The organism is Pseudomonas sp. 14P_8.1_Bac3, from assembly GCF_025466085.1.
Classification (GTDB): Bacteria; Pseudomonadota; Gammaproteobacteria; order Pseudomonadales; family Pseudomonadaceae; genus Aquipseudomonas.
This window is the reverse complement of the sequence record NZ_JANLOD010000019.1, coordinates 1-57,084: the sequence shown is the minus strand read 5'-3', so window position 1 is coordinate 57,084 and position 57,084 is coordinate 1. Positions and strand designations below refer to the sequence as shown.

Here is a 57,084-nt window from a genome sequence, read left to right as displayed (position 1 = left end):
AGCGACTACCACCCGCAGCAGGCCGAGGTCACCAGTCATCTGCTGTACCAGCAATTGCGCGACCGGCCGCAACCGCAGCAAATGGGGTTATGGGGATGATCAATCTGGATTGCGATGATCTGTTCGATACCTGGCGTCTGCAGGCGCGCTGGCTGCTGAGTCATGGTATTGATCCGAGCCGGGTGAGCTGGGCCAGTGAGGGCGTGCCTGATCTTTTCGCCAGCGATGAATCGATCCCTGAAACCCAGGGACCCTTTCAGGCGCGAATTCCGCGAACGTTGCTCGATACCCTTGAACGCGCCGCTCGTTATCGCGGTCATCAACGCTGGAGTTTGCTGTACGAGGTGCTGTGGCGGGTCAGCCATGGCGACCGCACCGCAATGATGGCGGGTGACAAGCTTGGTAGTGAATTACAGAGAAGAATCAAGCAGATACAGCGAGAAGCTCATCATTTACATGCATTCGTGCGGTTTGTTGCGTTGCCTGAAAACGAGGGTCCGCATTACGTGGCCTGGCATGAGCCTGCCCACGACATCCTGCACAGCGCCAGTGAACATTTCATTGGCCGCATGGGCCGCCACCGCTGGCTGATCGCCACGCCCCGGGATGGTGTCTACTACGACGGCGAGCGGTTGATCCATCAGCGGCAATGCCCGGTTGAATGGCAGCAGCTGGCGCAAAACGTCGACGATCCGCAGGGCAACATGTGGTTGACCTACTACACCCACATCTTCAATCCGGCGCGGCTGAACCCGAAAGTCATGCAAGGGCATCTGCCGGCGCGGTTCTGGAAGAACCTTCCGGAAGGCGCGCTGATTCCGGGATTGATCACCCAGGCAAGGACCGGCAAGCAGCAGGACGGGCAGGCGAGCAGCATCAAAGGCAGGGGCGGCAAGCGCATCGGCGCCAAACCCCTGTAGGAGCGTGCGAAGCCCCAAACAAAAAGCCCCCCATCGCCAATGCGGTGGAGGGCTTCGATGCATCAGGGGTCAGGTCAAACCTTGACGATCCAGCCTGCTGGCGCTTCGATGTCGCCGGTTTGCACACCGGTCAGCTCTTTGTAGAGCTTCTGGGTGACCGGGCCGACTTCGGTTTCGCTGTGGAAAACGTGCAGGTGATCGTTGTAGCTGATGCCGCCGATGGGCGTAATCACCGCGGCAGTACCGCAAGCGCCGGCTTCCTTGAAGTCGGACAGCTTGTCGATCAGCACGTCACCTTCAACCACTTCCAGGCCCAGGCGCGATTTGGCCAGTTCGATCAGCGACAGGCGGGTGATGCCCGGCAACACCGACGGCGAGTTCGGGGTCACGAACTTGTTGTCGTGGGTGATCCCGAAGAAGTTGGCCGAACCGACTTCCTCGATTTTGGTGTGGGTCATCGGGTCCAGGTAGATGCAGTCGGCGAAGTGCGCTTTCTTGGCCTGGGAACCTGGCATCAGGCTGGCGGCGTAGTTGCCACCGACCTTCGCCGCGCCGGTGCCTTGCGGGGCCGCACGGTCGTAGCTGGAGATCAGGAAGTTGTGCGGGGTCAGGCCACCTTTGAAGTAGGCACCGACCGGGATGCAGAAGATCGAGAAGATGAATTCAGGTGCGGTACGCACGCCGACGTTGTCACCGACGCCGATCACGAACGGACGCAGGTACAGCGCGCCGCCGGTGCCATAAGGCGGGATGAAGCGTTCATTGGCGCGAACCACCTGTTTGCAGGCTTCGATGAACTGCTCGGTTTCCACGATCGGCATCAGCAGCCGTGCACAGCTGCGTTGCATGCGCAGGGCGTTCTGGTCCGGGCGGAACAGGTTGATCGAGCCATCCTTGCAACGATAGGCCTTCATGCCTTCGAAGCATTGCTGACCGTAGTGAAGGGCCGTGGAACCTTCGCTGATGTGCAGCACATTGTCTTCGGTCAGGGTGCCTTCGTCCCACTCGCCATTCCGCCAATGCGACAGATAGCGCTTGTCAGTCTTGATGTAATCAAAACCCAGCTTGTCCCAATTGATGCTTTCGTTACCCATGACACCCTCTATCACTGAACAACCGTCGAAACGGTTCAAGGCTTCTGACGTTTTTTGGATGGGGACAACAATACTTCATTCCGGGCCTGTTTCGCAGCCCGGAATGCGATTCCTCTAGGAGCTGGCGTGCCAGCGGTCGGTACAGCGCGGTGTCAGAGACTCCGCCATCGCCGGCAAGCCGGCTCCTGCAGGTTCAGCGTCGGTCGGTTTTAGAGGTGCAACGCGTGGCCCAAGGCCCGCAGCGCCGCTTCCTGGACCGCTTCGCCCAAGGTCGGATGCGCATGGATGGTGCCAGCGATGTCTTCCAGCCGCGCGCCCATTTCCAGGCTCTGGCCAAACGCCGTCGACAGCTCCGACACCCCGACACCCACCGCTTGCCAGCCGACAATCACATGATTGTCCCGACGAGCGACCACCCGCACAAAGCCGCTTTTCGATTCCAGGGTCATCGCCCGGCCATTGGCCGCGAACGGGAAGCTCGACACGACGCAGTCCAGGCCCGCCGCCTTGACCTCGTCCGGGGTCTTGCCGACCACCACCAGTTCCGGGTCGGTAAAGCACACGGCAGCGATTGCGGTCGGGTTGAACTCACGGGTTTTGCCGCTGATCAGCTCGGCCACCATTTCGCCCTGGGCCATGGCCCGGTGGGCGAGCATCGGTTCACCGCTCAGGTCACCGATGGCGTAGACGTTGCGCATGCTGGTCTGGCAGCGGTTGTCGATCTTGATCGCCGCGCCGTTCATGTCCAGATTCAGCGCTTCGAGGTTCCAGCCCTGCGTGTTCGGTTTGCGCCCGACGGCCACCAGCACTTGATCACTTTCCAGGTTCAGGGTGTCGCCATTCGGATCGATAACTTGCAATGTATTATTAGAAAAATCAAAGGCTTGAACGCTGTGTTTCAGGTAAAGCTTCAAGCCAAGTTTTTTCAGTTCATCGTGAACCGGCTGGGTCAACTCGGCGTCGTAGGCCGGCAAGATGCGATCCTGCGCTTCGACCACACTGACGTCGGCACCGAGCTTGCGATAAGCAATGCCCAGCTCCAGGCCGATGTAACCGCCACCCACCACGACCAGGCGTTTCGGCACGGACTTCGGTGCCAGGGCTTCGGTGGACGATATGATCGGTCCACCAATCGGCAGCATCGGTAGGTTCACGCTTTTCGACCCGGTGGCCAGCACCAGGTGTTCGCACTGAATCCGCGTGTCGCCGACTTCAATGGTCTTGCCGTCAATCACTTTGGCCCAGCCCTGAATGACCTGGACCTTGTTCTTCTTCAACAACGCGGAAACGCCGGTGGTCAGGCGATCAACGATGCCGTCCTTCCACTCGACGCTTTTAGTGATGTCCAAAACCGGCGCTGAGACGCTGATGCCCAAAGCCGAGTGCTGGCTGTGCTGCTGCGTCTGGTGAAATTGTTCCGCGACGTGGATCAAGGCTTTCGACGGTATGCAGCCGATGTTCAGGCACGTGCCGCCCAGTGATTCGCCTTCTACCAGAATGGTCGAAATGCCCAGTTGACCGGCGCGAATCGCCGTTACATAACCGCCAGGACCGCCGCCGATGATCAGCAGCGTGGTGTTCAAAGTCTGCATGCCTTACCCCACAAACAGGGTGGCGGGTTGTTCGAGCAAGCCACGGACGGCCTGGATGAATTGCGCCGCGTCCATGCCATCGACCACCCGGTGATCGAAGGAACTGGAGAGGTTCATCATCTTGCGAATCACGATCTGGCCTTTGACCACCATCGGGCGCTCGACGATTTTGTTCACGCCGACAATCGCCACTTCCGGCAGGTTCAGCACCGGAGTGCTGACGATGCCGCCCAACGCGCCAAGGCTGGTCAGGGTGATGCTCGAACCGGACAACTCATCGCGGCTGGCCTTGCCATTACGCGCGGCAGTCGCCAGGCGGGAGATTTCCGAAGCGTTATCCCACAGGCTGCGGGCTTCGGCGTGACGCACCACGGGCACCATCAATCCGATATCCGCCTGGGTGGCGATGCCCACATGCACCGCGCCGAGACGGGTGATGACCTGGGCTTCGTCATCGTAACGGGCGTTGATCTGCGGGAAGTCGCGCAGGGCGACAACCAGAGCACGGACCAGAAACGGCAGCAAAGTCAGCTTGCCGCGGGTCGCACCGTGTTTTTCGTTGAGGTGCGCGCGCAGCTCTTCCACCGCGGTGACGTCGATTTCCTCGACATAACTGAAGTGCGCGGCGCGCTGGGTGGCGTCCTGCATGCGCTGGGCGATCTTGCGACGCATGCCGATCACCGGGATTTGTTCTTCGTCGTTGCGCTGGGCATAAGCGCTAGAGACGGTGGATGCATTCGACTGACCCTGGGCCAGATAGGCGTCGAGGTCCTCGTGCAACACCCGACCGGCAGGACCGGTGCCACGCACCAGGCGCAGCTGGATACCGAGATCGAGTGCATGTTTACGCACGGCCGGCGAGGCCAGCGGGCGCTCATCGGCCTCGCGGGCCACCACCGGCCCCTGACTGACGGCCGCTCGTGGCGCTGGCGCGGCGACAGGTTTGCTTTGCACAACCGTTTCAACTGTCGGCGCCGCAACCGGCGTTTCTTTTACGGCAACTGCTGCAGGCTGGGCCGACTCCTTGAGATTGCCCGCGCCCTCGACTTCAATGCTGATCAGCACGCTGCCGACCGCCATGACTTCGCCTGGCACACCGCCGAGCGCGATCACCTTGCCATGCACCGGCGAAGGGATGTCGACCATCGCCTTGTCGGTCATCACATCGGCGAGCACCTGATCCTCGACGACCATGTCGCCGACCTTGACGTGCCACACCGACAATTCAACTTCTGCAATGCCTTCACCAATGTCCGGCATCTTGATAACGTGCGTGCCCATTCAGACCTCCATAACCCGGTGCAAAGCCGCGCCCACACGGGTCGGGCCAGGGAAATACGCCCACTCTTGCGCGTGCGGGTAGGGAGTGTCCCAGCCGGTGACGCGTTCGATCGGCGCTTCCAGATAATGGAAACAGTGCTCTTGCACCAGGGCAGCCAGTTCGGCACCGAAGCCGCAGGTGCGGGTCGCTTCGTGAACGATCACACAACGGCCGGTTTTCTTCACGGACTTGACGATGGTTTCCAGGTCCAGCGGCCACAGGCTGCGCAGGTCGATGACTTCGGCGTCGATCCCGGTTTCTTCCGCCGCAACTTGCGATACATACACGGTGGTGCCGTAGGTCAGGATGGTCACTTCCTTGCCCGGACGGGTGATGGCGGCGACGTCCAGCGGCACGGTGTAGTAACCATCCGGGACTTGCGCGGCCGGGTGTTTGGACCAGGGCGTAACCGGACGATCGTGGTGACCATCGAACGGGCCGTTGTACAGGCGTTTCGGCTCGAGAAAGATCACCGGGTCATCGTTTTCGATGGAGGCGATCAGCAAGCCTTTGGCGTCATAAGGGTTGGACGGCATCACCGTACGCAGGCCGCAGACCTGGGTGAACATTGCCTCGATGCTCTGGCTGTGGGTCTGGCCGCCGTAAATGCCGCCGCCGCAAGGCATGCGCAGGGTCATCGGTGCGGTGAACTCGCCGGCCGAGCGATAGCGCAGGCGCGCCGCTTCGGAGATGATCTGGTCCGACGCCGGATAAACGTAGTCAGCGAACTGAATTTCGGCCACCGGGCGCAAACCGTAGGCGCCCATGCCGACGGCGACGCCCACGATGCCGCTTTCGGAAATCGGTGCGTCGAACACACGGGAGGTGCCGTACTTGGTCTGCAGGCCTTCGGTGCAACGGAACACGCCGCCGAAGTAGCCCACGTCCTGACCGAACACCACGACGTTGTCGTCACGCTCAAGCATCACATCCATGGCCGAGCGCAGGGCCTGGATCATGGTCATGGTGGTCGTAGTCATGGCGGTTTCCAGCTCAATATTATTGTTGTGATCGTTCATGTCAGATCCCCAACTCCTGACGCTGGCGCTTCAAGTGCTCCGGCATCTCTTTATAGACGTCTTCGAACATGGTCGCGGCGCTTGGAATCTGGCCGCCGGCGAGGGTGCCGTACTGCTCGGCCTGTTTCTGCGCGGCGATGACTTCGGCTTCCAGCTCGGCGCTGACGGCAACGTGTTCTTCTTTGGACCACTCACCGATCTTCACCAGGTGTTGCTTGAGGCGTGCAATCGGGTCGCCCAACGGGAAGTAGCTCCAGTCGTCGGCAGGGCGGTATTTCGATGGATCATCGGAGGTGGAGTGCGGGCCGGCCCGGTAGGTGACCCATTCGATCATGGTCGGGCCGAGGTTGCGGCGGGCCCGTTCGGCGGCCCAGGCAGAGGCGGCATACACCGCGACGAAATCGTTGCCGTCGACCCGCAGGGAGGCAATCCCGCAACCGACGCCACGACCGGCGAAGGTGGTGGCTTCACCACCGGCAATCGCCTGGAACGTGGAAATCGCCCATTGGTTGTTGACCACGTTGAGGATCACCGGCGCGCGGTAGACGTGGGCGAAGGTGAGGGCGGTGTGGAAGTCCGCTTCAGCGGTCGCGCCGTCGCCAATCCAGGCCGAGGCGATTTTGGTGTCGCCCTTGATCGCCGAGGCCATGCCCCAGCCCACGCCCTGTACGAATTGGGTGGCAAGGTTGCCGGAAATGGTGAAGAAGCCGAAGTCCTTGACCGAGTACATGATTGGCAACTGCCGGCCTTTGAGCGGATCGCGCTCGTTGGACAGCAGTTGGCAGATCAGATCGACCAATGGCACTTCGCGCGCCATCAGGATGCTTTGCTGACGGTAGGTCGGAAAGCACATGTCATCGACGTTCAGGGCCAACGCCTGGCCGCTGCCGATGGCTTCTTCGCCGAGGCTCTGCATGTAGAACGACATTTTTTTCTGGCGCTGGGCGACGACCATGCGGTTGTCATAGATGCGCGTCTTGAGCATGGCACGCATGCCTTTGCGCAGGATTTCGCTCGGAACACCTTCAGCCCATGGACCGAGGGCATTGCCCTGGTCGTCGAGCACGCGAATCAGGCCTTTGGCCAGGTCGGCCGTGTCGGCGGGTTCAACGTCAATGGCGGGTTTGCGCACCGTGCCAGCGTCGGTCAGACGCAGGTAGGAGAAGTCGGTCTTGCAGCCTGGGCGGCCCGAGGGTTCGGGAACGTGCAGGCGTAGCGGTTTATACGCTTGGTTCATGGCTTCTACGCTCGATCTTGTGAATTTCTTGTAGTGAGCTGACCGTCATCCCACGTGTAATGGAAATCTTGTCCTACAAACATCATAGGCGCGGCGCGGAAGAATATTTATCTGTCTTTCGTTGCGTTGGTGATCATTTGAGGATAAAAAATCTGCATAAACATAAAAAACAGGTGGTTTTGTCTCATGCGCAAACTGGACCGTACCGATATCGGCATTCTCAACAGCCTTCAGGAGAATGCGCGCATCACCAACGCTGACCTCGCACGCTCGGTGAACCTGTCGCCAACGCCGTGTTTCAACCGGGTCAAGGCGATGGAGGAATTGGGCCTGATTCGCGAGCAGGTGACATTGCTGGACGCGGATTTGCTGGGGCTGCATGTGAATGTGTTCATTCATGTCAGCCTGGAGAAACAGGTGGAGGAGGCGTTGCAGCAGTTCGAGGAGGCGATCTCGGATCGCCCGGAAGTGATGGAGTGTTACTTGATGGCGGGTGATCCGGATTATCTGATCCGGGTGCTGGTGCCGACCATCCAGTCGCTGGAGCGCTTCATGATGGACTTTCTCACCAAGGTGCCGGGGGTGGCGAATATCCGTTCAAGCTTTGCGCTCAAGCAGGTGCGTTATAAAACCGCGCTGCCGTTGCCGGCGAATGGGTTGATCCTGGGCAGCTGACTTTTCATCTCAAAATCTGTTAAGCGGAATCTTCAGGTACGTGACGCCGTTATCCTCGGCCGGCGGCAGATGCCCTGCGCGCACGTTGACCTGAATCGCCGGCAACAACAGCGTCGGCATGCCCAGTCCGGCATCGCGTTCGATGCGCATGGCGACGAACGCTGCCTCATCGATGCCGTCGTGGACGTGGATATTGCTTTTGCGCTGCTCACCCACCGTGGTGTGGCAGTGTGATTCCCGGCCTTGCGGCGGATAGTCGTGGCACACGTAAAGCCGCACGCTCGCCGGAAACGCCAGGAGCTTCTGGATCGAGGCAAATAACTGATTGGCATTGCCGCCGGGAAAGTCGCACCGTGCAGTGCCGACGTCCGGCAGGAACAGCGTGTCGCCCACCAGAATGATGTCGCCGTCGATCAGGTAAGCCATATCTGCCGGCGTGTGCCCGGGCACATGCAGCGCCGTGGCGTTGAGCCTGCCGATCATGAACGATTCGTCCGGCGCGAACAGGTGATCGAACTGCGAGCCGTCCACGGCAAATTCCGCTTCAAGGTTGAACAGGCCCTTGAACACACCCTGAACCTGGCTGATCGATTGCCCGATGGCAATCCGCCCGCCCAGTTCCCGGCGCAGATACGGCGCGGCGGACAGGTGATCGGCATGGGCGTGGGTTTCCAGCAGCCATTGCACCTGCAACCGGTGTTCGCCGACGAAGGCCACGATCTTGTCCGCCTGGGTGGTAGCCGTGCGCCCGGCGGCCGGGTCGTAGTCGAGGACCGGGTCGACGATCGCACACTGACCGCCGTCGGCTTCGTAGATCACATAGCTGTAGGTCGACGACGCGGGGTCAAGGAACGCTTCAATCAAGGCTGGCATGGTGGCCGTTTCTTTCGGGACAGGCCTTGAGGGTAGTGCCATTTTCCCCGCGCTGGCCAGTCTGATCGCAATTCAATGAGTGAAAAATGCTGCGCGGGCTCTATCCTGTCAGTCATCGATACCGGGCGTTCCCGGCTTTTTTTCGCTGATATGAGTGTTCTATGTTGCTGGCAATTTTTTTTGGCGTGGTGATGGGCCTGGTCCTTGGGCTGACGGGTGCCGGGGGTGGCATTCTGGCTGTCCCGGCGTTGGTGCTGGGCTTGGGTTTGAGCATGACTCAGGCAGCCCCCATCGCCTTGTTTGCGGTGGGCAGTGCCGCAGCCGTCGGCGCGATTGACGGCTTGCGGCATGGCCTGGTGCGCTACCGCGCGGCGCTGTTGATCGCGTTGTTGGGGGCGATCTTTTCGCCGGTCGGCATCTACTTCGCCCATCAGTTGCCGGAACGGATCCTGATGATCCTTTTCAGCATGCTGATGGTCATGGTGGCCTGGCGCATGCTGCGCCGCGAACGTCACGACGAAGGCCCGAACGACCACGGCCACGCCAACTGGGGCCAGAAAAACTGCATGCTCGATCAACAGACCGGGCGCTTTTCCTGGACCGCCAAATGCACCGCGACCCTGGCGGCACTCGGCGCGGTCACCGGGGTGGTCTCGGGATTGCTCGGGGTCGGCGGCGGGTTTCTGATCGTTCCGGCTTTCAAGCAACTGACCGACGTGCAGATGCGCGGCATCGTCGCCACGTCGCTGATGGTCATCAGCCTGATTTCCGCCATCGGCGTGATCGGCGCGTTTCATGCCGGGGTGCGGATCGACGCGGTGGGCGTGGCGTTCATCGTGGCGAGCGTGGTTGGCATGATTTTCGGTCGACAGTTGTGCGCGCGGGTGCCGGCCCGGGCCTTGCAGGTTGGCTTCGCCAGTGTCTGCGTCGTGGTCGCGGTTTTCATGCTGTATAACGCGAGCGCCTGACAGGTCTTACACCCTAAGTCCCGGGCCTGTCGCGGCCCGGTCTTACGCCGAATTTGCCGGGCGCCACCGGCCATTCCAAAGCACCCCGATACTGCCTCCAAGGCAGCGTATGACGCCGCCGATCGGCTTTCGATAATCGCCTCCGACATCCAGTCCCCCCGCTGCGGAGCGCGTCATGCACAACAATAAGAACTTCAAGCACCGTTACTTGCCAGCCCTGATCGCCAGCCTGTCGACCCTCGGCATGAGCTCGCTCGCCGAAGCCGAGATCATGCTGTACGACAAGGACCAGACCACGTTTTCCACCGATGGCTACATCAACGCGTTTTACGTAAACAGCGACGTCGACCGGGCCGGCGAGCAATACGATCGTCGGCAGGCGCGGGTGAAAATGGGCTTCCTGCCCAACTACCTGGGCTTCAACATGGGCAAGCAGATCGATGACCTCAAGCTCGGTGCCCGCGCATCGTTCTGGGTGACCATCAACGACAGCGAAACCAACGGCACCGACACCGCGATCGACGTGCGCCAGTTCTACGGCACGGTGGCCAACCCAGAGTGGGGTGAAGTGCTGATCGGCAAGGACTTCGGCCTGTTCGCCCGCTCCAACATCCTGCTCGACGAATTGCTCGCCGGTTATGGTCAGGTCAGCGACAGCCTGGGGCTGGTGGATGGCGGCGGGGTGTCCTTCGGCAATATCGGCAGCGGTTACCCGTACCCGTTCCCCACCTCGCAGATCACTTACCGCACCCCGGTGATGGACGGCCTGCGGGTGGCAGTCGGCATCATGGACCCGGTCGACACCAACGACAGCAGCCCGACCGGCAAGGCCTACCAGGAAAACCCGCGCACCGAGAGCGAGATCACCTATCAGTTCGACCTCGCCGGGGCGAAGATCTACAGCTGGATCAACGGCAGCTACCAGACTTCGGACAACACCGACTCCACCGTCGCATCGGTCACGTCCAAGGGCGTCGGTTATGGCGTGCAGGCGAAAATGGGCGGTTTGTCCCTCACCGGGTCGGGGTTCCAGGCCAAGGGCATCAATCCGTTCTTCACCAACAACGCCGGCGAGCCGACCCTGCGCAATGTCGACAGCGACGGTTACCTGCTGCAGGGCTCCTACAAACTGGGCAAGAACCGCCTGGCCTTGTCGTACGGCAAGACCAAGGACGACGGCAACGGCGTGGTCGGCAGCGGCGCGGACTACGAGACTCGCGGCATTGCGCTGTTCCATGACGTCAATGACAACCTGAAACTGGTGGCGGAATACAACCAGTTCGAAATCAACGGCCACGACACCCGCGCGCAGAATGAAAACACCGATACCTTTGCGGTGGGGGCGGTGTTGACCTGGTAACCCATAAGTCGACGTTACCCAAACCTTGTGGGAGCGAGCCTGCTCGCGAAGACGGAGTGACTGGCAACAAGACCGTTGCCCGACACGCCGCCTTCGCGAGCAGGCGCGCTCCCACAGTGGAATTCGCGGCGAAAAGTCTCATCCCATCGAACCGCGAGACCGCTACCCAAGTAGCATACGTCGCCGCCCCCAGCCTTCGTACACTCGCACCTCATACAGGCGCACCTGCGGGAGGCGACGATGCAGCCGGTTCAGAGTGAAGGTGTCGTCAGTGCCATGTCCCAGGCGACCGATGCCCAGCAAGCGGCGCAGGAACTGGCCCGCCAGCTGTTGCATCCGCATTTGGGGTTTGTGTTGTTTTTCTGTTCCGCCGAATACGACCTGCAGGCGCTGGGCCTGGCCTTGCAGCAGAGCTTCGGCGGCATCCGCCTCGTGGGCTGCACCAGCGCCGGGGAAATCACCCCGTTGGGCTACGGACGCAATTGCGTGACGGCGGTGGGTTTCGATCATCGGCATTTTTCCATCGACGCCGAGCTGATCGACGAGATGGAGCGCTTCAGCCTGATCGACGCCCAGCAAATGGTCGAGCGTCTGGTCAGCGGTTGTCGCAGCAACACCCTGGCGCCGATCAAGGGCAACAGTTTTGCCCTGACCTTGCTCGATGGCCTGTCCAGCCGTGAAGAGATGGTTCTCGCAGCGCTCAGCGCCGCCTTGGGTGACATCCCGCATTTCGGCGGCTCGGCCGGTGACGACAACTACCTGACCCACACCCACGTGTATTTCGACGGCGCGTTTCACAGCGGCGCGGCGGTGGTGATGCTGGTCAACACCTGGCTGGACTTCGAAGTCTTCACCACCCACCACATCCTGCCACGCTCGGAAAAACTGGTGGTCACCGGGGCCGACAGCGCCTCGCGCCGGGTGTTCGAACTGAACGCCGAACCCGCTGCCGAGGAGTACGCCCGGCACATCGGCATGGCCGTGGCCGATCTCGATCACCGGACGTTCGCCGCGCACCCGCTGGCGGTACGCATCAACGATCAGTATTACGTGCGGGCCATCCAGCAGGTGCATCCGGACCTGAGCCTGAGTTTCTACTGCGCGGTGGAAAATGGCATCGTCCTGACGGTGATGACGCCGGGGCCGATATTGCCGAACCTGCAAAGCCTGTTTGACGGTTTGCACCAGCGCCTCGGTGATCTGCTGCTGACTCTGGGCTGCGATTGTTTTCTGCGGCGCATGGAGCTGGAAGCCGACGGCAGCCTCGAGCAGATCGGTACATTCTTGCGCGATCAGCGGGTGATGGGTTTCAACACCTACGGAGAACAGTTCAATGGCATGCACATCAACCAGACCTTTACCGGGGTTGCCATTGCCCGAGGCCGGACCCCTGGACACCGCTGAACTGCAGGCGCAAATCGCCGGCTTGCAGCACGAAAACCGCAAATTGCAGCGCATCAACGGCGCGTTGATCGAGCGGATCGAGTCCGGCGTCACCCGTGGCAATGACCCCTACAGCGCGTTCCAGCATTCGGTGGTGCTGGCCGAACAGGTACGGGAACGCACCGACGCCTTGAACCAGGCGATGGCCGAACTCAAGTCCGGCAATCATTTGCTCAGCGAAGCACGCCTGCGGGCGGAAACCGCGCATCAGCATCTGATCGATGCCATCGAGAGCATCTCCGACGCTTTTGTCCTGTTCGACGCCGAGCAACGCATCGTCCTGTTCAACAGCCGCTTCAAGGCGTTCTGGGGCAACAGCCGGGTGCGGATCAACGCGGGCATGCGCCTGGCGGAAGTGAAGCGGATGATGTCCGTCAGCGGGCTGTTCACCGAGGAACCGCGCGGCCACGCCGACGAAAATCTGCTCTATCGCTTGCCGGACGGCCGCTGGCTGCAGGTCAGCGAACGGCCGACCCAGGAAGGCGGGCGGGTGATCCTGTTCACCGACATTACCGACGTCAAGCTCAGTGAAACCGTGCGCCGCGAACAGGCCGTGGCGCAGAAATCGCATTTGTTGCAGCGGGCGGTCGACAACCTGTCCCAGGGCGTGGCCATGGTCAACGCCGAGGGCATTCTGGAACTGTGGAACCGGCGCTTTCTCGAACTCAGCGGACTCGCCCCGGTGGCGGCCCATCGGGCATTCGCCGAAGTGATCGCCGACAGCGAATTGACCCTGCTGACCCCGGCCAGCCGTGACGGCAACGGGCGGCCGGTGCAGGAGTGCGAGCAGCGCCTGTTCGATGGCCGGGTTCTGGAAATTCGCACCCATCCGCTGCCCACCGGCGGTTTCGTCAACACCTTCACTGACATCACCGAGCGCTATCAACACGCCGAAGCGCTGAGCGAAAGTGAACGCTGGATTCGCCTGATCACCGACCACGTGCCCGCGCTGATTGCCTACCTCAACGCTGATCTGGTCTACGAATTCACCAACAAGGTTTACGAGGAATGGTACTGCTGGCCGCGCGGTGTGATGCTCGGGCAGAGCCTGCGCGAAGCGCACAGCGAGCGGCATTACCAGCGCCTGGAAGCCTACGTCGCCCGGGCGTTGGCGGGTGAAAGCGTGACCTTCGAGTTTGCCGAAACCAACATCAACAATCAGGAGCGCTACATGCTGCGCTCCTACGTGCCGAACCGCTTGGCCACTGGCGAAGTGGTGGGGATCTTCGTGTTGATCCGTGACATCACCGAACGCCGGCGCACGGCCGAGGCGTTGCACCAGGCCTATCAGAATCTGGAACTGCGGGTGCGGGAACGCACCGCGGAGCTGACCACCCTCAATGATCAGTTGCTGCGCGAAATCGATGAGCGTCGGCGCGTGGAGTCGCGGCTGCGTGAGGCCAAGCTCGACGCCGAGCGGGCCAACCTGTCGAAGACCAAGTTCCTTGCCGCTGTCAGCCACGACCTGTTGCAGCCGCTGAACGCTGCACGGCTGTTCACCAGCGCGCTGCTGGAGCGCCGTGAGCCCGTGGCCAACGAGATTCTGGTGCGCAACGTCAGCAACTCGCTGGAGGACGTGGAAAACCTGTTGGGCACGCTGGTGGATATTTCCAAGCTCGATGCCGGGGTGATCAAGGCCGACATCGCGCCGTTCGCCTTGAGCGAGTTGCTGGACAACCTCGCCGCCGAATACACCCAGGTGGCGCGCAGCGAAGGGCTTGAACTGCATTTCATCCGGTGTTCGGCGCTGGTGCGTAGCGACATTCAGTTGCTCGCGCGGATCCTGCGCAATTTACTGAGCAACGCCCTGCGCTACACCTACAGCGGTCGAGTGGTGCTCGGCTGCCGGCGTCGTCATCAACGCTTGTCGATCGAGGTCTGGGACAGCGGCATGGGTATCGCGGAAAACCGCCTGGAAGAGATTTTCCAGGAATTCAAACGCGGTGATGTGCAGCGTCCCGATCAGGATCGCGGGCTGGGCCTGGGGCTGGCGATCGTCGAAAAAATTGCCGGGATTCTCGGGCACCGGATTCACGTGCGTTCGTGGCCGGGCAAAGGCTCGGTGTTCTCGGTCGAGGTGCCGTTGAGCGCCACGGCGCCCAAGGCGTTGCCTACCTTGCTGATGAGCGAACCGATGCTGGAACGTCTGCGCGGTGCGCGGGTGTGGGTATTGGACAACGACGCGGCCATTTGCGCGGGCATGCGCACCTTGCTGGAAGGGTGGGGCTGTCAGGTGGTGACGGCGCTGTCGGAGCAGGACCTGGCGCGGCAAGTGGACAATTACCACGCTGAAGCAGATTTGCTGATTGCCGATTACCACCTGGACGACGACCAGAACGGCGTCGACGCCGTGGCCCGCATCAACGCCCGCCGGGCTTCAGCGATTCCGGCGATGATGATTACCGCTAACTACAGCAATGAACTCAAGCAGCAGATTCGCGAGTTGGGGCATACGTTGATGCACAAACCGGTGCGGCCGATGAAGCTGAAGACGGCGATGAGTCATTTGCTCGGCAGGCCTTGAGGCTTGCGGTGTGTGTACCGGCCCTTTCGCGAGCACGCCCACAATTGATCCGGGCCGACGCGGTCACCTGTGGGAGCGAGCCAGCTCGCGATGGGGGCGACTCGATCTCAGCGCCGCAGATAAGACCCGAAATCAATATCCCCGGCACTCAGGATCGCCTGCACCCGATTGTGCACATTGAGCTTGCGCAGAATCGCCGAGACATGCGCCTTGACGGTGGTCTCGGCGATTTCCAGGGTGTAGGCGATCTGTTTGTTCGACTCGCCCTTGGTCATGCGTTCCAGCACCAGCAATTGTTTGCGGGTCAAGGCCTGGAGCAGTTCCGGGGGGAAGCTCGGGGTGTCGTTCATTCGGCGATGGGTACCGCTTTTCTGAGTGCGGATGATGTCCGGCGGCAAGTAGACGTTACCGTTGAGAATCTGCTGGATCGCGTCCGTCATCTGCACCCGTGGCGAGGACTTGGTGATAAAGCCCACCGCGCCGTAGGTGATGGCTTGCAGCACGATCTGCTTGTCCTGCTCGGCGGAAACGATCACCACCGGAATGGTCGGCGCCTCGTTGCGCAGGTTGATCAGGCCATTGAGGCCGTGCATGCCGGGCATGTTCAGGTCGAGCAGGATCAGGTCCAGGTCGTCATGGTCCTGGGTCAACGCCAGGGCGCTGTCCAGGTCAGCGGTTTCCATGACCTCACTGCCGGGAAATCCATCGCTGATGACGTTATGAATGGCTTCGCGAAACAGCGGGTGATCGTCGGCAATCAGAATTTTGTACATAGCCTTTCACCTCATTATTTTGATTATGGTGTGGCAACTCCACGCAGGCGTAAAGCTCAAGGAAAGGGTTCGGGCTGGGCCGGCGTCACAGGCAGGTTCGCCGCTTGCCAGGCATCCAGCCCGTCGCGATACCAATACAGGGTTTTATAGCCCATGGCGGCAGCGCGTTTGACCGCGTTCCAGCTCGCCCAGCAATCGGATCGGCAATAGAAAACCAGGGGCTGCTGCAAATTGCCGGCGCTGAATTTATTCAGGTTACGTGTGAAGTAGTCCTGCCAGTCGGGTGCGAGGTCACCATCGCCGGTGTTGGCCAGCCAATGACTGCCAGGCAGGTTCTCATGGGGCTGGTCTTCGATGAAAAGGCCTTGCAGCCATTGGCGGCGGTAGACATCGATCAGCACCGGACGCGGGGTCTGGCTGAGCAGGGTTTGCAGGGCGGCGGTATCGAGCACGGTAGCGCCCTGGACCTGAGTCGGCGTCGGGCTGCGGTACAGGCCGATCCGGTAACCGTCGGCGGAGAACAACGGCGCCTCGGCCCGGGCCGTTCCCAGCAACAGGCTCAGCGATAACGCAACGAGTGAAGGGCGCAGCAGGCAACGTCGGGCACGCGGCATGGGGGTTCGATCCTTATAGTTATGAACCCATTACATGCCAGTCGCGGTGCCTTGGGAATGCGACGATAGACAGGTCATCCGGTACTAAAGTAGTAATTTTGCCGGGAGGAGCCGTCTGTAGGAGCGAGGGGGACGCCTAGTTCATGCTCGCGATGGACGTCAACGATAACGCGGGCTGTCTGAATGCCCGCGTCGGCCTCGGGTTCTTCGCGAGCATGAACTAGGCGTCCCCCTCGCTCCTACAGGGGGGGGCAGTTTATTTGGATTTGCGCAGCGCGGCGTGTTGCGGGTTGAAGGTGAGGACGGCGAGCACGGTGAACAGCAGCGTCAGGCCGATGCACACCGCCATCGCCAGCGGGTTGAAGCGTTCGTACAAGGCGAATCGCACCAGTTCCACGGCGTGACTGAACGGATTTAACGCGCACAGCCAATACAGCCACTCACTCGACTCGCGCATTTTCCACAGCGGATACAGCGCCGACGACAGGAAAAACAGCGGGAAAATCACGAAGTTCATCACCCCGGCGAAGTTCTCCAGCTGGCGGATCGCGTTCGACAGCAACAGGCCCAGGGCACTGAGCATCAGCGCCACCAGCAACAGCGCCGGCAACGCGATCAACAGACCCATGGCCGGTGGCTGCACGCCGTACACCCAGGCAATCGCCAGGAAGGCATACACCTGCAACAACGAAATCAGCGACGTCGCCAACAACTTGCTGCACAGCAGAAACGTGCGGGGCAGGGGGCTGGTGAGCAGCACGCGCATGCTACCCATCTCCCGGTCGTAGACCATCGACAACGAGCCCTGCATGCCGTTGAACAGCAGGATCATGCAGGCCAGCCCGGGGATGATGTAGACCTCGTAGGGAATGTAGGTGTCGTAGGGCTCGATGATCGCGATCCCCAGCGCCGCGCGAAATCCGGCGGCGAACACCAGCAGCCACAGCAGCGGCCGCACCAGCGCGCTGAGAAACCGCGTGCGCTGCAACACAAACCGCAGCCATTCGCGCAGCACGATGCCGCTGAAACATTGCCAGTACGCGTTCATCGCGCCGCTCCCGAGGTGGTCAGGCGCGTGAACGCCGAGCCCAGATCGCCGCCGTGTTCCAGGCTCAGGGCATCGGCCTGTCCGCTGGCCACCAGGCGACCTTGATGAAGAATCAGCAAATCGTCGCTGGGCTGCACCTCATCCAGCAAATGGGTGGTCCAGAGCACGCTGATCCCCTGTTCGCGGCACAGGCTGCGAATGTGTTGATTGAGGGCCAGGCGACTGGCCGGGTCGAGGCCGACGCTGGCCTCGTCGAGCAACAGCAAGCGTGGCTCATGCAACAAGGCCCGCGCGATTTCCACCCGACGGCGATGGCCGCCATTGAGCTCGCGCACGCGTTCGCGACGGCGCTCGGTCAGCGCCTGGCGGGCCAGTTCGGCATCGACGCGCAGGCCGGTCTGGCGCCGCGACAGGCCGTGCAGTGCGGCGTGATAGCGCAGGTTCTGCTCGACGCTGAGGTCCAGGTCCAGGGTGCTTTGCTGGAACACCACCCCCAGTTGCCTGAGTGCCGGACGCGCCGCGTTTCGCAAGGAACAGCCGCCGACCCGGATGTCACCCCGTTGCAGATCGTACAGCCGGGTCAATAGCGCGATCAGCGTCGACTTGCCCGCACCGTTCGGCCCCAGCAGCGCGGCGAAACGCCCTGGCGCCAGGCTGAAACTCACGTGCTGCAGCGCCTCCCGCGCGCCATAGGCAAAGCTCAACTCGCTGACCTCGAGCGCGCTCATGGCGTCACCACCACGCCCCACGGATAGCGCCCGACCTTCACTGATTTGGTCACTTTGAGGCTGTCGACATCAATCACCGACACGTCGCCGCTGACGCCGTTGGTGGCCAACAATTGCTTCTGGTCCGGGGTGAACGCCATCTGCCACACGCGCCGGCCCACCAGCAGGTAATCGAGAATTTCGAAGGTCTTCGCGTCGATCACCGCCACATGGTTCGCCGGGCCGAGCGCGACGAAGCCATATTTGCCGTCCGCGGTGAGCTTGATGCCCACCGGTTGCACCTTGTCCGGGTGAACCCCCTTGATCTGGAACGTCAGCGTCTTGAGGATCTGCCGGGTCGCGACGTCGAGAATGGTCACCGTGCCGCCGATTTCCGCCGAGGCCCAGAGTTGTTTGCCGTCCGGGGCGAATTCAACGAAGCGCGGCCGTTGATCCACCAGGGTGCTGTCGGCCAGGGTCTGGGTGCTGGTGTCGATCCAGTGCAGCATGTTGGTGGTTTCGCTGGTGTTCACCGCCCATTTGCCGTCGGGGCTGACCGCCATGCCTTCGGGTTCGACGCCGACGTTGATCTGGCTCAGCACCTTGGAGGTTTCGGTGTCGATCACCGTCACCAGCGCATCGTCCTCGTTGGAAACGTAGAGCCAGCGATTGTTCGGGTGCAGGGCGAATTGCTCGGGGTCCTTGCCCGAGGGCAGTTCCTTGATGATCTTGCGCGTGGCGACGTCCATGACCTGGACCCGGTCCGAATCGCTGGCGCAGATGTACAGCAGCTTGCTGTCGTGGGACAGCAGCAAGCCGCGCGGGCGCTGGCCGACGGGCAGGGTGTCGGTGACTTGCAGGGTCTGCATGTCGATCAGGCTCAGGCTGTTGTCTTTTTCGTTGGAGACCCAGGCGGTACTGGCCGCGACGTGCCCGGCAGCGAGGAGCAGGGCGCAGGAAAGCAGGGTGCGGCGCATGGCAGATTCCTTATTGTTGTGGTGGCAGAACTCAGGGAAAGCGGCAGCTGACCTCGGGCTTGTCGTAACCCAGGCTGTCCATTTCGTTGAAGGGGTGCAGAAAGCCGTCTTGCGGCGAGGTACTGACCAGCGCCCGCGGTTGCACGATCGGGATCGGCTGGCGCAACTGGCCGTTCCACGGGCGATAGCTGAGCTTGCGACCCTTGAAGCCGTCGAGCGGCAGCTGGTCGCTGATTTCCAGCTGACGGATCGCCATCGGATCGGTCTGGCGCAATTTGCTCACCGCACTGGCGATGCTGCGCACGGCCATCCACGCGGCGAAATCGCGGTCATTCATCCAGCGTCCGGCCATGGCTTCGAAGCGTTTCTGCAGTTGCGCGGCGCCGTAGGTTTCCACGGTCTTGTGCCAACCGACCGGGGTCAGGCCTTGCGTGCCGGCGACCGGCCGCGGATACCAGGTCTGGTAGGGCACGTATTCGCCGAAGTCGCCGCGCTCATCGGCCACCAGCACCACGTCGTACTCGGCGGTCTGGGTGAACAGCGGCATGTCGGCCTGAGCGCTGCGACGCTGGTCGTTATCGAAACGCCAGGCTTTTTCCGCGACCAGTTGCAGGCCGAAGCGTTTAGCCGCGCGGCGCAGGGCGGCGGCATAGGCTTGATCGTCAGCGGTCGGGCCGACGATCAGCAGCGCCCGTTGCCATTTGCGCACCACCAGAAACTGCGCGAGCGCATCGGCGAGCATGGCCCGGCTCGGCAGCGTGTGCAAAACGTTCGGCAGGCAATCGGTGGTGCGCAGGCTGTCATCGGCGCTGCCGGCATTGAACAGCAGACTGTCGGGCAGCGCCGCGCTGAGTTGGCGCAGGGTGTCGACGGGCGCATTCACCACAAACAGCCGAAGACCCTGCGCATGCTGCACCTTCGCGGCGTCGAGCAACGCCTGCGGGCTGTCGGCGCTGGCATCGACCATGCTGTAGCGGTGGTTGAGAAAACGTCCGGTGCTGTTGCTGTCGGTGATCGCCAGTTCGGCTCCACGCAGCCCGGCATCCACCGGTTCGGGAATGACGTTGGACAGCAACGGCCCCGGATCCGGGCGATAACCCAGGTAACCGATCTGCACCGGTAAAGACGCGTCGGCCGCCTGGCTCCGGGTCGCCAGCCCCGCGGCGCAGGCCATCACCAGCAGATAGATCAGGACGTAAGGGGCAGGCTGGCGCATAAGGCACTCCGTTACAGGTAGCGCCAGCATAGGAAGCCTGTGGTGCAGAGGAAATATGCAGAAAGTACCAGTGAGGCAGTACCAAGGTAGTAAACCGTCCGCGGCGGCGCGGTTTTAGCATGGGTCACGACGGCCATCACTCGGGAGGAGATTGACCATGCGTATTTTCAAGGCGCTGCTCCTGCCGTTGCTGTTGATCCTGAGCCTGATCGGCGTCGACAAGCTGCACGGTCCGCCACCGGCACCGCTGTTGGTAATACCCGCGACACCGGGGCGCTAGCCGTGTCGGCCTTGTGGCGGATCAACTTCTGGGTCTGCGGTTTCTTCAGCCTCGTGACCCTGGCGTGCATGGCATTGCTCATGCACCAGGCGTTGGCAGACGTAGGGCGTGAGCTGCAATCCGCCGAGGCGGTGGTCGAGTACCTGAGCGAAACCGCCGCGCGTGATCCCGCCAGCCTGCAACCACGGCTGACGCAAAGCCTGCGGCACGTGCGGGTGCGCTGGCTCGAACCCGGCGAAGCGGCAAGCCTGCCGGTGCAGGAAGGGCTTGACGCCTGGCTCGGGCGATTGCTGTTTGCCGAAGCCCGGCACCGTGCGCGGCTCCTGGATTTGCCGGATGGCCGTCGTGTGCAGATCGCCGTCGACCCACGGGATGAAATCGACGAAGTCTGGGATTCCCTGCAGCAACTGCTGAGCCTCTGTTGCCTGGCGTTGCTGTTGAGCCTGTTGACCATCCGCTGGGCCGTGCGCCGGGGCATGGGTCTGCTCGATGACTTGTTGTGCGCCTTGCAGCAAGTCTCCGGCGGCCAGCTCAAGGTGCGCTTGCGTCCGCAAGGCGTGCCGGAAGCGCGGCAATTGGCGACGTATTTCAACCGCATGACTGCGGCGCTGGAACAGGCGCGCGCCGACAACACCCAATTGACCCAGACGTTGCTGGCGGTGCAGGAGCGGGAGCGCACTCATCTGGCGCAAACCCTGCACGACGACCTCGGCCAATACCTGGCGGGAATCCGTGCTCAGGCCTGTCTGCTGCGACTGGTGGCGGATCAGCCCGCTGTGGTGGCGCGCACGGTGAGCGAGCTGGAGCACAATTGCGAACACCTTCAGCAGGGTTTTCGCGCGCTGGTGCACGACCTCTATCCGGTGGTCTTGCAGCACCTGCCACTGGCCGAAGCGCTCGGTTTGCTGGTGGAGCAATGGCAGGCGCGCCAGGGGATCGAATGTCGACTGCGGGTGAGCGCGCAACTGCCGCGGGTGTCCGCGCCGGACAAGACCCACCTCTACCGCCTGTTGCAGGAAGCCCTGACCAACGTTGCCCGCCACGCCGACGCGAGCGAGGTGCGGGTGCGCCTGCACCACCGTGGCGCGCATCTGCATTTGCTGATCCGTGACAACGGTTGCGGCGCCCGACAGCCGCAGCGGCCGGGGGTGGGCTTGTATTCGATGTTCGAACGGGCTCGCAGCCTGCGCGGCGAGCTACGCATCATCAGCCGGCCCGGCGCCGGCTGGGCGCTGTCCCTGAGCATGCCTTTGGAGGTGTCATGAATATTCTGCTGGTCGATGACCATGCGGTGGTCCGTCAGGGCTACGCGAGTTTGTTGCGGGCGCTGCTGCCCGCGATGGATGTGCGTGAAGCGGCAACCGGCGAGGAGGCGCTGATCCGGGTTCAGGAAGCGCTGCCAAACCTGGTGATCATGGATTTCGGTTTGCCGGGAATCAGCGGTCTGGAAACCACACGACGTTTGCGTCAGCGGTTGCCGCAACTGCGGGTACTGTTTTTCAGCATGCACGATGAACTGCCGCTGGTGCGCCAGGCGCTGGAGGCGGGCGCCTCGGGTTACTTGACCAAAAGCTCGGCGCCGGAAGTGCTGATCGAGGCGGTGCGGCGGATTCTGGCGGGGCACGCTTACATCGAACAGCCGTTGGCCACGCAACTGGCGTGTCACCCACAACGGGACGCCAGTGATCCGCGTTTGCAGAGCATGACCCAACGGGAACTGGAGATCTTCGTGATGCTCGCCAAAGGCACTCCGGCCCGCGTGATTGCGCAACAGCTGAGCATCAGCAGCAAGACCGTGTCCAACCACCTGACCTTGCTCAAGAGCAAATTGCAGGTCAGTTCCCATGCCGAACTGGTGCATCTGGGGATTGATATGGGCGTGGTGCGCAAGGCGGGATGACACCCCGACCCTTGTAGGAGCGAGCCTGCTCGCGATGGACGCAAGAACACTGCGGGGAGTCAGATTTCCCGCGTCATCGTTGACGACCATCGCGAGCAGGCTCGCTCCCACAATGTCCAAAGTGAGTCACTTGTCCCAGGTTGTCGGGCAACCGCTGCACCCCTCCATGTTCGCATCCTGAAAATTCGCATAATGCTGGCGCGAGCCGCTGAGGTTGGCGTTTTCCAGATTGCTTTCGCCCAACTTGGCTTCCTGCAGATTGGCGTCGCCGAGGTTGGCGCCTTTGAGGTCGGCCTTGCTCAGCCAGGTCATTTCCAGGTCCGCCGCGCGCAGGTTGGCGTTGTGCAGGTTGGCGCCGGAGAGGCGGGCGAATTGCAGGTAGGCGGCGCTGAGGTTGGCATCCTCTAATTGCGCACCCTGGGCGAACAGGCCCCAGCCCTGGATCGCCATCAGCGTTGCACCGCTGAAATCCGCCAGGCGTGCATTGCTTTGCTGCAGGCTGGCGCGGGTCAGGTTGGCGCCTTGCAGTCGGGCTTTTTCCAGGTTCGCCAGGTCGAGACGGGCGTGGCGAAGGTCGGCATCGCGCAGGTCGGCGCCGCTGAGGTTCATGTTGCGCAGGTCCTGATTGCTCAGGTTGGCGCCTTTGAGGTTGGCGCCGGGGCATTGGCTGTGTTCGGCGACGGTGCAGCCGTTGATGATCAGCGGGGTGTCGTCGCCGGCGTGTGCCTGGGTAAGTGTCAACAGAAGAACGAGAGGCAGGTAGTTCATAACAAGGTCTCGTAGTAACCCTGTAGGAGCGAGCAAGCTCGCGATGGTCGTCAACGATGACGCGGGCTATCTGGTGCCCAGCTGTGTGCTTGAGACCATCGCGAGCAAGCTCGCTCCTACAGTGGGGGAGTGGATGGCCGTGGGTTACTTCTTCGCTACAGAGCTGTCCCAACTCGGGATCTTGAACACCCAGAACGATCCGCCCTGTGCCACCGGCTTGGTCAACTCGGCCATGTCGCCGCCCCACAACGGCACCGCGCCGCCATAACCGACGGTCACGCCGATGTACTGCTCGCCGTCCTGCTCCCAGGTGATCGGCGGCGAGACGATGCCGCTGCCGGTCTGGAACTTCCACAGCTCCTTGCCGGTTTTCGCGTCGAAGGCCTTGAAGAAACCGTCGCCGGTGCCGGTGAACACCAGGTTGCCCTTGGTTGCCAGCACGCCGGCCCACAGCGGCAGATGCTCCTTGTGTTCCCACACCACTTTGCCCGTGGTCGGGTTCATCGCCCGCAAGGTGCCGACGTGATCGTCGTACATGCGCTTGATGCGGAAACCCATGCCCAGATACGCCGAGCCTTTCTTGTAGTTGACCTCTTCGGTCCAGTACTCCTCTTTCCACTGGTTGCCCGGAATGTAGAACAGCCCGGTGTCCTGGCTGTACGCCATCGGGTTCCAGTTCTTGCCTCCGAGGAATGGCGGCGAGACTTCCACCGGTTTGCCCTTGGTCTCGCCCGGCAGCGGCTTGGCGGGACGCTGGCCTTCGTTCTCGACCGGCCGGCCGGTCTTCAGGTCGATGTGACTGGCCCAGGTGATGTTGTCGACGAAGGGGAAGGCGTTCTGCAACTTGCCGTTGTTGCGATCGACCACGTAGAAGAAGCCGTTGCGGTCAGCATGGCCGGTGGCCTTGATGACCTTGCCGTCCTTGTCCTTGTAATCGAACAGCACCAGTTCGTTGTTGCCGGAGAAATCCCAGGCGTCGTTCGGCGTGTGCTGGTAGAACCATTTCACTTCACCGGTGCTCGGGTCGACGCCGACCTGGCCCGAGGTGTACAGGCTGTCATAGTCGTGCGGGTTGCCGTCCTTGGCGGTGCGCGCCCAGGTGTTCCACGGGCCGGGGTTGCCGGCGCCAACGATGATGGTGTTGGTTTGCGCATCGAAACTGGCGCTCTGCCAAGGGGCGCCACCGCCGTGGCCCCAGGCCTCGACCTTGCCGGTTTCGGTGGTCGGGTCATTTGGCCAGGACGGCGCCTTGACGTCACCGGTCGGCGTACTGTCCTTGCCGTTCAGGCGGCCCATGTGGCCTTCGACGAACGGCCGCATCCACACTTCGTCGCCGGTGTCCGGGTCGCGGGCGAACAGCTGGCCGACCACGCCGAATTCGTCGCCGGAGCTGCCGTGAATCAGCAGGACCTTGCCGGTGATCTTGTCTTTGATCAGCACCGGCGCGCCGGTCATGGTGTAGCCGGCGGCGTGGTCGCCGAACTTCTTGTTCCACACCACTTTGCCGGTGTTCTTGTCCAGGGCGATCAGGCGTGCATCGAGGGTGCCGAAGTAAATCTTGTCGCCGAAGATCGCCGCACCACGGTTGACCACGTCGCAGCACGGACGAATGTTGTCCGGCAGGCGGTGGTTGTAGGTCCACAGGCGCTTGCCGGTCTTGGCGTCCAGGGCGAATACCCGCGAATAGGAACCGGTGACGTACACCACGCCGTCGCTGACGATGGCCTGGGATTCCTGGCCGCGCTGTTTCTCGTCGCCGAACGAATAGGACCAGGCCGGCGTCAGCTTGAACACGTTTTTGTCATTGACCTGGGCCAGCGGGCTCCAGCGCTGGGCGTTGGTGCCCATGCCGTATTGCAGGACATCCCGGGTGGTCAGGTGATCATTGGCAATGTCTTCCCAGGTTACGTTGCGGGTGGCCGGAGCAGGATCGGTCGCGGCGTAGCCGGGTGCGCCTAGGGTCAGGCTGCTCACCAGTACAAAGGCCTGCACGGCGAGGGTCAAGGGGGAAAGGGCGGGTAGCGATCTTATTGTCATGGTTGCAGTTCCCAGTGGAGGTTTTGGCCTGCACAGGGTGGTGCGTTCGAGGGGACCGCGAATACGGAAAAAATCCCGCCATCGCCGGGAAGACTTCCCAAACCCCACGTGAATTGGGCGTGCGCCACAAGCCCTACTACCAAGGTACTGGGCGGCGGCCACCAAAGCAGCATGGGGCTTGCGCGAGACGCTTCCTAAGATGGCTGCCATAGCCTCTGCGAAGAGGTTTTGCGTGCAATCCTGAGGGCATAACAATGACAACAAAACGCAACGCCTTGCTCGTGGCCGGGATGCTGGCCGGCTTTATCAGTGCAGGTTCCGCCTGGGCCCATGGCAACGTGGTGCCGCAAGCGGTCGAAACCAACGGCCTGACCCCGATCAAGGACGCCGGCGTGCCAGTCGATGGCGATGGCTGGGCCGCGGTGAACCCTTACCGTACTTCTCCGGAACACGATAAAGCGGTGGAAATCGGCTCGTCGGCCTACAACCAGAACTGCGCCGCCTGTCATGGGCTGGAGGCCAAGTCCGGCGGCATCGCCCCCGATTTGCGCATGCTCGATGCAGGCGATGCCGGTGATGAGTGGTTCGTCGAGCGGGTGCGCCACGGTGCTGTGCGCGATGGCCGGGTGTACATGCCGAAGATGGCTGATTACCTGAGTCAGGAAGCCTTGTGGGCCGTGCGCACCTACCTGGACACCGTTCGCGTCGAGGAGTGATGCATGCGCCTGCTCGCTGTGTTGATCAGCGCTGTGTTGCTGTGCTGCCAGTCGGTGCAGGCGCAGGTCCGTACCTATGACGAAATGATCGCCGCCGGGGAGCTGAAAGTGGCGGTCTACAAAGATTTCGCGCCCTACAGTTTTGAAGACGCCGGCCAGCCGCGAGGGGTGGATGTCGAACTCGCCCAGGCGTTGGCCAAAGCCCTGGGTGTACGCCTGACGCTGATCTGGGCGCCCGCTGGCGAGAAGCTCGACGATGACCTGCGCGATTACATCTGGCGCGCCAGTCAGTTGCACAAACAGCAACTGGCCGACCTGATGATGCGCGTGCCGTACGACCGCGACTACGCGCAAAAACGCAACGATGTCGGCGAGCTGGAAAATGATCACGTGGTGATGTTCGGCCCGTACCAGAACGAGCAATGGCAAGTCGCGTATGACCGTCGGCGGCTGGAATCGGTGGGCAGCGTCGCGGTGTTTGAGCAGCACCCCATCGGCGTCGAAGTCGACAGTGTGCCGTCGTTCTACCTGACGTCGGTGTTCAACGGCATGCTCGCCAGCATGACCCGCCACTATCCCGGCGTACCCCAGGCGTTTGCCGCGATGAAGGCGGGCGAAGTCGACGCGGTCATGGCCATGCGCGGCGAGATCGACTGGCAGGTGCATGAAGCGGCGGACCCGCAGGTGGCGCTGGCGGAAAACGCCTACCCGAACATGGGCAAGCAACGCTGGGAGATCGGCATGGCGGTGCACGAAAGCAACCGTCAGCTGGCCTACGCACTCGAACAGGCACTGGAAGCCTTGATCCTCGACGGTTCGGTGAAAGCCATTTATGACCGTTATGGCCTGCGCTATGCCGTACCGGAGATGTATCAACCGTGAACTGGCCAGCGCGTTGTCTTTTGGTCTGCTGGCTGCCGTTTGCCGCGCACGGCGCGCAACTCGACCCTGGCAAGGATCCGGTGCCGTCGGTGATGTGGGCCTTCTATCACAAGCAGATGCTCGGTGACGCGCCGTTCGTGTTCGATGAGCGGGTCAAACTGTCGGCGCCGCCGTTCGCCGAGGACGCCCGGCAAGTCCCGTTGGAAATCGACGCCCGTGCGTTCAAAGGCGACGTGGTGAAAATCCTCGCCTGGGCCGAACTCAATCCGCTGCCGAAAATTGTCGATTTCCAGCCACTGGACCGCGTGCTGCCGTGGCTGTCGATCCGCATCCGTATCGAACAGGCCACGCCGTTGCGCGCCGCCGTACAGACCCGCGATGGGGTGTGGCATGTCGGTTCGACCCTGATCGATGCTGCGGGCGGCGGGTGCACGGCGCCGAGCGTGGTGCGCACCCAGCCGGGCTGGGAAGATCATATCGGCGAGGTGCTTGGCGGGCGTTACCCCCGTGGTGAGTTCAGCCGCCTGCGTGTGCAGGTGGCGCATCCGATGGACAACGGCATGGTCGGCGGCATTCCGGAATTTTTCATCAACCATGCCGAGCTACGTGATCAACACGATCAGTTGCTGGCCCGCCTCGAACTGTTTCCCGCCGTCAGCGAAAACCCCAGCCTGGCCTTCGACATCGAAGGGGCAGGGCAGACGCGCCTGATGCTGCGCGACAACAGCGGCAACGAGTTCGATGCGGCCATACCCTGACCCCAAGGAGCGCGTGATGCGCTGGATGCTGCTGTTGTTCATGAGCCTGAGCCTGCCGGCCCTGGCCGACCTCGACTATGTGCTCAAGCCGCGGCAGATCGCCGAAGACACCTGGCTGCTGGAGGGCAGCACCGACAATTTCGCCAAGACCAACGGCGGCAACATCGTCAATACCGCGTTCATCGTCACCGAGCGCGGCGTGGTGGTAATCGATACCGGGCCATCGAAACGCTACGGCGAAGCGCTGCGCAAAGCCATCGCCGCGACCACTGACAAACCGGTGATCGAGGTGCTGCTGACTCATCATCACCCGGATCACGTGCTGGGCAATCAGGCGTTCAGCGATGTGCCGATCGGTGCGTTGGCCGGCACCACCGAGCTGTTGCACCAGCAGGGCGATGCGATGGCCGAGAACATGTACCGGCTGGTGGGCGACTGGATGCGCGGCACCGAAGTGGTGTTGCCGACCGAGGCGCTGACGCCTGGCATCAAGACATTTGGGAATCACGATCTGCAACTGCTGAGCCTGGGTGGGCATACCGGCGCGGATCTGGCTATTCTCGACCAGAAAACCGGCGTGCTGTTTGCCGGCGATCTGGTGTTTTACCAGCGGGCGCTGACCACGCCCAACAGTCCGGGGCTGTCGGTGTGGCTGGCGGACATCGCCACCCTCCAGGGCTTGCCGTGGACGCTGGTGGTGCCCGGTCACGGCCCGATCGCCACCGATGCAAAGCCCTTCGAACAAATGCGTGACTACCTCGGCTGGCTCGATCAACTGCTGCGCGAGGGTGCCGCCCAAGGCAGCGACATGGCAGAGATGATCCGCAGCCCCATCCCGGATCGCTTCGCCGCGATCAGCCTGAGTCGCTATGAGCTGATTCGCTCCGTGAGCCATTTGTACCCGCGTTACGAGCGCGCGCAAATGACCCGCCTCGACATCACCCCCTGAACACCGCACCTCCCTGTAGGAGCAAGCTCGCTCCTACAGGGGGACGTGTCGGTCGCGCATGTTGGTGTTCATCTCCTCCGACCCTGTACTAAGGGACTAGCAATCTCAACACTGCGGGCAATTGTTGCCAGGGCGGTGGCGCTCAAGAATCTGCACCAGACCGGGAAAATTTCCCGGGTATAACAAAAAACCGCAGAGGTAGCCGCCATGACCCAACCCGCACGTCGCCAACCCTTCGTCCTGAGTGTGTTGCTCAGCGCCATGCTGCTGTCCGGCACGGCACTGGCCGCCGTCAGTGACCAGGACATTCTCCAGGACCCCAAGAACCCGGAGCAGATCGTCACCAACGGTCTGGGCGTCCAGGGTCAGCGCTACAGCCCCCTCGACACCCTCAACGTCAACAACGTGAAAGACCTGCGCCCGGTCTGGGCGTTCTCCTTCGGCGGCGAAAAGCAACGCGGTCAGCAAGCGCAGCCGATGATCAAGGACGGCGTGATGTACATGACCGGTTCCTACTCGCGGGTGTTCGCGGTGGATGCGCGCACCGGCAAGAAGCTCTGGCAATACGATGCGCGCCTGCCTGACGACATCCGCCCTTGCTGCGACGTGATCAACCGCGGCGTCGCGCTGTACGGCGACCTGGTGTTCTTCGGCACCCTCGACGCCAAGCTCGTGGCCCTGAACAAGGACACCGGCAAGGTGGTCTGGAGCAAGAAGGTCGCCGATCACAAGGAAGGCTATTCGATCAGCGCCGCGCCCTTGGTGATCAACGGCAAACTGATCACCGGCGTGGCTGGCGGTGAGTTCGGGGTGGTCGGCAAGATCGAAGCCTACGACCCGAAAAACGGCGACTTGCTGTGGACGCGTCCGACGGTCGAAGGCCACATGGGTTACGTCTACAAGGACGGCAAGGCGATAGAAAACGGCATTTCCGGTGGTGAGGCCGGCAAGACCTGGCCCGGCGACCTGTGGAAAACCGGCGGCGCTGCACCGTGGCTCGGCGGTTACTACGACCCGGAAACCAATCTGTTGCTGTTCGGCACCGGCAACCCGGCGCCGTGGAACTCGCACCTGCGTCCGGGCGACAACCTCTATTCGTCGTCGCGTCTGGCGCTCAATCCTGACGACGGCACCATCAAATGGCACTTCCAGAGCACGCCCCACGACGGTTGGGATTATGACGGCGTCAACGAGCTGATCTCGTTCAACTACACCGAGGGCGGCAAGGAAATCAAAGCGGCGGCGACGGCGGACCGTAACGGTTTCTTCTACGTGCTGGACCGCACCAACGGCAAATTCATCCGCGGCTTTCCGTTCGTGGACAAGATCACCTGGGCCACCGGGCTCGACAAGAATGGCCGGCCGATCTACAACGAGGCCAGCCGTCCCGGTGCGCCAGGCACCGAGGCCAAGGGCAGCTCGGTGTTCGTCGCCCCGGCGTTTCTCGGTGCGAAGAACTGGATGCCGATGGCCTACAACCGCGACACCGGATTGTTCTACGTGCCGTCCAACGAGTGGGGCATGGACATCTGGAACGAGGGCATCGCCTACAAGAAAGGCGCGGCATTCCTCGGCGCCGGTTTCACCATCAAACCGCTGAACGAAGACTACATCGGCGTGTTGCGCGCCATCGACCCGAAAACCGGCAAGGAAGTCTGGCGCCACAAGAACTTCGCGCCGCTGTGGGGCGGGGTGCTGACCACCAAGGGCAACCTGGTGTTCACAGGCACGCCGGAAGGCTTCCTTCAGGCGTTCAATGCCAAGACCGGTGAGAAGGTCTGGGAATTCCAGACCGGCTCCGGTGTACTCGGTTCGCCCGTGACCTGGGAAATGGACGGCGAACAGTACGTTTCGGTGCTCTCGGGTTGGGGTGGCGCGGTGCCGCTGTGGGGCGGTGAAGTGGCCAAGCGCGTGAAGGACTTCAACCAGGGCGGGATGCTCTGGACGTTCAAGTTGCCGAAGGAGCTGGTGGCCCAACACTGAATACACCGCCAAAACCTGTAGGAGCGAGCCTGCTCGCGATGGTCGCCAACGATGACGCGGGTTGTCTGGATACCCGCGGTGGCTGGGCGTTCTTCGCGAGCAAGCTCGCTCCTACAAGGAGAACGCCGTCAACTGTAGGAGCGAGCCTGCTCGCGATGGTCGTCAACGATGACGCTGGCTGCCTGACGCCCCGCGGCGCCTGTGAGTCCATCGCGAGCAGGCTCGCTCCTACAAGGGAATGTGTGAAATCCAGTACCAAATAACGAGAGCCTCTCCTGCCAACGGCGCATTCGTCTGGCCGGCGGGGCTCTCTAGTATCGGTGCATCGCCTGTCGGTCCGACAGGCATCGACCCAGACAGAGGCCCACCATGATCTATGCACAACCCGGCACACCCGGTGCCGTCGTTTCCTTCAAGGCGCGCTACGGCAACTTCATCGGCGGCGAGTTCGTTGCTCCGGTCAATGGCGAATACTTCACCAACACCTCGCCGATCACCGGCGAAGTCATCGCCGAGTTCCCGCGCTCCAGCGCCGCTGACATCGACAAGGCCCTGGACGCCGCTCACGCTGCCGCCGATGCCTGGGGTAAAACCTCGGCTCAGGATCGTTCGCGGGTGCTGCTGCAAATTGCCGATCGCATCGAGCAGAACCTGGAAATCCTCGCCGTCACCGAAACCTGGGACAACGGCAAGGCCGTGCGCGAAACCCTGAACGCCGATGTGCCGCTGGCTGCCGACCATTTCCGTTATTTCGCCGGTTGCATCCGCGCCCAGGAAGGCGGCGCCGCCGAGATCAACGAACTGACCACCGCCTACCATTTCCACGAGCCGCTGGGCGTGGTCGGGCAGATCATCCCGTGGAACTTCCCGTTGCTGATGGCCGCCTGGAAACTCGCCCCGGCGCTCGCCGCCGGCAACTGCGTGGTGCTCAAGCCGGCCGAGCAAACGCCGTTGTCGATCATGGTCTTCGCCGAGTTGATCGCCGACCTGCTGCCGGCCGGTGTGCTGAACATCGTGCAAGGTTTCGGGCGTGAAGCGGGTGAAGCGCTGGCGACCAGCAAACGCATCGCCAAGATTGCCTTCACCGGCTCCACCCCGGTCGGCGCGCACATCATGCATTGCGCCGCCGAGAACATCATCCCGAGTACCGTGGAGCTGGGCGGCAAATCGCCGAACATTTTCTTCGAAGACATCATGAACGCCGAACCGCAGTTCATTGAGAAAGCCGCCGAGGGCCTGGTGCTGGCGTTCTTCAACCAGGGCGAAGTCTGCACCTGCCCGTCGCGGGCGCTGGTGCAAGAGTCGATCTACGAGCCGTTCATGGCCGAAGTGATGAAGAAGATCATCAAGATCAAGCGCGGCAATCCGCTGGACACGGAAACCATGGTCGGCGCCCAGGCGTCGGAGCAGCAATACGACAAGATTCTCTCGTACCTGAAAATCGCTCAGGAGGAGGGTGCCGAACTGCTCACCGGCGGCGCGGCGGAGCGCCTCGAAGGCGATCTGTCCAGCGGCTATTACATCCAGCCGACCCTGCTCAAGGGCCACAACAAGATGCGCGTGTTCCAGGAAGAAATCTTCGGCCCGGTGGTGGGCGTCACCACGTTCAAGGACGAAGCCGAAGCCCTGGCCATCGCCAACGACAGCGAGTTCGGCCTTGGTGCCGGCCTGTGGACCCGCGACATCAACCGTGCCTACCGCATGGGCCGGGCGATCAAGGCCGGACGTGTGTGGACCAACTGCTACCACCTGTACCCGGCCCATGCCGCATTCGGCGGCTACAAGAAATCCGGCGTCGGTCGTGAGAACCACAAAATGATGCTCGACCATTATCAGCAGACCAAGAACCTGCTGGTGAGCTATGACATCAATCCGCTGGGGTTCTTCTAAAGCCTGAAACTCGCCTGTCCCCCCCCTGTGGGAGCGAGCCTGCTCGCGATTGCGGTCCGACATTCACTGCTGAATGGACTGGCCTCATCGCGAGCAGGCTCGCTCCCACATTGGTTTTGTGTGTTTCTGATGACGGCGTGCACCCCCTACCAACGCACCCCACACCTTCGTTCGAAAGTAGCATTCGGGCCTTCCACGCCCCGTGCATTAATGGCTGCACCGGAATTGCCCGGCACAAGAAGAGGATTGACCCATGTGGACTAAACCCGCGTTTACCGATCTGCGCATTGGCTTCGAAGTGACGATGTATTTCGCCAATCGTTGATCGTTTACCCGGCCAGCCGTTGCGTTGGCCGGGCCTGCCTCCCGGAGCATCATCCATGCACATCCGCGTTCTCGGTTCCGCCGCCGGCGGTGGTTTTCCGCAGTGGAACTGCAACTGCCGGCAGTGCGCCGGTGTGCGCAATGGCAGCCTGCGGGCGCAGCGGCGTACGCAGTCGTCCATCGCCCTGAGTGACCAGGGTGTGGACTGGGTGTTGTGCAATGCCTCCCCGGACATTCGCGCGCAACTCGAGAGTTTTCCGCTGCTGCAACCGGCACGTCGTTTGCGCGACACCGCGATTGCCGGCGTGGTCCTGATGGACAGCCAGATCGACCATTGCACCGGCCTGCTAAGCCTGCGCGAAGGTTGCCCGCATACGGTGTGGTGCACCGAGCGGGTGCATGAGGACCTGAGCAGCGGCTTTCCCCTGTTCAACATGCTCAGGCACTGGAATAGCGGCTTGCAGTGGCAACCGATCGGACTGGACCGCGAACCGTTCCACATCGCGGCCTGCCCGCAATTACAGTTTCGCGCGATCCCGCTGGTCAGCAACGCGCCACCGTACTCGCCGAACCGGGGCAACCCGCAGCCGGGCGACACCATCGGCCTGTTCATCGAAGACCTGCGCACCGGCGCAGCGATGTTCTACGCGCCAGGCCTTGGGCAAGTCGACGATGAAGTCCTGAGCTGGATGCAGCGCGCTGATTGCCTGTTGCTCGACGGTACCTTGTGGCGCGACGACGAGATGCGCGTGTGCGAAGTCGGCCAGAGCCTTGGCCGTGAGATGGGGCATCTGCCGCAGAGCGGGGCGGGTGGCATGCTCGACGTGCTGGAGGGCTTGCCTCGGCAGCGCAAGGTGCTGATCCATATCAACAACACCAATCCGATTCTTGATGAAGACTCCGCGGAGCGGGCACTGCTGGAGCGGCGGGGGATTGAGGTGGCTTATGACGGCATGAGTATTGAGCTGTAGCTGATGGCCCCATCGCGAGCAGGCTCGCTCCCACAGGTTTTGTGAACACTGCAGAACACTGTGGGAGCGAGCTTGCCCGCGAAGAGGCCGGATCAGACATCAAAGATTTCCCGGAGAGACTCAATGACCGACACCCCCCTGTCCCCCAGCGAATTCGAAGCCGCGCTGCGGGCCAAAGGCGCCTACTACCACATTCATCACCCGTTCCACCAAGCCATGTACGCCGGCCGCGCCACCCGCGAGCAGATTCAGGGCTGGGTCGCCAATCGCTTCTACTACCAGGTGAACATCCCCCTGAAGGACGCCGCGATTCTGGCCAACTGCCCCGACCGCGAGGTGCGTCGCGAATGGCTGCAACGCGTGCTCGACCACGACGGCGTGCCGGGCAGCGAAGGCGGCATCGAGGCCTGGCTGCGCCTCGGCGAGGCGGTGGGGCTGGAGCGTGAACGGATTCTGTCCCAGGAGCTGGTGTTGCCCGGCGTGCGTTTCGCCGTGGACGCCTACGTCAACTTTGCCCGTCGCGCCTGCTGGCAGGAAGCGGCCAGCAGTTCCCTGACCGAACTGTTTGCGCCACAGATCCATCAGTCCCGACTCGACGCCTGGCCGACGCATTACCCGTGGATCGACGTCGCTGGCTACGACTACTTCCGCACACGCCTCAGCCAGGCGCGGCGGGATGTCGAGCACGGTTTGCGCATCACCCTCGCGCATTACGTCACGCTCCAAAGCCAGCAACGCATGCTGGAGATCCTGCAATTCAAGCTCGACGTGCTGTGGAGCATGCTCGATGCCATGAGCATGGCCTACGAACTGGAACGACCGCCTTATCACACCGTCACCCGGGACGCTGTGTGGCATCGGGGGATCGCCCTGTGAGCCTGATCAAACGGGCTTACTCGCCGATGCTGCGCCAGGGGTTTCGTCTGCAGTGGGAGCCGCGACAGGATTGCCATGTGCTGCTGTACCCCGAAGGCATGATCAAACTGAATGCCAGTGCCGGGCAGATTCTCGAACGGGTCAACGGCGAGCGCAGCGTGGCGGCCATCATCGATCTGTTGTCCGCGAGTTTCCCCGGCGTGCCGGGGATCGACGAGGACGTGCTGGCGTTTCTGGAGGTGGCCCATGCCCAATTCTGGATTGAATGACTCGCGTCCGGGACCGCCGCTTTGGCTGCTGGCGGAGCTGACCTATCGCTGCCCGCTGCAATGCCCTTATTGCTCCAATCCACTGGACTTCGCCCGGCACGGCGAGGAGTTGAGCACTGAAGAATGGATTCGCGTATTCCGCGAGGCACGCGACATGGGCGCGGCGCAATTGGGCTTTTCCGGTGGCGAGCCGCTGGTGCGTCAGGACCTCGCCGAGCTGATCAAGGCCGCCCGGGACATGGGTTACTACACCAACCTGATCACCTCGGGCATCGGCCTGTCCGAGCAGAAGATCGCCGATTTCAAGGTGGCCGGGCTGGACCATATCCAGATCAGCTTTCAGGCGGCCGACGAAACGGTCAACAACATGCTCGCCGGTTCGCACAAAGCCTTCGCGCAGAAACTGGCGATGGCCCGCGCCGTGAAAGCTCACGGTTATCCGATGGTGCTGAACTTCGTGACCCATCGGCACAACATCGACCGGATCGACCGCATCATCGACCTGTGCCTGGAGCTGGAAGCGGATTTTGTCGAATTGGCCACGTGTCAGTTCTATGGTTGGGCCGAACTCAATCGCGCCGGGTTGTTACCGACCCGTGAACAATTGCAGCGTGCCGAACGCATCACCAACGACTACCGCGAGCGGCTCGAAGCCCAGGGCCATGCGTGCAAGCTGATCTTCGTCACCCCGGATTACTACGAGGAGCGCCCCAAGACCTGCATGAACGGCTGGGCCAATCTGTTCCTCGACATCACCCCGGACGGTACGGCGTTGCCTTGTCACAGTGCCCGCCAGTTACCGGTGCAGTTTCCCAACGTGCGCGAGCACAGCATCGAGCACATCTGGACCGATTCGTTTGGCTTCAACCGCTTTCGTGGCGATGACTGGATGAAGGAGCCGTGCCGCTCCTGCGATGAAAAACACAAGGACCTCGGCGGCTGCCGCTGCCAGGCGTTCATGCTGACGGGCGATGCAGAGAATGCCGACCCGGTGTGCAGCAAATCGCCGCATCACGGCGTCATCCTCAAGGCCCGCGCAGAGGCAGATGCGCCGGGGCAGGGGATGGAGCACCTGACCCTGCGCAACGAAAAGGCATCTCGCCTGATCTACCGCGGATAACCAACACCCCAAATCCCTGTGGGAGCGAGCCTGCTCGCGATGGGGCCGGCACATCCAACAGTGAAAGTAGCTGACACATCGTCATCGCGAGCAGGCTCGCTCCCACAGGGAACTGCGGTGAAGCGGGTTGAGTGCACCCAGCCATTGGTCTGATTGCATTCACCACCGGATGGGTTAGTGTGGCTCTACCTTTCAAAACAATAAAAAACAGGCTTTCCAATGAGCCAGAGTCTCAGCCAGCTGCGTAAATTCGTTTCGCCTGAAATCATCTTTGGTGCCGGTTGCCGGCACAACGTCGGCAATTACGCCAAGACCTTTGGCGCGCGCAAGGTCCTGGTGGTCAGCGATCCCGGGGTGATTGCCGCCGGTTGGGTAGCCGATGTCGAAGCCAGCCTGCAAGCCATCGGCATCGATTACGTCCTGTACAGCGACGTCTCGCCCAACCCACGGGTCGAGGAAGTCATGCTCGGCGCCGAACTGTATCGGGAAAACCATTGCGACGTGATCGTCGCGGTCGGCGGTGGCAGCCCGATGGACTGCGGCAAGGGCATCGGCATCGTCGTCGCCCACGGTCGCAGCATCCTTGAGTTCGAAGGCGTGGACACCGTCCGCGTGCCCAGTCCGCCGCTGATCCTGATCCCGACCACCGCCGGCACCTCGGCGGACGTCTCGCAATTCGTGATCATCTCCAACCAGCAAGAACGCATGAAATTTTCCATCGTCAGCAAGGCGGTGGTGCCGGACGTATCGCTGATCGACCCGGAAACCACCCTGAGCATGGACCCGTTCCTGTCGGCCTGCACCGGCATCGACGCGCTGGTGCACGCCATCGAAGCCTTCGTCTCCACCGGGCACGGGCCGCTGACTGACCCCCATGCACTGGAAGCCATGCGCCTGATCAATGGCAATCTGGTGCAGATGATCGCCAACCCGACGGACATCGCCCTGCGCGAGAAGATCATGCTCGGCAGCATGCAGGCCGGGCTGGCGTTTTCCAACGCGATCCTCGGTGCGGTGCACGCCATGTCCCACAGCCTCGGCGGTTTCCTGGACCTGCCCCATGGCTTGTGCAACGCGGTGCTGGTGGAACACGTGGTGGCGTTCAACTACAGCTCGGCGCCGGAACGTTTCAAGGTGATCGCCGAGACGTTCGGCATCGATTGCCGTGGCCTCAATCACCGGCAGATCTGCGGGCGTCTGGTTGAACACCTGATCGCTCTCAAGCACGCCATCGGCTTCCACGAAACCCTTGGCTTGCACGGGGTCAGCACGGCGGACATTCCGTTCCTGTCGCAACACGCCATGCACGACCCGTGCATCCTGACCAATCCGCGCGAGTCCAGTCAGCGTGACGTCGAGGTCGTCTATGGCGAAGCCCTCTGACGAGCAGCAACGGGCACTGGCCGGGTTACTCGGTTTAAGCAGCCACTCGGCGCGCAAAAGCCATTACCCCGAACTCAACGCGCGCCTCGACGAACTCGAAGCCGAGCGCAATCGCTACAAATGGCTGTTTGAAAACGCTGTGCACGGGATTTTCCAGGCCAGCCTGCAGGAAGGGATGCGCGCGGCCAACCCCGCGCTGGCGCGCATGCTGGGGTATCAAAACCCGCAGGAAGTGCTGTTTTCCCTGGCGGACCTGGCGAGCAACCTGTTTGTCGGCGGTGCGCAGGAGCTGGAAAACATCGGCGAAATCCTCCGCCACCAAGGCAGCCTGCACGGCTACGAAACACAATTGCGCCGCCAGGACGGCAGCAGCCTCGACGTGTTGATGAACCTGTTGCTCAAGCCCGATCAGGAAGGGCTGGTGGAAGGCTTTGTCGCAGACATCACCGAACGCAAACTGGCCCAGCAGCGCTTGCAACAGCTCAATGACGAACTGGAACAGCGGGTCACCGCGCGTACCAATGAATTGCTCGAGGCCAATCGCAACCTGCAACAGCAGATCACCCAGCGCAAGCAGATCGCCGAAGCCTTGCGCGATGCCCGCGACGCCGCCGAAGCGGCCAATCGCAGCAAGGACAAATATCTTGCCGCCGCCAGTCACGATCTGTTGCAGCCATTGAACGCCGCACGCTTGCTGATCTCGACCTTGCGCGAGCGGCGGTTGCCGGAGGTCGAGCAGGTGCTGGTCGAGCGCACCCACCAGGCCCTGGAAGGCGCGGAAGACCTGCTCACCGACTTGCTGGATATTTCCCGTCTCGATCAGGCCGCGGTCAGGCCCGACGTCGCCCTATACCGCCTGGACGAATTACTCGGGCCGCTGGTGTCGGAATTCCAGTCGGTGGCTGAAGCGGCCGGCTTGCGATTGCGCGCGCACATGGGCGATTACGCCATTCGCACCGACCTGCGGCTGATGACTCGCATCTTGCGCAACTTCCTCAGCAACGCCTGCCGCTACACCGACCAGGGCACCATCCTGCTCGGCGCCCGCCGTCGTGGCGACCGCCTGCGCCTGGAAGTCTGGGACACCGGGCGTGGCATCCCGGCGGATCGCCTCGATTCGATTTTCCTCGAATTCAATCAACTGGATGTCGGCCGCGCCGCCGACCGCAAGGGCGTTGGCCTGGGGCTGGCGATCGTCGAGCGCATCGCCAAGATCCTCGATTACCGGATCCAGGTGCATTCGCTGCCCGGCCGCGGTTCGATGTTCAGCATCGATGTGCCTATCTCCGAGGAAGTGCCGTTGCCCCTCAGTCTTGCGGTGCCCCAGCCGGGTACGGGCAACCCGTTGCCGGGCCGGCGCCTGCTGGTGCTGGACAATGAGGTGAGCATCCTGGAAAGCATGAGCGCGTTGCTCGGGCAATGGGGCTGCGAAGTGGTCACGGCCACCGATGAAGCCTCGGCGCTGACTGCGTTGCAGGGCCATGCACCGGAGTTGATCCTGGCGGACTATCACCTCGATCACGGGGTGGTCGGCTGCGAAGTGGTTCGGCATTTGCGCGAGCATTTCAGCCGGACGATTCCGGCGGTGATCATCACGGCCGATCGTACTGATCAGTGCCGACGTTCATTGCAGCGGCTCGACGCGCCGCTGCTGAACAAACCGGTGAAGCCCGGCAAGCTGCGCGCGGTGTTGAGCCAGATGCTGGGCTAGACGAGCGCGCGATACTGCCAGCTGAAACCCACCGCCGCGGATTGACCTTGCTCCAGCAACACCAGCCCCGGACGACCGGGCAAGTGGTGCGCGTTGACCGGATGGCTGACCGGTTCGACGCAGAAAAAAGGCAGGTCGACCGGGCAATAGAGCAGGAAGAAGTCACTGCCGCTGGCCTGGCAATCCAGTTCATAGCCGAGGTCCGGTTGCTGGATCAGGCAGTGGCCATCCCAGCCGCAGAAGCCGTTGTCGACCAGTGTGTCGGGCAGGGTTTTGATCGACTGGAAATTCCAGTCGGCAGGCAACGAAGCGAGTCGCGTCGGTAATCTGGACGCATCGCACAGCCAGACCTGATCAGCGTTCGCCTGCAACCTTGTGCCTGCGGTCCGCGGCAGATACGGATGCAACCCCAGGCCATGCCATGCAGCGCGCTCGGCCTGGTGCGTGACGTGCAATTCGAGGCTCAGCTTGCCCGCGCTCAAGTGAAAGCGTTGCCGGGCGCGGTAGGCGAAGGGTTTGATGCTGTCGAGTTGCAGGACGACTTCGCCACGGCTCTGCGAAATCACTTGCCAGGGTTGTTGCCAGGCGCTGCCGTGAATCGGCAACGGGTCGGTGAGGCTGTTGGGTTCGAGGGCGAGCCAGCCGTCCGGGCGATCAAAACCACCGTCGGAAACGCGGTTGGACCAGGGTGCCAACGGGAAGCAACCGAGTTTGCCCGGCAGACCGGTGTCGAGGGCTTGGGCATCGCTGTGCCGCAGCAACGGTTGCCCGGTGTGGCGCACCGTCCAGTTGACGATGCTGCCGCCGATCTCCGGGGCCAATGTGAGGTGAGTGAATTCGTCTTCGAGTTCGAGCAGTGTTGATGTCATGTTGACCCGCAATAGGAATGAGGCAAAGTCAATCAGTGGTTGAAACGCGGTTCCGGCAGGCCTTTCACGCCGGCCTCGAGGGCGAACACGCCGCCCGCCAGCGACTGCGGATCCTGGTCGTCACCAGGACGGATCGAGGTCACGAACAGCGTGTCCAGGCGACTGCCACCAAAGGCGCACATGGTCGGTTTTTTTACCGGCACGGCCAGGGAACGGTCGAGGCGACCCTCGGGCGTAAACCGGTGAATCAGCCCGGCGTCATTGCCACAGATCCAGTAGCAACCGTCGGCATCCACCGCGGCGCCATCGGGGCGACCGGGCAACGGCTGCATGTCGACGAACAGTCGCCGGTTGGACGGCGTGCCGCTGTCGATGTCGTAATCGAAGGCCCAGATTTTCTGCACCAGCGGATGCGAATCGGACAGGTACATCGTCCGCCCATCCGGGCTGAAGCCGAGGCCGTTGGGCACGGTGAAACCGCGCAGTTGCGCCTCGATGGGACCGCGTTGCCCGGCGCTATAGCGATACAGCGCGCCGGTCGCCGCATTGGCGCCCATGTTCAGCACCATGCTGCTGGCCCAGAAACGCCCCTGACGGTCGCACCGACCATCATTGAGGCGCATGTCCGTGCGGGCGTGATCGACCTGCGCCAGTAACTCAGTGTCGAGGCTGCCGTCGTTGTGCGGCCGAATCCGAAAGAACCCGCTTTCCATCCCGGCGACCCAGCTGCCGTCATCCTGACGCACGATGCAGGCAAGCATTTCCGGCGCGGTCCAGGCTTCGACATAACCGCTGTCGGCGCTCCAGCGCTGCAAACCCCCGGCCGGAATATCGACCCAGTACAGAGCGTTTTCCTCGGGGACCCAGACCGGGCTTTCACCGACTGTGTTGCGGGCATCGACAATCAATTCGGCTGGCATGGCGAGTCATTCCCTTGGGTTTTTGTTGTGGTCACCACGGCGGTTCAGTCGCCGAACGGGCCGGACGCGACAAATGCACCACCCTGGTAAACCATCGCCGGATCATCAGCGGCGGGCATCGGCTGTGCTTCGATTTTTTCGCGGAACACTTCGGAAGTGTCCTGAGGCACGTAACCCAGGGCGGTGGCGTAACGGTTGTCCCACCAGACGTTCTTGTTGTCGGACGCGCCATAGACCACGGTGTGGCCAACGTTCGGCGCGTACAACGCGCGTTCGATCAACTGGGTCAGGTCGCCGAAGCTCAGCCAGGTGCTCATCATGCGACGGTTTTGCGGTTCCGGGAACGAAGAGCCGATGCGGATGCTGACCGTCTCGATGCCGTAGCGATCGAAGTAGAAACTGGCGACGTCTTCGCCGTAGGACTTGGACAAGCCGTAGTAGCTATCCGGACGGCGAGGGGAGTGGGCGTCGATCACTTCATCCTGCTTATAGAAGCCGATGACGTGGTTGGAGCTGGCGAAGATCACGCGCTTTACGCCGTGACGGCGGGCGGCTTCGTAGATGTGGAACACGCCGCAGATATTGGCGCCGAGAATGTCTTCGAACGAATGCTCGGTCGACACGCCGCCGAAATGCAGGATCGCGTCCACGCCGTCGACCAGTTGATGCACGGCCTGTTTGTCGGCGAGGTCGCAGATCACCACTTCCTCGCGGTCATCCATGGCCGGCGCGATGTCGGCGATGTCCGACAGGCGAATCACATTGGCGTAAGGCCGCAGACGTTCGCGCAGCACTTTGCCGAGGCCGCCGGCGGCACCGGTCAGCAGGAGGCGGTTGAAAGGAGCGTTGGGCGTGGTGGTCATGGCAGTTCCTGGACGCAGATGCATTATTGAATTTGTTGTAGGTTGTCGTACGACTGTCGCAAAGTATCGTTAGGGTTTCCGGGTGTTGTCAACGCGACTTTGCTGGAAATTGACAGAGGGTCTCGCACCTTCCCTGTAGGAGCGAGCTTGCTCGCGATGGTCGTTAACGATAGCGCGTGCGTCCAGAGTAAACGCGGCGCGCTTGAGTTCATCGCGAGCATGCTCGCTCCTACAGGGGACGCCTTACAACAACGAAATCGGGTAGCTGACGAAAATACGATTCTCGTCGAATTCATTCGTGCTGAAGTTCTTGCGGATACTCGCGTTACGCCATTTGACGTTGAGGTTCTTCAGCGGGCCGCTCTGCACGGTGTAGGCCAGTTCCGATTCACGGCCCCATTCCTTGCCGTCGGTGATTGCGCCGGTGTGGACGTTATCACCGCTGATGTAGCGGTTCATCATGGTCAGGCCGGGAATGCCCAGCGCCACGAAGTTGTAGTCATGCCGCAACTGCCAGGATTTCTCCTTGGCGTTGTCGTAGCTGGAGTTGTAGCTGTCGTTGGCCAGGGTGCCGCCGCTGGTGCCGTTGACGCGCATCCAGACATCGTCGCCTGTGAGTTTTTGCAGGCCGACGTAGAAGGTGCTGCCGCCGTATTTGGCGGAGAGCATGGCGAACGCGGTCTTGTTGTCGAGGTCGCCGGCCAGGGCACTGCCGTCCTCCTTGCCAATGAAGTAACCGAGGTTGGCGCCGAGGGTCCAGTCGCCTATCGGCTGGCTGTGGCTCAAGTTGAAATACTGTTGCTGGTAGATGTCGCTGAGTTCGGCATACCAGACGCCGACCTGGGTGCGTTTGTCGTTGAACGTGTATTCACCGCCGCCGAAGTTGAAACGGTCCGAAGTAAAGGCCGCGGATTTGCCGTTCATGAACATGTCTTCCATGCTCGCATCGTTGCGCGGGCTGTTTTGTCGGAACTGGCCGCCATACAGCGTCAGGCCGCTGATTTCGGTGGACGTTATCTGCCCGCCGCGAAAGGTTTGCGGCAGCGAACGGCCGTCATCCGAGCGCAGGATCGGCAGCACCGGCATCCATTCGCCGACTTTCAATTCGGTTTTCGACACCTTGCCTTTGAGCGCCACGCCCATCCGACCGAAGTTGTCCGCCGGGCGGCCGTCGTCGTGGATCGGCAGCAGTTGCGTGCCGCCCGTGCCTTTACCGCCATCGAGCTTCTGCGAGTACAGGCCGAGTACATCGATGCCAAAACCGACCGGGCCCTGGGTGAAACCGGACTTGGCATCGAGGATGAAGTTTTGTGTCCACTCTTCAGCCTTGCCTTGAGGGTAGGCCGGGTTGGTGAAGTTGCGGTTGAAGTAGGCGTTGCGCAGGTTCAGCGTGGCCTTGGCGTCATCGACGAACCCTTCGGCGTGGCTGGTCATGGGCAGGGCGAGGACGGCCAGACTGCTGCATCCGATCAGGCTCAGGGTGTTACGGCGGACAAAAGTGGGGCGAGGGGTGCAGACGGAGGAATTGCGGACGAGCTTGCTCACGGGTGACGCTCCCTTGTTTCTTGTTGTTTTTATTAGTGTCATACGTCGTCGTACAACAATGGGGCGATTATTTGCGAGGGTTTCGGGGGTTGTCAATCAGAAGTTATACGATGACTGTACGTCTGACGGATTGTGGGAGCGGGCTGCTCGCGCTCCCACAGGGGATTTGTGTTTCAGCTAGCCAGCATCGGGGGCATGGTCCCCAAAAGGGAGACCGCCGCCACCGCGCCAATCCCCAGCAACCATTCCAGCGTCACACTGGTTTTCAGGGTTGCCAGGCGCTGCTCGCAATCCTTGATCCGCAACCGATTGAACAACGCCAACCCGAGCATTGCGCTCACCAGCAGCACTTTGATCAGCAGAATCAAGGCGAACCCGGAGAACAACGGCGTCGGCCAGAATTGCCCGGTCAGCACCCGGACATTGATCAGACCGGTGATCACCAGTCCCGCCACCAACGCGTAACCAACGCCGCTGAACCTCTGGAGCATGTCGCGAACGGCATGCCCGGTGGGTTGCCGCAGAACCATCACCAATAGCATCAACCCACCCAACCAGACCCCGACGCAGGTCAGGTGGACAATTTGATTGAGGATCAGCAATTGGCCGCTGAGACCATCGAGCATCGCCCCGTGGCCGACCGGGGCCAGCGTGGCCAACAGCAGGCTGGCGAGGATCAGGCACAGGGGCAAACGACTGCGCAGCGGCGTCAGCACCACCACGACCAGCAATCCGTTGAGCAACAGGTGCCAGCGCCAGACCTGACCGAAAAACGTGTTGTCCAGCACCAACCACAGCGTCGACGGATCAAACGCGGCGTCCCAGCTCCCGGCCATGCTGGCGGTGATCAGCAGCAACCAGCTCACGCCACTGATCAGCGCCACGCTTGCGAGCCAGCGGCTGACGCGCACCAGCGATGCGTCCAGCAACGTCTCGCGACCCAGCAGCAACGGCTTGAATAGCCACGCCCCGAACAGCATCAGCACCACGGTGAAATGCAGGAAACGGCACAGCACCATCGCGCTCGTCATGAATTACTGGCCGACCTTGAAGCTGTAGGCGCCTTCGCTTTTGTGCGTATCAACCGACACCGCATGCCATTCGACTTTGTAAGCCCCCGCCGTCAACGGCGCTGCCGGGGTCACGACCAGGGTCTTTTTATCGCTGCCTTCGGTGGCCAGGCTCTTCACCGGCACGTTTGCGCCATCCTTGCTGATCGTGACTTTGGTGAACGTCGCTTCGACGCCTTCGGAAAACACCAGGCGCAATTCCGAGGGTGCGCTCACGGTGCTGTCGGCTGCGGGCACCTGGCTTTTCAGGTGGGCGTGGGCAAACACCGACGAGGCGGCGAGCAGCGAGCCGAGCAGGGCGACGGTGGTCAGGGTTTTCTTGAAAAGCATCATGGATACCTCAGAGGCAGGTTCGAAGAAGTGCTGAGTTTAACTGCGGCAGGCCGGGTGTACGAAGTTTCCTTTTCCCCTGTCGCCGCGCAGTAGAGCGAATGCTAGTCTTGAACAACGCTGTTGTCAGGGAGCCCTCATGGGCAATCACAAGATCGAAATTCGCCGCAGTAACGTCGAGAAAATCCTGCTGGGGGCCGAGAAGGTTTTCGCCGAAAAAGGCTTCGGCGGCACCGCCATGGCCGACATCGCCGCCGAAGTGCAACTGCCGCGCTCCAACCTGCATTACTACTTCAGCACCAAGACCGAGTTGTACAGCGCCGTGCTCTTCGATTTGCTGGAGGTGTGGAAGCAGGACGCACTGTGTTTCGAAATGTTCGACGATCCCCGCGTGGTCCTCAGCAGCTACATCCGCGCCAAGATGAACCACTCCCGCAGCCGCCCGTATGGCTCGAAAGTCTGGGCCAACGAAATCATCCACGGCGCGCCAACCCTGGGCGTGGCCCTGGACGCCAGCCTGTACGATTGGGCCAAGATGAAAGAAGCGAAAATCCGCCAGTGGGTGGACGACAAACGCATCCTGCCGGTAGAACCCTCAAGCCTGCTCTACATGATCTGGGCCTCGACCCAGCACTACGCGGATTTTGATCATCAGGTGAATATTCTCAATGACCATCAACCCTTGTCGGATATGCAATTCGAGCGGGCAGTACAGACGGTGACGAGTGTGATTTTGCGGGGGATTGGGTTGGAGCCGTAGTCAGATGATAAGCATGTGCCCATTTATTGTGCTGAAGTCTGCTTACCTCGAAGGTCGATTTTTCGGATTCCATCACGTTTGATCTGGAGTTCTCTGTAGCTTATTAGATTTACCAAACGGTCAAGTTCCTTAGCCGGGGCGCCCGCAGTTGTTGCTTGAATTAGCTCTTGTCGGGCTTTATCCATTTTGGCTTGTAACTGAGAGTTTTTTTCTATCTTTGTTTGAGGGTGCTCTAGGATGTACTGATCATATCTTTTTGCGTCTTTTCTTAGCTCTCTTTTAAATACGGTGGACTGCGAGCCCCCCTTTTGGCGATCTCTAACAGAGGTGGACGCTAATTCCGCAACGGCTGTTTTTTGTTTGGAAATGGTATCTGCTGATTTTTGCAGTGGACGTTTCGCTGCGTTTGAAGTTACCGACCGAGCGATTGTAGTGGTAGTTGGTTTGATCTGTTTTATTGAAGGTTTAACGATCACACTGCCGCGCAAAAGATTCTCTATGAAAAAACGCGTGTTTCCGGTTATGTCGACGAAGTTTATCGGGTCTCCTCCACAGTATATGTATGCATTAAGCCCCGCGCCCTCATCAAATGGGCCCAATTCATCCGGACTATTAAATCGCATCAATTTCGGATTATAAAAACGATTGCCTTGGCCTAATGGGTAATGGCCTGTCACTACATCCGGATGTTCGCCATTAAAGCCGAGCAGACGACTCAAGCTGCTTTCCGCCGGATGATGGCCATAGGCGGTAAAAGCAAACTGCTGTGCATTGCCGCTCGACGATGCCTGTAGCAGCGAATGCGCCCGGTCGGTGACAAGCAGTGTAGTTTCACCACTGTTAGCTGAGCTGGTCTGCTGCGCCAAAGGCTGCGCTTGATGGCGAAAGATCGTTCGCTGTGTCTGTTCACCCAGTTCGGTCACCAGGTGTTGTTCCTGATAGAAACGCTGTGTACCCGATACCCCCACGCCCGTGAGCCGGTCCAGCGGGTCGTATTCGTAGCGGCACAGAATCTTCAAGGAAGGGACCGACATGGTGAGGCCTGCACGGGTCGATGACGTGTGTTTCAGCTTCGGGGATGAGGCGGGGGTTGTCTACTAGCAGATCTGATAGGGCTGGAGAGGAAAGTGGTGCGGCGGGTGGCCTCATCGCGAGCAAGCTCGCTCCTACAGGGGGCATTGGCGTGCGCAACACTCGCATACGCCGTCAATCCCCTGTAGGAGCGAGCTTGCTCGCGATGGCGTCCTTTCAGACAGCTACATGATAGGGATTACGCGGATCATGGTTCCAATCCAGAAACGGCTTGCCGTTCTCCATGGGCACCATCTCGATGCAGTCCTGCACCGGGCAGGTGATCTGGCACAGGTTGCAGCCCACGCACGCTTCATCGATCACCTCGTACTTGCGCGTGCCGTCGGCCTGCTTGAGGCTGGCCACGGCCTGGTGCGAGGTGTCCTCGCAGGCGATGTGGCAACGGCCACAGCCGATACACGCCTGCTGGTCGATCTTCGCGATCACCTGATAGTTGATGTCCAGGTACTTCCAGTCGGTGGTGTTGCCCACAGCTCGGCCGGAAAAGTCCGACACGCTGGCGTAACCCTGACTGTCCATCCAGCGTGATAAACCGTCCTTCATTTCCTCGACAATCCTGAAGCCATGCAGCATCGCCGCCGTGCACACCTGCACCGAGCCGCTGCCCAGGGCGATGAATTCCGCGGCATCGCGCCAGTTGCCGATGCCGCCAATCCCGGAGATTGGCAGGCTCTGGGTCTGCGGATCGCGGGCGATTTCGGCGACCATGTTCAAGGCGATCGGCTTCACCGCCGAGCCGCAATAACCGCCGTGGGTGCTTTGGCTGCCGACGGTGGGGTAGGCGACCATGCGTTCCAGGTTGACGCTGGTGATCGAGTTGATCGTGTTGATCAGCGACACCGCATCGGCACCGCCGCGATGGGCCGCACAGGCGGCAACGCGAATGTCGGTGATGTTCGGTGTCAGCTTGACGATCACCGGCAGCGAACAGTAAGTCTTGCACCAGCGCGTGACCTGCTCGACATACTCCGGCACCTGGCCAACCGCCGCCCCCATGCCCCGTTCCGGCATGCCGTGGGGGCAGCCAAAATTCAGTTCGATGCCATCGGCGCCCGTGGCTTCCACCAGCGGCAGGATGAATTTCCACGATTCTTCGACACAGGGCACCATCAGCGACACGATCAACGCGCGGTCCGGCCAGTCCTTTTTGACCTGGGTGATTTCCCGCAGGTTGATTTCCAGCGAGCGGTCGGTGATCAGCTCGATGTTGTTGAAGCCCATCACTTCGCGGTTGGGCCCGAAGTGCGCTGAATAGCGTGACGACACGTTGACCGCCGCCGGGTCTTCACCCAGGGTTTTCCAGACCACGCCACCCCAACCGGCCTCGAAGGCGCGGACCACGTTGTAGGCCTTGTCGGTGGGCGGCGCGGAGGCCAGCCAGAACGGATTCGGGGATTTGATGCCGGCGAAGACAATCGAAAGATCGGCCATTTACGCAGCCTCCACGTTGAGCGTCAGTTGTGCGTTGATGGCTTCGGCGGCCAGTTTGCCGTGCTGCACCGCTTGCACGGTGAGGTCCTGATCGAGGTTCGTGCAGTCACCGCCGGCGTAGACGCCGGGGATGCTGGTGCGCAGGTGTTCGTCGACCTCGATGCGTCCGCCCTGATGCTTGAGTTCACGGGCCAGCGGATCGCTGAGGGCGCTGGCGTCGAAGGCCTGGCCGATGGCCTTGAAGATCGCATCGGCGGCCAGCTCGAAGGTTTCGCCAGTGGTTTGCAGGCGACCTTCCACCGCATGCGTGCGAGCGAAGCGCATGCCGCGCACATTGCCTTGTTCATCGAGCAACACTTCTTCGGGCGCCGCCCAGGTGAGCAAGCGCACCTGATTGGCTTTGGCGATGTCCTGTTCGTGGTGAGTCGCGCCCATGTCCTCGAGGCCGCGGCGATACACCAGATTGACGTCACGGGCGCCAAGCCGGGCCATTTGCACGGCCATGTCGATGGCGGTATTGCCGGCACCGAGGACAATGCAGTGGTCGGCCAGCGGCAGTTGCGTCAGGTCGTCAGCCTGGCGCAGTTCGCGGATGTACTCGGTCGCCGCGATCAGGCCCGGTGCGTCTTCGTGGGCCAGGCCCAGCTGTTTGCTGGCGCTGAGGCCGAGTCCCAGGAACACCGCGTCGAATTGCTGGTGCAGTTCGCTGAGGGTCAGGTTTTCGCCGAGTTTCTGTCCGTGGCGGATTTCGATCCCGCCAATCTGCAGCAGGAAGTCCAGCTCCTTCTGCGCGTAGTCGTCCACCAGTTTGTACTTGGCGATCCCGTATTCGTTGAGGCCGCCAGCCTTGCCCTGTGCCTCGAAAATCACCACGTCATGCCCGTGCATGGCGCTGCGATGGGCGCAGGACAAACCGGCCGGGCCGGCACCGACCACGGCGATGCGCTTGCCGGTGGCGGCCGCGCGGGAAAACGGATGCTGACTGAAATGCGCATTGTCCACGGCGTAACGTTGCAGCAGGCCAATCAGTACGGGCGCGCATTCATGAGCGTTGTTGCGCACGCAGGCTTGCTGGCAAAGGATTTCCGTCGGGCAGACCCGGGCGCAACTGCCGCCGAGGATGTTCGCTTCGAGGATTTTATGCGCCGCGCCTTGCACGTTGTCCGCCTGGATATTGCGGATGAACGAGGGAATGTCGATGTCGCTCGGACAGGCATTGACGCACGGTGCGTCGTAGCAATACAGGCAGCGCGAGGCTTCCAGGTGCGCCTGGCGGTCGTTGAGCGCAGGCGCCAGGTCGGTGAAATGGCCGGCGAGGGCGGTCGCACTTTCATTCGAATGCGGGAGGTGGTTCAGGGACTTGAGCACGGTGTTGGCCTCACGGTGATTGAGGTAACTGCCTCTGATGGGCATTGGTTTTTGTGTTGACCGGTCTGGGCTCTTCGCGGGCTTGCTCGCGAAGGCCTCGATCTCAGCGTTGCACCGCAACCGGCTGATTCAACTCAGCCCGCTTGCTCAGCAAATCAAACACCGCCGGGTACGCCGGCCGCTCGACATAGCGTCCGGCGCCACGCTCGGCGCGCAGATCACCGTCGGCCCAGACCACCCGGCCCTGGCTGATCGTGTGACTCGGCACACCGCGCACGGTTTTGCCTTCGAAGATGTTGAAGTCGACTTGCTGATGATGGGTCTTGGCTGAAATCGTCCGCGTACCCTGGGGATCCCACAGCACCAGATCGGCATCCGCGCCGACGCGAATCGCCCCTTTGCGTGGGTACAGGTTGAAGATCTTCGCGGTGTTGGTGGAAGTCAGCGCCACGAACTGCTGCATCGAGAACCGCCCGGTGTTCACCCCTTCGTCCCAGAGCACGGCCATGCGGTCTTCGATACCGGCGGTGCCGTTCGGGATCTTGCTGAAGTCGTCACGGCCCGCGGCTTTTTGCTCGGCGCAGAAGCAGCAGTGGTCGGTGGCGGTGGTGTGCAGATTGCCGGATTGCAGACCGTGCCAGAGTGCTTCCTGATGACCGCGGGGGCGGAAGGGCGGGCTCATCACGTAACCCGCAGCGGTCTGCCAGTCCGGGTGCTGATAGACGCTGTCGTCGAGCAGCAGATGCCCGGCCAGCACTTCGCCGTAGACCTGCTGGCCCTTGCTGCGCGCATAGGTGATTTCGTCGAGGGCTTCCTGGGTCGAGACGTGCACCAGGTACAGCGGCGTGCCGAGGGTTTCGGCGATGCGAATGGCCCGGCTCGCCGCCTCGCCTTCGACCTGAGAGGGGCGCGACAGCGGATGCGCTTCCGGCCCGGTGATGCCCTGGGCCATCAGCTTGCGTTGCAGGTGATAAACCAGCTCGCCATTTTCCGCATGCACGGTTGGCACCGCCCCCAGTTCCAGACAACGCTCGAAACTCGCCACCAGGGTGTCATCGGCCGCCATGATCGCGTTCTTGTAGGCCATGAAATGCTTGAAGCTGTTGACGCCGTGATGGCTGACCAGCTCGGCCATTTCCTCGCGGACCTGATCGCTCCACCAGGTGATGGCGACGTGGAAGCCATAATCGGAGGCCGACTTCTCCGCCCAGCCTCGCCACTGATGAAAGGCTTCCATCAAGGACTGCTGCGGGTTGGGAATCACGAAGTCGATGATCGAGGTGGTGCCGCCGGCCAGACCTGCCGCCGTACCGCTGAAGAAATCCTCGCTGGCCACGGTGCCCATGAAGGGCAGTTGCATATGGGTGTGCGGGTCGATGCCGCCTGGCATCAGATACTGACCGCTGCCGTCGAGCACTTCAGCGCCCGCCGGAATATCAAGGTGTTCACCGATGGCTTTAATCACGCCGTCGGCGCAATAGACGTCGGCGCGATAACTTTCATCATGGGTAATTACGGTGGCGCCACGGATCAACAGAGACATTCCGAGTTCCTCGCAGGCAATGACCGGCTGGTGCCGGTTCTAACTGTTTTATATGAAGCGAATACAAACAGGTGTATTCCTGTCAGCGCTGTCAGGAATAGAAGCTAGTATGAGTTTAATGATTGAGCAAGAATATTTTTTATAAGCTTATAACTTATATAAGTTGCTGAAAAATAAGCATTAAAGCGCTGAATCACCAAAATGGTGAGGCCTATCACCATTTTGACGCACTTGACAGGTTCCAAAAATGGTCAAGATTTCTTATGTGAAATCAGCCGCTTGGCAATGGTCTATGGTTGAGACGCAAAGTTTGAAAAATTATCGCTGCACCAGATTGAGTCCTGACGGTTCGGACAACTTGTCTGGCGTTTGACCTGAATGCCCGGGCACGTCGCAGCAGACTCACTGCCTGAATGAATAAAACTGATCCACATCAGTTGGTTAACAAGGTTTATGGAACTGCCCGATGCGTCATTGAGGTGACCGGCACGGTTATTGATGCCGCCAGCCCCTGATGAGCAAAAAATAATTCAAAGAACAGTGGAGCGGCCATGCAACAGATCAGATCGCAAGTGACCGAGCGCGACGGCTTGTTTGAACTCGAAGCCGGCAGCGACGTCCTCGACAGTCCCCGTTACAACCACGACATGGCACCGACCAAGGTGCGCGAACGAACCTGGAACAAATGGCACATCACCGCGCTGTGGGTCGGCATGTCGATCTGCGTGCCGACTTATACCCTCGGCGGGGTGCTGACCGCTTACTTTGGCCTGAGCGTGGGTGAGGCGCTGCTGGCGATTCTGTTTGCCAACATCATTGTGTTGATTCCCCTGACCTTGAATGCCTTTCCCGGCACCAAGTACGGCATTCCGTTTCCGGTACTGCTGAGGTCGTCTTTCGGCATTCTCGGCTCCAACATTCCCTGCCTGATCCGTGCGCTGGTCGCTTGTGGCTGGTTCGGCATCCAGACGATGTTCGGCGGTTTGGCGATTCATCTGTTCCTGGGATCGATTTTCGACGGCTGGAAATCCCTGGGCGGCACCGGCGAAGTCATCGGCTTCATGGTGTTCTGGGCCCTGAATCTGTGGGTGGTGATTCGCGGTGCCGAGTCGATCAAATGGCTGGAAACCCTGTCTGCGCCGCTGTTGGTGCTGGTGGGTGTCGGCCTGTTGGTGTGGGCAATGCCGAACGTATCGATGACCGAATTGCTGGCGATCCCGGCCAAACGCCCCGAAGGCGCAAGCGTGGTCAGTTACTTTGCCGCGGGGTTGACCGCGATGGTCGGGTTCTGGGCCACGCTGTCGCTGAACATTCCGGACTTCAGCCGCTACGCCGAAAGCCAGAAAGCGCAGATTGTCGGTCAGATCATGGGCCTTCCGCTGACCATGTTCTTGTTCGCCTCGCTGGGTGTGGTGATGACCGCCGCGTCGGTGAAACTGGTGGGTGTCACGGTGTCCGACCCGGTGACGCTGATCGGCCATATCCAGAGCCCGGTATGGGTCGCGGTGGCCATGGCGTTGATCATCATCGCCACGCTGTCGACCAACACCGTCGCAAACATCGTCTCCCCGACCAACGACTTCCAGAACATCGCGCCAAAGGTGATCAACCGCACCAAAGCGGTGTTGCTCACCGGCCTGGTGGGCTTGTTGCTGATGGGGCATGAACTGCTGAAAAAACTTGGGCTGATCGTTTCCGATGTGAGCCTGGAGACGGTGTATTCGAACTGGCTGCTGGGCTATTCCAGCCTTCTGGGGCCGATCGCCGGGATCATGGTGGTGGATTATTTCCTGATCAAGAAACAGCAACTGGACCTGGCCGGGCTGTATCGCGACGACGTTTATCCGGCGTGGAACTGGTTCGGCTTCATTGCGTTTGGCGTGCCGGTGGTATTGACGTTGTTGTCCCTGGGCAGCGATGCGTTCAGCTGGTTCTACAGCTACGGCTGGTTCACCGGGTCGGCGCTGGGCGGGGTGATTTATTACGGGTTGTGCTCGATGCGACCCAGTCACTCTGCCTTGAAATCCGCGGTGTGAGTTCGTGCCTCTTCGCGGGCAAGCCCGCTCCCACAGGGATTGAGGTTATGCACAAACAGGGAGCGCCCTGTCAGCTGTGGGAGCGGGCTTGCCCGCGATGACGGCCTTGAGCCCAGCAGCGAAACAACTGACGAAAACCATAAGAACTGCCTGAGGAGATCCCCATGAACGCTGCCGTAGACGTTCTGCAATCCACCCATCAGCACATCAACCGCGATCGCCTGTGGCAGTCGCTCATGGAACTGGCCCGGCTCGGCGCCACGGTCAAGGGCGGTGTCTGTCGCCTGGCCCTGACTGACCTCGATCGCCAGGCCCGAGACATTTTCGTTCGGTGGTGCGAAGAGGCGGGCTGCACGGTCAGCATCGACGCCGTCGGCAACATCTTCGCCCGCCGCCCCGGCCGCAACCCGAACCTGCCGCCGGTGATGACCGGCAGCCACATCGACACTCAGCCCACCGGCGGCAAGTTCGACGGCTGCTTTGGCGTGCTGGCCGGCGTCGAAGTGCTGCGCACCCTCAACGACCTCGGTGTGGAAACCGAAGCGCCGCTGGAAGTGGTGGTCTGGACCAACGAAGAAGGCTCGCGCTTCGCCCCGTGCATGATGGGCTCCGGGGTGTTCGCGGAAAAATTCACCCTCGAGGAAACCCTGGCCAAGGTCGACGCCGAAGGCATCACCGTCGGCGAGGCGCTGAATGCGATTGGCTACGCCGGCCCGCGCGCTGTCAGCGGCCACGCGGTTGGCGCTTATTTCGAGGCGCACATTGAACAAGGGCCGATCCTCGAAGACGAGCGCAAGACTATTGGCGTGGTGATGGGCGCCCTCGGGCAGAAATGGTTCGACCTCAAGCTTCGCGGCGTCGAAGCTCACGCCGGCCCGACCCCGATGCACCTGCGCAAGGACGCGCTGGTGGGGGCCGCTGTGATCGTCGGCGCGGTGAATCGTGCTGCCCTCGGCCATCAGCCGCACGCCTGCGGCACCGTCGGTTGCCTGCAAGCCTATCCGGGCTCGCGCAACGTCATCCCCGGCGAAGTGCGCATGACCCTGGACTTCCGTCATCTGGAGCCGGCGCGCCTGGATTCGATGATCGCTGAAGTCCGCGCCGTGATCGAAACCACCTGCGAGGAACACGGCCTGACCTACGAACTGACGCCAACCGCCGACTTCCCGCCGCTGTACTTCGACAAGGGCTGCGTCGAAGCGGTCCGCGGCGCGGCGCAGGGATTGGGCTTGTCGCACATGGACATCGTCAGCGGAGCAGGCCACGACTCGATCTTCCTCGCCGAGCTCGGCCCGGCCGGGATGATCTTCGTGCCGTGTGAGGGCGGCATCAGCCACAACGAAATCGAAAACGCCGCGCCGGATGATCTGGCGGCCGGGTGCGCGGTGTTGTTGCGGGCAATGCTGGCGGCGTCGGAGGCGATTGCCGCAGGACAGCTCGCGGCCTGACGATCACCGCGTCACCCTTGTAGGAGCGAGCTTGCTCGCGATGGTGTGTCAGGCGCTGAAGCGTTGACTGACACGCCATCGCGAGCAAGCTCGCTCCTACAGGGGATTTGCGTCGCGCGCAGGATCGAGGCTTGTCGCACGATCACAACGCCCCGCGGTCGTAATCTTCACAAGCGTCACCTGTCGGCGCGACCGAAATTGTGGAGAGCCAATGAGCCAGGACGTCCTGAGTACTGAAACCAATCGCCGCCAGTTGCAGCAAATCATCGCCGGCTTGTCCGACGGGGTCATCCTGCTGGAACTCGACCAGACCATCCTCTGGGCCAACGACGCCGCGCTGACCATGCACGGTGTCAGCCGCATCAGTGAATTGGGCACCAGTGCCGGGGAGTACGCCAAGCGTTTCGCCTTGCGCTACCGCAATAACCATCCGGTTCCGACCGACAATTACCCGATCTACCGCGTGGCGCGGGGTGAAACGTTCAGCGACGTGCTGGTGGAAGTAACGAAGCATGAAGACGAAGAGCGCACCTGGGTGCACAACGTGCGCAGCATGGTGCTGGCGGACAGCGGTGGTGAGCCGGAGTCGCTGGTGTTGATCATGGACGATGTCACCGAGTGGGCCAGCGCCGAACAGCGCTTTGAAAAAACCTTCAACGCCAACCCCGCTCCGGCAGTGATCTGCCGGCTCAGCGATTTGCGTTACATCAAGGTCAATGCCGGCTTTCTGGAGATGACCGGTTACTCCCGCGATCAAGTCATTGGCGCTTCGACCTATGAACTGGACATCCTCGAAGGCGCCGAAAAAAAAGACCTGGCGATCGAGCGTTTGCGCGAACACGCCACCATTCCGCAGATGCAGGCCGAGTTGAAGCTGCCCGAAGGCGGCAGCAAACAGGTGATCGTCGCGGGCCAGCCACTGGAACTCAACGACGAAGATTGCATGCTGTTTTCGTTTGTCGACATGGAGCCCCGGCATAAGGCCGAAGTGGCCTTGCGTCAGAGCGAAGAGCGGTTCGCCAAGGCCTTTCGCCTGTCGCCGGTGCCTATTCTGGTGTGCGGCGCAGCGGATCAGGTGGTGCTCGACGTTAATGAAGCGTTTCTTGAAACCTTGGCTTATCCCAGTGAAGAAGTGCTGGGCAAGACCATCGCCGAGATCGATTTCATTCAGGACGCGGGTGCCCGCACGCGGTTGTTTGCAGCGCTGGAAAAAGCCGCCAGTCTGGACCGGATTGATGTTCGCGTGCGTAAAAAAGATTCCGAACTGATCGACTGCGCGATTTCCGCCGACACGGTGAACATTCAGGACAGCCCTTGCTATCTGCTGGTGTTGATGAATATCACCGAGCGCAAGCGCACCGAACTGGAGCTGGTAGCGGCCATCGAAGAGGTGATGAAAGATGCTTCCTGGTTCAGTCGCACACTGATTGAAAAGCTTGCCAATGTGAAAAGCGTCAATTCGCCGAAGTTGCCCAGTGTCTCCTTCACCGACCTGACGGCCCGCGAGCGCGATGTGCTCGGCTTGATCTGCGAAGGTCTCGCCGACAAGGAAATTGCCGCACGCCTGAAGCTCGCGCCCAACACTGTGCGCAATCATGTTTCGACGGTGTATTCCAAGCTGGATGTGCATAGCCGCAGCGAGGCAATCGTGTGGGCGCGTGAGCGCGGGTTGTTCTCCAGCAAGCGACGGCCGAAGGGGGACCGCTAAGGTGCAAATGCACTAGATGAGGCAGTGCAAATTCATGTGTTGAGCGAGCACGCGGATTCTTAGTCTGTATGGGTGCGACACGAGCCTCTGGCTTGGGGTCGCGTCCGTCGAAATATCCAAAGGAACAGGCACATGGTCACAGATAGAGCGCGGTCGTATTTGCACCGCCATCCTGGTGAGTCGAGATGATTTCCTTGGCCCAATTGCGCGCGGAACTGGAGCGTAGCTTCTCGCCGCTGGCCTGCGAATGCACGTTGACGGGGGATCATTCGTTGACGGTCAAACTTTATCATCCGGGTTCGGGGGAAGTGGACCTGGTAGTCAGCGGGCTGAGCATTGCGACGCTCGGAACGCCCGAGGCTCTGCAGGCCTTGGTTGAAGAACTGCGCTACGAACTTGAAAGCAACACCCTGAGAATATTGGGGCCCTTGTAGACGCAAAGTGGCCATTTACTGGCATTGACCGCGGACTGGGCTATAAGAAAAGCGAAGGTATTATTTTCTGTCACCCGTCCGCGGCTTCGCGGTGTTGTCGTCGGGTCGCGGAAAGCGTCGATTACTTATCGCAGGTCAGCCTATGAACAGTCTTGGGAAACGTGTTTTTTCGCCGCTGTCGCTTGCCCTTTGCGCACTGATCCTGAATGGTTGCGCCAGTCCGCCGCCACCACCGCCTCCCGCTCCGCCGCCACCCCTTCAACGCACCTGTGAGACCGCACAAAGCACCGAGGTGCTGGGCGATGCGCGTGGGGAGGACGGGCAGGTGAAGCGGACCACAGAATTGACCCGCTGCGTCACCCAGTAACAAAACCGACCCTCTGTAGGAGCGGGGGTGGGGGGGGGGGGGGGGGGCGCCGGGGGGGGGGGGGGGGGGGGGGGGGGGGGGGGGGTTGGGGGGGGGGGGGGGGGGGGGGGGGGGGGGGGGGG

52 protein-coding genes (1 of these 52 only partly in view) are annotated in these 57,084 nt (G+C 61.6%); 28 read left to right on the top strand and 24 right to left on the bottom strand.

Annotation, left to right across the window (positions count from 1 at the left end; all coding sequences use genetic code 11):
* Together NTD84_RS06995 and NTD84_RS06990 are read left to right on the top strand one after the other, a co-directional pair.
* A protein-coding gene (locus tag NTD84_RS06995; RefSeq protein WP_262164266.1) for a putative DNA modification/repair radical SAM protein crosses the window boundary here: on the top strand, nt 1–99 show its 3' portion. Its footprint begins 1,122 nt before the window's first position; only the last 99 of its 1,221 coding nucleotides appear in the window; its start codon lies beyond the left edge, outside the window; its stop codon occupies nt 97–99.
* Nucleotides 96–920, top strand: coding sequence for a TIGR03915 family putative DNA repair protein (locus tag NTD84_RS06990; protein ID WP_262164265.1), 825 nt, complete (start codon nt 96–98; stop codon nt 918–920). Before NTD84_RS06995 ends, NTD84_RS06990 begins: the two co-directional genes overlap by 4 nt.
* Nucleotides 921–994: 74 nt before the next feature.
* On the opposite strand, the gene NTD84_RS06985 is transcribed toward NTD84_RS06990, so the two are convergent.
* The 5 genes from NTD84_RS06985 to NTD84_RS06965 form a co-directional block, all read right to left on the bottom strand.
* Nucleotides 995–2,014 carry a branched-chain amino acid aminotransferase gene (locus NTD84_RS06985; protein WP_262164263.1) on the bottom strand — a complete coding sequence of 340 codons (1,020 nt, stop codon included), beginning with the start codon at nt 2,012–2,014 and terminating at the stop codon, nt 995–997.
* Between the two features lie 209 nt (nt 2,015–2,223).
* Nucleotides 2,224–3,606, bottom strand: a complete 1,383-nt coding sequence (gene lpdA / locus NTD84_RS06980) for a dihydrolipoyl dehydrogenase (RefSeq protein WP_262164261.1) — start codon at nt 3,604–3,606, stop codon at nt 2,224–2,226.
* Between the two features lie 3 nt (nt 3,607–3,609).
* A complete protein-coding gene (locus NTD84_RS06975; RefSeq protein WP_262164259.1) occupies nt 3,610–4,887 on the bottom strand; it encodes a dihydrolipoamide acetyltransferase family protein in 1,278 nt (425 codons plus the stop codon).
* Nucleotides 4,888–5,946, bottom strand: coding sequence for an alpha-ketoacid dehydrogenase subunit beta (locus tag NTD84_RS06970; RefSeq protein WP_262164257.1), 1,059 nt, complete (start codon nt 5,944–5,946; stop codon nt 4,888–4,890). It lies immediately after the preceding gene.
* A 1-nt stretch (nt 5,947) separates the two neighbouring features.
* A complete protein-coding gene (locus NTD84_RS06965; protein ID WP_262164254.1) occupies nt 5,948–7,183 on the bottom strand; it encodes a 3-methyl-2-oxobutanoate dehydrogenase (2-methylpropanoyl-transferring) subunit alpha in 1,236 nt (411 codons plus the stop codon).
* A gap of 186 nt (nt 7,184–7,369) precedes the next feature.
* Here NTD84_RS06965 and bkdR point away from each other — a divergent pair, with 186 nt between their 5' ends.
* Complete coding sequence (bkdR, locus tag NTD84_RS06960; RefSeq protein WP_262164252.1) at nt 7,370–7,858, top strand: Bkd operon transcriptional regulator BkdR; 489 nt, start codon at nt 7,370–7,372, stop codon at nt 7,856–7,858.
* 9 nt (nt 7,859–7,867) lie between these two features.
* On the opposite strand, the gene NTD84_RS06955 is transcribed toward bkdR, so the two are convergent.
* Complete coding sequence (locus NTD84_RS06955; RefSeq protein ID WP_262164250.1) at nt 7,868–8,731, bottom strand: MBL fold metallo-hydrolase; 864 nt, start codon at nt 8,729–8,731, stop codon at nt 7,868–7,870.
* Nucleotides 8,732–8,892: 161 nt separating this feature from the next.
* Here NTD84_RS06955 and NTD84_RS06950 point away from each other — a divergent pair, with 161 nt between their 5' ends.
* The 4 genes from NTD84_RS06950 to nahK all read left to right on the top strand — a co-directional run bounded on the left by NTD84_RS06950 (nt 8,893) and on the right by nahK (nt 15,026).
* Nucleotides 8,893–9,699, top strand: a complete 807-nt coding sequence (locus tag NTD84_RS06950) for a sulfite exporter TauE/SafE family protein (RefSeq protein WP_262164249.1) — start codon at nt 8,893–8,895, stop codon at nt 9,697–9,699.
* A gap of 175 nt (nt 9,700–9,874) precedes the next feature.
* A complete protein-coding gene (locus NTD84_RS06945) occupies nt 9,875–11,059 on the top strand; it encodes a porin (protein WP_262164247.1) in 1,185 nt (394 codons plus the stop codon).
* A gap of 240 nt (nt 11,060–11,299) precedes the next feature.
* Nucleotides 11,300–12,463: a nitric oxide-sensing protein NosP gene (gene nosP, locus NTD84_RS06940; RefSeq protein ID WP_262164244.1), complete on the top strand. Its 1,164-nt coding sequence runs from the start codon at nt 11,300–11,302 to the stop codon at nt 12,461–12,463.
* A complete protein-coding gene (nahK, locus tag NTD84_RS06935) occupies nt 12,432–15,026 on the top strand; it encodes a hybrid sensor histidine kinase/response regulator NahK/ErcS' (protein ID WP_262164316.1) in 2,595 nt (864 codons plus the stop codon). The genes nosP and nahK overlap by 32 nt, the downstream gene beginning before the upstream one ends.
* Nucleotides 15,027–15,133: 107 nt before the next feature.
* Here the strand turns inward: nahK and NTD84_RS06930 are convergent, their stop codons facing one another.
* The 6 genes from NTD84_RS06930 to NTD84_RS06905 form a co-directional block, all read right to left on the bottom strand.
* Nucleotides 15,134–15,799, bottom strand: a complete 666-nt coding sequence (locus NTD84_RS06930; RefSeq protein WP_008024898.1) for a response regulator transcription factor — start codon at nt 15,797–15,799, stop codon at nt 15,134–15,136.
* 56 nt (nt 15,800–15,855) lie between these two features.
* A complete protein-coding gene (locus tag NTD84_RS06925; protein ID WP_262164241.1) occupies nt 15,856–16,413 on the bottom strand; it encodes a PQQ-dependent catabolism-associated CXXCW motif protein in 558 nt (185 codons plus the stop codon).
* A gap of 256 nt (nt 16,414–16,669) precedes the next feature.
* Nucleotides 16,670–17,461: an ABC transporter permease gene (locus tag NTD84_RS06920; RefSeq protein ID WP_262164240.1), complete on the bottom strand. Its 792-nt coding sequence runs from the start codon at nt 17,459–17,461 to the stop codon at nt 16,670–16,672.
* Nucleotides 17,458–18,189, bottom strand: coding sequence for an ABC transporter ATP-binding protein (locus tag NTD84_RS06915; RefSeq protein ID WP_262164239.1), 732 nt, complete (start codon nt 18,187–18,189; stop codon nt 17,458–17,460). The genes NTD84_RS06920 and NTD84_RS06915 overlap by 4 nt, the downstream gene beginning before the upstream one ends.
* Nucleotides 18,186–19,145: a YVTN family beta-propeller repeat protein gene (locus tag NTD84_RS06910; RefSeq protein WP_262164237.1), complete on the bottom strand. Its 960-nt coding sequence runs from the start codon at nt 19,143–19,145 to the stop codon at nt 18,186–18,188. Before NTD84_RS06910 ends, NTD84_RS06915 begins: the two co-directional genes overlap by 4 nt.
* A 31-nt stretch (nt 19,146–19,176) precedes the next feature.
* On the bottom strand, nt 19,177–20,361 hold the full coding sequence (locus NTD84_RS06905; RefSeq protein WP_262164235.1) for an ABC transporter substrate-binding protein: 1,185 nt from the start codon (nt 20,359–20,361) through the stop codon (nt 19,177–19,179).
* Nucleotides 20,362–20,518: 157 nt separating this feature from the next.
* Here NTD84_RS06905 and NTD84_RS06900 point away from each other — a divergent pair, with 157 nt between their 5' ends.
* Genes NTD84_RS06900 through NTD84_RS06890 form a run of 3 tightly spaced genes read left to right on the top strand, consistent with a single transcriptional unit; the run spans nt 20,519 to nt 22,541 of the window.
* Entirely contained in the window at nt 20,519–20,641 is a 123-nt protein-coding gene (locus tag NTD84_RS06900) for a hypothetical protein (protein ID WP_262164233.1), read from the top strand.
* A gap of 2 nt (nt 20,642–20,643) precedes the next feature.
* Nucleotides 20,644–21,906 carry a HAMP domain-containing sensor histidine kinase gene (locus tag NTD84_RS06895; protein ID WP_262164232.1) on the top strand — a complete coding sequence of 421 codons (1,263 nt, stop codon included), beginning with the start codon at nt 20,644–20,646 and terminating at the stop codon, nt 21,904–21,906.
* Nucleotides 21,903–22,541, top strand: a complete 639-nt coding sequence (locus NTD84_RS06890) for a response regulator transcription factor (RefSeq protein WP_262164230.1) — start codon at nt 21,903–21,905, stop codon at nt 22,539–22,541. The genes NTD84_RS06895 and NTD84_RS06890 overlap by 4 nt, the downstream gene beginning before the upstream one ends.
* Nucleotides 22,542–22,667: 126 nt before the next feature.
* Here the strand turns inward: NTD84_RS06890 and NTD84_RS06885 are convergent, their stop codons facing one another.
* Both NTD84_RS06885 and exaA read right to left on the bottom strand, forming a co-directional pair.
* Nucleotides 22,668–23,309, bottom strand: coding sequence for a pentapeptide repeat-containing protein (locus tag NTD84_RS06885; protein WP_262164228.1), 642 nt, complete (start codon nt 23,307–23,309; stop codon nt 22,668–22,670).
* A 144-nt stretch (nt 23,310–23,453) separates the two neighbouring features.
* Nucleotides 23,454–25,346, bottom strand: coding sequence for a quinoprotein ethanol dehydrogenase (gene exaA, locus NTD84_RS06880; protein ID WP_262164226.1), 1,893 nt, complete (start codon nt 25,344–25,346; stop codon nt 23,454–23,456).
* A gap of 254 nt (nt 25,347–25,600) precedes the next feature.
* Between exaA and pedF the strand changes: the two genes are divergently transcribed.
* The 13 genes from pedF to NTD84_RS06815 all read left to right on the top strand — a co-directional run bounded on the left by pedF (nt 25,601) and on the right by NTD84_RS06815 (nt 39,178).
* Nucleotides 25,601–26,062 carry a cytochrome c-550 PedF gene (gene pedF / locus NTD84_RS06875; RefSeq protein ID WP_262164224.1) on the top strand — a complete coding sequence of 154 codons (462 nt, stop codon included), beginning with the start codon at nt 25,601–25,603 and terminating at the stop codon, nt 26,060–26,062.
* Nucleotides 26,063–26,065: 3 nt separating this feature from the next.
* On the top strand, nt 26,066–26,944 hold the full coding sequence (locus NTD84_RS06870; protein ID WP_262164222.1) for a substrate-binding periplasmic protein: 879 nt from the start codon (nt 26,066–26,068) through the stop codon (nt 26,942–26,944).
* On the top strand, nt 26,941–27,702 hold the full coding sequence (locus tag NTD84_RS06865; RefSeq protein WP_262164220.1) for a quinoprotein dehydrogenase-associated SoxYZ-like carrier: 762 nt from the start codon (nt 26,941–26,943) through the stop codon (nt 27,700–27,702). Before NTD84_RS06870 ends, NTD84_RS06865 begins: the two co-directional genes overlap by 4 nt.
* A gap of 16 nt (nt 27,703–27,718) precedes the next feature.
* On the top strand, nt 27,719–28,651 hold the full coding sequence (locus NTD84_RS06860; protein ID WP_262164218.1) for a quinoprotein relay system zinc metallohydrolase 1: 933 nt from the start codon (nt 27,719–27,721) through the stop codon (nt 28,649–28,651).
* A 207-nt stretch (nt 28,652–28,858) separates the two neighbouring features.
* On the top strand, nt 28,859–30,634 hold the full coding sequence (locus tag NTD84_RS06855; protein ID WP_262164216.1) for a PQQ-dependent methanol/ethanol family dehydrogenase: 1,776 nt from the start codon (nt 28,859–28,861) through the stop codon (nt 30,632–30,634).
* A gap of 369 nt (nt 30,635–31,003) precedes the next feature.
* The gene (locus NTD84_RS06850) at nt 31,004–32,524 is read left to right on the top strand and encodes an aldehyde dehydrogenase family protein (protein ID WP_262164215.1); all 1,521 of its coding nucleotides are present in this window, start codon (nt 31,004–31,006) and stop codon (nt 32,522–32,524) included.
* Nucleotides 32,525–32,777: 253 nt separating this feature from the next.
* Entirely contained in the window at nt 32,778–32,849 is a 72-nt protein-coding gene (gene pqqA / locus NTD84_RS06845; RefSeq protein ID WP_003253598.1) for a pyrroloquinoline quinone precursor peptide PqqA, read from the top strand.
* Between the two features lie 55 nt (nt 32,850–32,904).
* Nucleotides 32,905–33,819 carry a pyrroloquinoline quinone biosynthesis protein PqqB gene (gene pqqB, locus NTD84_RS06840; RefSeq protein WP_262164213.1) on the top strand — a complete coding sequence of 305 codons (915 nt, stop codon included), beginning with the start codon at nt 32,905–32,907 and terminating at the stop codon, nt 33,817–33,819.
* Nucleotides 33,820–33,942: 123 nt separating this feature from the next.
* Nucleotides 33,943–34,695, top strand: coding sequence for a pyrroloquinoline-quinone synthase PqqC (pqqC, locus tag NTD84_RS06835; protein WP_262164212.1), 753 nt, complete (start codon nt 33,943–33,945; stop codon nt 34,693–34,695).
* Nucleotides 34,696–34,721: 26 nt separating this feature from the next.
* A complete protein-coding gene (gene pqqD / locus NTD84_RS06830; RefSeq protein WP_262164314.1) occupies nt 34,722–34,964 on the top strand; it encodes a pyrroloquinoline quinone biosynthesis peptide chaperone PqqD in 243 nt (80 codons plus the stop codon).
* On the top strand, nt 34,942–36,084 hold the full coding sequence (gene pqqE, locus NTD84_RS06825; protein ID WP_262164211.1) for a pyrroloquinoline quinone biosynthesis protein PqqE: 1,143 nt from the start codon (nt 34,942–34,944) through the stop codon (nt 36,082–36,084). The genes pqqD and pqqE overlap by 23 nt, the downstream gene beginning before the upstream one ends.
* Before the next feature lie 219 nt (nt 36,085–36,303).
* Entirely contained in the window at nt 36,304–37,467 is a 1,164-nt protein-coding gene (gene ercA, locus NTD84_RS06820) for an alcohol dehydrogenase-like regulatory protein ErcA (RefSeq protein ID WP_262164208.1), read from the top strand.
* A complete protein-coding gene (locus NTD84_RS06815; RefSeq protein ID WP_262164207.1) occupies nt 37,451–39,178 on the top strand; it encodes a NahK/ErcS family hybrid sensor histidine kinase/response regulator in 1,728 nt (575 codons plus the stop codon). The genes ercA and NTD84_RS06815 overlap by 17 nt, the downstream gene beginning before the upstream one ends.
* Here NTD84_RS06815 and NTD84_RS06810 read toward each other — a convergent pair.
* The 6 genes from NTD84_RS06810 to copC form a co-directional block, all read right to left on the bottom strand.
* Nucleotides 39,175–40,047, bottom strand: coding sequence for an aldose 1-epimerase (locus NTD84_RS06810; protein ID WP_262164205.1), 873 nt, complete (start codon nt 40,045–40,047; stop codon nt 39,175–39,177). The two genes, NTD84_RS06815 and NTD84_RS06810, sit on opposite strands and share 4 nt — an antisense overlap.
* 32 nt (nt 40,048–40,079) lie before the next feature.
* On the bottom strand, nt 40,080–40,967 hold the full coding sequence (locus tag NTD84_RS06805) for an SMP-30/gluconolactonase/LRE family protein (RefSeq protein WP_262164203.1): 888 nt from the start codon (nt 40,965–40,967) through the stop codon (nt 40,080–40,082).
* Nucleotides 40,968–41,011: 44 nt separating this feature from the next.
* On the bottom strand, nt 41,012–41,830 hold the full coding sequence (locus NTD84_RS06800) for an NAD-dependent epimerase/dehydratase family protein (RefSeq protein WP_262164201.1): 819 nt from the start codon (nt 41,828–41,830) through the stop codon (nt 41,012–41,014).
* Between the two features lie 243 nt (nt 41,831–42,073).
* Complete coding sequence (locus NTD84_RS06795; protein ID WP_262164200.1) at nt 42,074–43,375, bottom strand: OprD family porin; 1,302 nt, start codon at nt 43,373–43,375, stop codon at nt 42,074–42,076.
* A 173-nt stretch (nt 43,376–43,548) separates the two neighbouring features.
* Nucleotides 43,549–44,406, bottom strand: coding sequence for a copper homeostasis membrane protein CopD (copD, locus tag NTD84_RS06790; protein WP_262164199.1), 858 nt, complete (start codon nt 44,404–44,406; stop codon nt 43,549–43,551).
* Between the two features lie 3 nt (nt 44,407–44,409).
* Nucleotides 44,410–44,775, bottom strand: coding sequence for a copper homeostasis periplasmic binding protein CopC (copC, locus tag NTD84_RS06785; RefSeq protein ID WP_262164197.1), 366 nt, complete (start codon nt 44,773–44,775; stop codon nt 44,410–44,412).
* A gap of 139 nt (nt 44,776–44,914) precedes the next feature.
* On the opposite strand from copC, the gene NTD84_RS06780 reads away from it, so the two are divergent.
* On the top strand, nt 44,915–45,535 hold the full coding sequence (locus NTD84_RS06780; RefSeq protein WP_084320882.1) for a TetR/AcrR family transcriptional regulator: 621 nt from the start codon (nt 44,915–44,917) through the stop codon (nt 45,533–45,535).
* A gap of 23 nt (nt 45,536–45,558) precedes the next feature.
* Here the strand turns inward: NTD84_RS06780 and NTD84_RS06775 are convergent, their stop codons facing one another.
* The 4 genes from NTD84_RS06775 to hydA form a co-directional block, all read right to left on the bottom strand.
* Nucleotides 45,559–46,569 (bottom strand): RHS repeat-associated core domain-containing protein, encoded by a 1,011-nt coding sequence (locus NTD84_RS06775; protein WP_262164193.1) that lies wholly within the window; start codon nt 46,567–46,569, stop codon nt 45,559–45,561.
* A gap of 214 nt (nt 46,570–46,783) precedes the next feature.
* Nucleotides 46,784–48,058: an NAD-dependent dihydropyrimidine dehydrogenase subunit PreA gene (gene preA / locus NTD84_RS06770; RefSeq protein WP_262164191.1), complete on the bottom strand. Its 1,275-nt coding sequence runs from the start codon at nt 48,056–48,058 to the stop codon at nt 46,784–46,786.
* On the bottom strand, nt 48,059–49,426 hold the full coding sequence (locus tag NTD84_RS06765) for an NAD(P)-dependent oxidoreductase (protein ID WP_262164312.1): 1,368 nt from the start codon (nt 49,424–49,426) through the stop codon (nt 48,059–48,061).
* A gap of 103 nt (nt 49,427–49,529) precedes the next feature.
* Nucleotides 49,530–50,969 carry a dihydropyrimidinase gene (gene hydA, locus NTD84_RS06760; RefSeq protein ID WP_262164189.1) on the bottom strand — a complete coding sequence of 480 codons (1,440 nt, stop codon included), beginning with the start codon at nt 50,967–50,969 and terminating at the stop codon, nt 49,530–49,532.
* Nucleotides 50,970–51,520: 551 nt separating this feature from the next.
* On the opposite strand from hydA, the gene NTD84_RS06755 reads away from it, so the two are divergent.
* The 4 genes from NTD84_RS06755 (at nt 51,521) to NTD84_RS06740 (ending at nt 56,595) form a co-directional block, all read left to right on the top strand.
* Entirely contained in the window at nt 51,521–53,005 is a 1,485-nt protein-coding gene (locus NTD84_RS06755; protein ID WP_262164188.1) for an NCS1 family nucleobase:cation symporter-1, read from the top strand.
* A gap of 164 nt (nt 53,006–53,169) precedes the next feature.
* Nucleotides 53,170–54,453 carry a Zn-dependent hydrolase gene (locus tag NTD84_RS06750; RefSeq protein ID WP_262164186.1) on the top strand — a complete coding sequence of 428 codons (1,284 nt, stop codon included), beginning with the start codon at nt 53,170–53,172 and terminating at the stop codon, nt 54,451–54,453.
* Nucleotides 54,454–54,664: 211 nt separating this feature from the next.
* Entirely contained in the window at nt 54,665–56,161 is a 1,497-nt protein-coding gene (locus NTD84_RS06745; RefSeq protein ID WP_262164184.1) for a helix-turn-helix transcriptional regulator, read from the top strand.
* Nucleotides 56,162–56,346: 185 nt separating this feature from the next.
* The gene (locus NTD84_RS06740) at nt 56,347–56,595 is read left to right on the top strand and encodes a DUF1652 domain-containing protein (protein ID WP_262164182.1); all 249 of its coding nucleotides are present in this window, start codon (nt 56,347–56,349) and stop codon (nt 56,593–56,595) included.
* Nucleotides 56,596–57,084 lie beyond the last annotated feature (489 nt).

Bases quoted from the DNA above. Each gene is read 5' to 3' on its own strand.
- NTD84_RS06990 (WP_262164265.1), top strand. From the start codon at position 96: ATGATCAATCTGGATTGCGATGATCTGTTCGATACCTGGCGTCTGCAG.
- NTD84_RS06985 (WP_262164263.1), bottom strand. From the start codon at position 2,014: ATGGGTAACGAAAGCATCAATTGGGACAAGCTGGGTTTTGATTACATC.
- lpdA (WP_262164261.1), bottom strand. From the start codon at position 3,606: ATGCAGACTTTGAACACCACGCTGCTGATCATCGGCGGCGGTCCTGGC.
- NTD84_RS06975 (WP_262164259.1), bottom strand. From the start codon at position 4,887: ATGGGCACGCACGTTATCAAGATGCCGGACATTGGTGAAGGCATTGCA.
- NTD84_RS06970 (WP_262164257.1), bottom strand. From the start codon at position 5,946: ATGAACGATCACAACAATAATATTGAGCTGGAAACCGCCATGACTACG.
- NTD84_RS06965 (WP_262164254.1), bottom strand. From the start codon at position 7,183: ATGAACCAAGCGTATAAACCGCTACGCCTGCACGTTCCCGAACCCTCG.
- bkdR (WP_262164252.1), top strand. From the start codon at position 7,370: ATGCGCAAACTGGACCGTACCGATATCGGCATTCTCAACAGCCTTCAG.
- NTD84_RS06955 (WP_262164250.1), bottom strand. From the start codon at position 8,731: ATGCCAGCCTTGATTGAAGCGTTCCTTGACCCCGCGTCGTCGACCTAC.
- NTD84_RS06950 (WP_262164249.1), top strand. From the start codon at position 8,893: ATGTTGCTGGCAATTTTTTTTGGCGTGGTGATGGGCCTGGTCCTTGGG.
- NTD84_RS06945 (WP_262164247.1), top strand. From the start codon at position 9,875: ATGCACAACAATAAGAACTTCAAGCACCGTTACTTGCCAGCCCTGATC.
- nosP (WP_262164244.1), top strand. From the start codon at position 11,300: ATGCAGCCGGTTCAGAGTGAAGGTGTCGTCAGTGCCATGTCCCAGGCG.
- NTD84_RS06930 (WP_008024898.1), bottom strand. From the start codon at position 15,799: ATGTACAAAATTCTGATTGCCGACGATCACCCGCTGTTTCGCGAAGCC.
- NTD84_RS06925 (WP_262164241.1), bottom strand. From the start codon at position 16,413: ATGCCGCGTGCCCGACGTTGCCTGCTGCGCCCTTCACTCGTTGCGTTA.
- NTD84_RS06920 (WP_262164240.1), bottom strand. From the start codon at position 17,461: ATGAACGCGTACTGGCAATGTTTCAGCGGCATCGTGCTGCGCGAATGG.
- NTD84_RS06915 (WP_262164239.1), bottom strand. From the start codon at position 18,189: ATGAGCGCGCTCGAGGTCAGCGAGTTGAGCTTTGCCTATGGCGCGCGG.
- NTD84_RS06910 (WP_262164237.1), bottom strand. From the start codon at position 19,145: ATGCGCCGCACCCTGCTTTCCTGCGCCCTGCTCCTCGCTGCCGGGCAC.
- NTD84_RS06905 (WP_262164235.1), bottom strand. From the start codon at position 20,361: ATGCGCCAGCCTGCCCCTTACGTCCTGATCTATCTGCTGGTGATGGCC.
- NTD84_RS06900 (WP_262164233.1), top strand. From the start codon at position 20,519: ATGCGTATTTTCAAGGCGCTGCTCCTGCCGTTGCTGTTGATCCTGAGC.
- NTD84_RS06890 (WP_262164230.1), top strand. From the start codon at position 21,903: ATGAATATTCTGCTGGTCGATGACCATGCGGTGGTCCGTCAGGGCTAC.
- NTD84_RS06885 (WP_262164228.1), bottom strand. From the start codon at position 23,309: ATGAACTACCTGCCTCTCGTTCTTCTGTTGACACTTACCCAGGCACAC.
- exaA (WP_262164226.1), bottom strand. From the start codon at position 25,346: ATGACAATAAGATCGCTACCCGCCCTTTCCCCCTTGACCCTCGCCGTG.
- pedF (WP_262164224.1), top strand. From the start codon at position 25,601: ATGACAACAAAACGCAACGCCTTGCTCGTGGCCGGGATGCTGGCCGGC.
- NTD84_RS06870 (WP_262164222.1), top strand. From the start codon at position 26,066: ATGCGCCTGCTCGCTGTGTTGATCAGCGCTGTGTTGCTGTGCTGCCAG.
- NTD84_RS06860 (WP_262164218.1), top strand. From the start codon at position 27,719: ATGCGCTGGATGCTGCTGTTGTTCATGAGCCTGAGCCTGCCGGCCCTG.
- NTD84_RS06855 (WP_262164216.1), top strand. From the start codon at position 28,859: ATGACCCAACCCGCACGTCGCCAACCCTTCGTCCTGAGTGTGTTGCTC.
- NTD84_RS06850 (WP_262164215.1), top strand. From the start codon at position 31,004: ATGATCTATGCACAACCCGGCACACCCGGTGCCGTCGTTTCCTTCAAG.
- pqqB (WP_262164213.1), top strand. From the start codon at position 32,905: ATGCACATCCGCGTTCTCGGTTCCGCCGCCGGCGGTGGTTTTCCGCAG.
- pqqC (WP_262164212.1), top strand. From the start codon at position 33,943: ATGACCGACACCCCCCTGTCCCCCAGCGAATTCGAAGCCGCGCTGCGG.
- pqqD (WP_262164314.1), top strand. From the start codon at position 34,722: ATGCTGCGCCAGGGGTTTCGTCTGCAGTGGGAGCCGCGACAGGATTGC.
- pqqE (WP_262164211.1), top strand. From the start codon at position 34,942: ATGCCCAATTCTGGATTGAATGACTCGCGTCCGGGACCGCCGCTTTGG.
- ercA (WP_262164208.1), top strand. From the start codon at position 36,304: ATGAGCCAGAGTCTCAGCCAGCTGCGTAAATTCGTTTCGCCTGAAATC.
- NTD84_RS06815 (WP_262164207.1), top strand. From the start codon at position 37,451: ATGGCGAAGCCCTCTGACGAGCAGCAACGGGCACTGGCCGGGTTACTC.
- NTD84_RS06810 (WP_262164205.1), bottom strand. From the start codon at position 40,047: ATGACATCAACACTGCTCGAACTCGAAGACGAATTCACTCACCTCACA.
- NTD84_RS06805 (WP_262164203.1), bottom strand. From the start codon at position 40,967: ATGCCAGCCGAATTGATTGTCGATGCCCGCAACACAGTCGGTGAAAGC.
- NTD84_RS06800 (WP_262164201.1), bottom strand. From the start codon at position 41,830: ATGACCACCACGCCCAACGCTCCTTTCAACCGCCTCCTGCTGACCGGT.
- copD (WP_262164199.1), bottom strand. From the start codon at position 44,406: ATGACGAGCGCGATGGTGCTGTGCCGTTTCCTGCATTTCACCGTGGTG.
- copC (WP_262164197.1), bottom strand. From the start codon at position 44,775: ATGCTTTTCAAGAAAACCCTGACCACCGTCGCCCTGCTCGGCTCGCTG.
- NTD84_RS06780 (WP_084320882.1), top strand. From the start codon at position 44,915: ATGGGCAATCACAAGATCGAAATTCGCCGCAGTAACGTCGAGAAAATC.
- NTD84_RS06775 (WP_262164193.1), bottom strand. From the start codon at position 46,569: ATGTCGGTCCCTTCCTTGAAGATTCTGTGCCGCTACGAATACGACCCG.
- preA (WP_262164191.1), bottom strand. From the start codon at position 48,058: ATGGCCGATCTTTCGATTGTCTTCGCCGGCATCAAATCCCCGAATCCG.
- hydA (WP_262164189.1), bottom strand. From the start codon at position 50,969: ATGTCTCTGTTGATCCGTGGCGCCACCGTAATTACCCATGATGAAAGT.
- NTD84_RS06755 (WP_262164188.1), top strand. From the start codon at position 51,521: ATGCAACAGATCAGATCGCAAGTGACCGAGCGCGACGGCTTGTTTGAA.
- NTD84_RS06750 (WP_262164186.1), top strand. From the start codon at position 53,170: ATGAACGCTGCCGTAGACGTTCTGCAATCCACCCATCAGCACATCAAC.
- NTD84_RS06745 (WP_262164184.1), top strand. From the start codon at position 54,665: ATGAGCCAGGACGTCCTGAGTACTGAAACCAATCGCCGCCAGTTGCAG.
- NTD84_RS06740 (WP_262164182.1), top strand. From the start codon at position 56,347: ATGATTTCCTTGGCCCAATTGCGCGCGGAACTGGAGCGTAGCTTCTCG.